At 58.2% G+C, this 54675-nt stretch carries 41 protein-coding genes (1 of these 41 cut by a window edge); 24 read left to right on the top strand and 17 right to left on the bottom strand.

Annotation, left to right across the window (positions count from 1 at the left end; translation table 11 throughout):
- Positions 1-280: 280 nt before the first annotated feature.
- Genes ASN89_RS19210 through ASN89_RS19190 form a run of 5 tightly spaced genes read right to left on the bottom strand, consistent with a single transcriptional unit; the run spans position 281 to position 9534 of the window.
- Positions 281-1042 (bottom strand): DUF2135 domain-containing protein, encoded by a 762-nt coding sequence (locus ASN89_RS19210; protein WP_058050385.1) that lies wholly within the window; start codon positions 1040-1042, stop codon positions 281-283.
- Positions 1039-2721: a DUF2300 domain-containing protein gene (locus ASN89_RS19205; protein WP_058050384.1), complete on the bottom strand. Its 1683-nt coding sequence runs from the start codon at positions 2719-2721 to the stop codon at positions 1039-1041. The genes ASN89_RS19210 and ASN89_RS19205 overlap by 4 nt, the downstream gene beginning before the upstream one ends.
- Positions 2721-7253: an alpha-2-macroglobulin family protein gene (locus ASN89_RS19200; RefSeq protein ID WP_200969081.1), complete on the bottom strand. Its 4533-nt coding sequence runs from the start codon at positions 7251-7253 to the stop codon at positions 2721-2723. The genes ASN89_RS19205 and ASN89_RS19200 overlap by 1 nt, the downstream gene beginning before the upstream one ends.
- Positions 7250-7930 carry a DUF1175 family protein gene (locus ASN89_RS19195; RefSeq protein ID WP_058050383.1) on the bottom strand — a complete coding sequence of 227 codons (681 nt, stop codon included), beginning with the start codon at positions 7928-7930 and terminating at the stop codon, positions 7250-7252. Before ASN89_RS19195 ends, ASN89_RS19200 begins: the two co-directional genes overlap by 4 nt.
- On the bottom strand, positions 7927-9534 hold the full coding sequence (locus ASN89_RS19190; protein WP_058050382.1) for a DUF2138 family protein: 1608 nt from the start codon (positions 9532-9534) through the stop codon (positions 7927-7929). Before ASN89_RS19190 ends, ASN89_RS19195 begins: the two co-directional genes overlap by 4 nt.
- A gap of 133 nt (positions 9535-9667) precedes the next feature.
- On the opposite strand from ASN89_RS19190, the gene ASN89_RS19185 reads away from it, so the two are divergent.
- The 9 genes from ASN89_RS19185 (at position 9668) to ASN89_RS19145 (ending at position 18355) form a co-directional block, all read left to right on the top strand.
- Complete coding sequence (locus tag ASN89_RS19185) at positions 9668-11188, top strand: B12-binding domain-containing radical SAM protein (protein WP_058050381.1); 1521 nt, start codon at positions 9668-9670, stop codon at positions 11186-11188.
- A 57-nt stretch (positions 11189-11245) separates the two neighbouring features.
- Positions 11246-12379, top strand: a complete 1134-nt coding sequence (locus tag ASN89_RS19180; RefSeq protein WP_046683278.1) for an MlaE family ABC transporter permease — start codon at positions 11246-11248, stop codon at positions 12377-12379.
- The gene (locus ASN89_RS19175) at positions 12379-13281 is read left to right on the top strand and encodes an ABC transporter ATP-binding protein (RefSeq protein ID WP_046683277.1); all 903 of its coding nucleotides are present in this window, start codon (positions 12379-12381) and stop codon (positions 13279-13281) included. The genes ASN89_RS19180 and ASN89_RS19175 overlap by 1 nt, the downstream gene beginning before the upstream one ends.
- Positions 13281-14240, top strand: coding sequence for an MlaD family protein (locus ASN89_RS19170; protein ID WP_058050380.1), 960 nt, complete (start codon positions 13281-13283; stop codon positions 14238-14240). Before ASN89_RS19175 ends, ASN89_RS19170 begins: the two co-directional genes overlap by 1 nt.
- Positions 14241-14252: 12 nt before the next feature.
- Positions 14253-14864 carry an ABC-type transport auxiliary lipoprotein family protein gene (locus tag ASN89_RS19165; RefSeq protein WP_058050379.1) on the top strand — a complete coding sequence of 204 codons (612 nt, stop codon included), beginning with the start codon at positions 14253-14255 and terminating at the stop codon, positions 14862-14864.
- Entirely contained in the window at positions 14861-16048 is a 1188-nt protein-coding gene (locus tag ASN89_RS19160) for a VanZ family protein (protein WP_046683274.1), read from the top strand. Before ASN89_RS19165 ends, ASN89_RS19160 begins: the two co-directional genes overlap by 4 nt.
- A gap of 39 nt (positions 16049-16087) precedes the next feature.
- Positions 16088-16405: a (2Fe-2S) ferredoxin domain-containing protein gene (locus ASN89_RS19155; RefSeq protein WP_034781335.1), complete on the top strand. Its 318-nt coding sequence runs from the start codon at positions 16088-16090 to the stop codon at positions 16403-16405.
- Between the two features lie 35 nt (positions 16406-16440).
- Positions 16441-17094 (top strand): alpha/beta hydrolase, encoded by a 654-nt coding sequence (locus tag ASN89_RS19150; protein WP_058050378.1) that lies wholly within the window; start codon positions 16441-16443, stop codon positions 17092-17094.
- Positions 17095-17209: 115 nt separating this feature from the next.
- Positions 17210-18355, top strand: a complete 1146-nt coding sequence (locus tag ASN89_RS19145; RefSeq protein WP_046683273.1) for a D-alanyl-D-alanine carboxypeptidase family protein — start codon at positions 17210-17212, stop codon at positions 18353-18355.
- Between the two features lie 62 nt (positions 18356-18417).
- Here ASN89_RS19145 and ASN89_RS19140 read toward each other — a convergent pair whose 3' ends face one another.
- The 3 genes from ASN89_RS19140 to ASN89_RS19130 are packed head-to-tail and all read right to left on the bottom strand — an operon-like array spanning position 18418 to position 22348.
- Entirely contained in the window at positions 18418-19806 is a 1389-nt protein-coding gene (locus ASN89_RS19140) for a cytochrome c (protein WP_058050390.1), read from the bottom strand.
- Between the two features lie 14 nt (positions 19807-19820).
- Positions 19821-21617 carry a GMC family oxidoreductase gene (locus ASN89_RS19135; protein WP_058050377.1) on the bottom strand — a complete coding sequence of 599 codons (1797 nt, stop codon included), beginning with the start codon at positions 21615-21617 and terminating at the stop codon, positions 19821-19823.
- Between the two features lie 38 nt (positions 21618-21655).
- Positions 21656-22348, bottom strand: coding sequence for a gluconate 2-dehydrogenase subunit 3 family protein (locus ASN89_RS19130; protein ID WP_058050376.1), 693 nt, complete (start codon positions 22346-22348; stop codon positions 21656-21658).
- 251 nt (positions 22349-22599) lie between these two features.
- Here ASN89_RS19130 and ASN89_RS19125 point away from each other — a divergent pair, with 251 nt between their 5' ends.
- Entirely contained in the window at positions 22600-23142 is a 543-nt protein-coding gene (locus tag ASN89_RS19125) for a TetR/AcrR family transcriptional regulator (RefSeq protein WP_052755685.1), read from the top strand.
- A gap of 53 nt (positions 23143-23195) precedes the next feature.
- On the top strand, positions 23196-24122 hold the full coding sequence (locus ASN89_RS19120; RefSeq protein ID WP_058050375.1) for an aldo/keto reductase: 927 nt from the start codon (positions 23196-23198) through the stop codon (positions 24120-24122).
- Between the two features lie 2 nt (positions 24123-24124).
- Here the strand turns inward: ASN89_RS19120 and pssA are convergent, their stop codons facing one another.
- Complete coding sequence (pssA, locus tag ASN89_RS19115; RefSeq protein WP_235502013.1) at positions 24125-24865, bottom strand: CDP-diacylglycerol--serine O-phosphatidyltransferase; 741 nt, start codon at positions 24863-24865, stop codon at positions 24125-24127.
- A 270-nt stretch (positions 24866-25135) separates the two neighbouring features.
- Between pssA and ASN89_RS19110 the strand changes: the two genes are divergently transcribed.
- Both ASN89_RS19110 and ASN89_RS19105 read left to right on the top strand, forming a co-directional pair.
- The gene (locus ASN89_RS19110; RefSeq protein ID WP_313902985.1) at positions 25136-26086 is read left to right on the top strand and encodes a CAP domain-containing protein; all 951 of its coding nucleotides are present in this window, start codon (positions 25136-25138) and stop codon (positions 26084-26086) included.
- Between the two features lie 95 nt (positions 26087-26181).
- On the top strand, positions 26182-26817 hold the full coding sequence (locus tag ASN89_RS19105) for an Hpt domain-containing protein (protein WP_046683269.1): 636 nt from the start codon (positions 26182-26184) through the stop codon (positions 26815-26817).
- Positions 26818-26835: 18 nt separating this feature from the next.
- Here the strand turns inward: ASN89_RS19105 and ASN89_RS29185 are convergent, their stop codons facing one another.
- The 7 genes from ASN89_RS29185 to rpmH form a co-directional block, all read right to left on the bottom strand.
- Positions 26836-27033, bottom strand: a complete 198-nt coding sequence (locus ASN89_RS29185) for a hypothetical protein (RefSeq protein ID WP_058050374.1) — start codon at positions 27031-27033, stop codon at positions 26836-26838.
- Positions 27034-27125: 92 nt separating this feature from the next.
- Positions 27126-27431 carry a hypothetical protein gene (locus ASN89_RS19095; RefSeq protein ID WP_058050373.1) on the bottom strand — a complete coding sequence of 102 codons (306 nt, stop codon included), beginning with the start codon at positions 27429-27431 and terminating at the stop codon, positions 27126-27128.
- 9 nt (positions 27432-27440) lie between these two features.
- Positions 27441-28820: a tRNA uridine-5-carboxymethylaminomethyl(34) synthesis GTPase MnmE gene (mnmE, locus tag ASN89_RS19090; protein WP_058050372.1), complete on the bottom strand. Its 1380-nt coding sequence runs from the start codon at positions 28818-28820 to the stop codon at positions 27441-27443.
- Positions 28821-28882: 62 nt separating this feature from the next.
- Positions 28883-30616, bottom strand: a complete 1734-nt coding sequence (gene yidC, locus ASN89_RS19085; protein WP_058050371.1) for a membrane protein insertase YidC — start codon at positions 30614-30616, stop codon at positions 28883-28885.
- A gap of 11 nt (positions 30617-30627) precedes the next feature.
- The gene (gene yidD / locus ASN89_RS19080) at positions 30628-30888 is read right to left on the bottom strand and encodes a membrane protein insertion efficiency factor YidD (protein WP_034754335.1); all 261 of its coding nucleotides are present in this window, start codon (positions 30886-30888) and stop codon (positions 30628-30630) included.
- Positions 30885-31322: a ribonuclease P protein component gene (gene rnpA, locus ASN89_RS19075; RefSeq protein ID WP_099403828.1), complete on the bottom strand. Its 438-nt coding sequence runs from the start codon at positions 31320-31322 to the stop codon at positions 30885-30887. The genes yidD and rnpA overlap by 4 nt, the downstream gene beginning before the upstream one ends.
- Before the next feature lie 23 nt (positions 31323-31345).
- Positions 31346-31480 (bottom strand): 50S ribosomal protein L34, encoded by a 135-nt coding sequence (gene rpmH, locus ASN89_RS28290; RefSeq protein WP_010401996.1) that lies wholly within the window; start codon positions 31478-31480, stop codon positions 31346-31348.
- A gap of 513 nt (positions 31481-31993) precedes the next feature.
- On the opposite strand from rpmH, the gene dnaA reads away from it, so the two are divergent.
- From dnaA to ASN89_RS19045, 6 genes are all read left to right on the top strand, one after another.
- Positions 31994-33388 (top strand): chromosomal replication initiator protein DnaA, encoded by a 1395-nt coding sequence (dnaA, locus tag ASN89_RS19070; protein WP_034754339.1) that lies wholly within the window; start codon positions 31994-31996, stop codon positions 33386-33388.
- Positions 33389-33538: 150 nt separating this feature from the next.
- The gene (gene dnaN / locus ASN89_RS19065) at positions 33539-34645 is read left to right on the top strand and encodes a DNA polymerase III subunit beta (protein ID WP_034754341.1); all 1107 of its coding nucleotides are present in this window, start codon (positions 33539-33541) and stop codon (positions 34643-34645) included.
- 153 nt (positions 34646-34798) lie between these two features.
- Positions 34799-37297: a DNA topoisomerase (ATP-hydrolyzing) subunit B gene (gene gyrB / locus ASN89_RS19060; RefSeq protein WP_058050370.1), complete on the top strand. Its 2499-nt coding sequence runs from the start codon at positions 34799-34801 to the stop codon at positions 37295-37297.
- An 863-nt stretch (positions 37298-38160) separates the two neighbouring features.
- On the top strand, positions 38161-40743 hold the full coding sequence (locus tag ASN89_RS19055; RefSeq protein ID WP_058050369.1) for a type I restriction-modification system subunit M: 2583 nt from the start codon (positions 38161-38163) through the stop codon (positions 40741-40743).
- 4 nt (positions 40744-40747) lie between these two features.
- Positions 40748-41992 carry a restriction endonuclease subunit S gene (locus ASN89_RS19050; RefSeq protein ID WP_082654657.1) on the top strand — a complete coding sequence of 415 codons (1245 nt, stop codon included), beginning with the start codon at positions 40748-40750 and terminating at the stop codon, positions 41990-41992.
- A gap of 18 nt (positions 41993-42010) precedes the next feature.
- Positions 42011-45139: a type I restriction endonuclease subunit R gene (locus ASN89_RS19045; protein WP_058050367.1), complete on the top strand. Its 3129-nt coding sequence runs from the start codon at positions 42011-42013 to the stop codon at positions 45137-45139.
- 49 nt (positions 45140-45188) lie between these two features.
- Here ASN89_RS19045 and ASN89_RS19040 read toward each other — a convergent pair whose 3' ends face one another.
- Positions 45189-48236: a DEAD/DEAH box helicase gene (locus tag ASN89_RS19040; RefSeq protein WP_082654655.1), complete on the bottom strand. Its 3048-nt coding sequence runs from the start codon at positions 48234-48236 to the stop codon at positions 45189-45191.
- A gap of 368 nt (positions 48237-48604) precedes the next feature.
- Here ASN89_RS19040 and ASN89_RS19035 point away from each other — a divergent pair, with 368 nt between their 5' ends.
- The 5 genes from ASN89_RS19035 to ASN89_RS28280 all read left to right on the top strand — a co-directional run.
- Positions 48605-49018 carry a helix-turn-helix domain-containing protein gene (locus ASN89_RS19035; RefSeq protein WP_058050365.1) on the top strand — a complete coding sequence of 138 codons (414 nt, stop codon included), beginning with the start codon at positions 48605-48607 and terminating at the stop codon, positions 49016-49018.
- 334 nt (positions 49019-49352) lie between these two features.
- Positions 49353-49919, top strand: a complete 567-nt coding sequence (locus ASN89_RS19030) for a TnsA endonuclease N-terminal domain-containing protein (protein WP_152988618.1) — start codon at positions 49353-49355, stop codon at positions 49917-49919.
- On the top strand, positions 49900-51891 hold the full coding sequence (locus tag ASN89_RS28285) for a DDE-type integrase/transposase/recombinase (RefSeq protein WP_082654654.1): 1992 nt from the start codon (positions 49900-49902) through the stop codon (positions 51889-51891). Before ASN89_RS19030 ends, ASN89_RS28285 begins: the two co-directional genes overlap by 20 nt.
- Positions 51884-52894 carry a TniB family NTP-binding protein gene (locus ASN89_RS19020; RefSeq protein ID WP_161911784.1) on the top strand — a complete coding sequence of 337 codons (1011 nt, stop codon included), beginning with the start codon at positions 51884-51886 and terminating at the stop codon, positions 52892-52894. The genes ASN89_RS28285 and ASN89_RS19020 overlap by 8 nt, the downstream gene beginning before the upstream one ends.
- A protein-coding gene (locus ASN89_RS28280) for a TniQ family protein (RefSeq protein WP_082654652.1) crosses the window boundary here: on the top strand, positions 52891-54675 show its 5' portion. 90 nt of this gene lie beyond the right edge of the window; 1785 of the gene's 1875 nt are visible here — the first part of the coding sequence; its start codon is at positions 52891-52893; the stop codon falls past the right edge of the window. Before ASN89_RS19020 ends, ASN89_RS28280 begins: the two co-directional genes overlap by 4 nt.

Genomic DNA, 54675 nt, shown 5'->3' with positions numbered 1-54675 from the left:
CATTTGATATTTTAAGTTTTACAGCGATCCGAAGATCGCTGCTGCACTTACATCAAATGCCCACACTTATCGACTGTTAATTGTTAAAGAACTGTATTCGGTGCTACTTTCGCGCTATCGACAAAGCGTTGTGTTTGTCAGCTGCGAAGAAGGAAGAGTATGAAGCGTTTGCAGCATTTCGTCAACCTTCTTTTTTCACCCTGCTTTACTCGGTATTTGCATGCGTCGTTCAGCGAGGGGGCGAATTATAGCCAAGCAACAGCGTGTCCGCAAGAGACATTTATGGCAAGACGAACGATTTCACCAGGGTCAGCTCACCAGCGGCCCGCATCGGCACCTGGAAGCTTTGCAGTTTTTCACGCGGCGTGCCTTCGTTGGTGATGATCGATATGCGGGCGACGGTCAGCATGGCAGTGTTTTCGCCACTGCCGTAGTAATTGACATAAACGTGATAGTTACCCTTCACGGGCGCGGCGCTGGAAAAGATTTCCGGGCCATAGCCGGTCGTCACGTCCACGTCCAGCGCGCCGCCATCTTTTAACACGCGATTGCCATACCAGGCGTGGCCACCATCCGGCGTGACCACATGCAGATCGAGGTCGGTGCCGGCACTGTCCCACGACAGCACGATACGCAGACGCGCCTGGGTCTTGCCCTGGTAGCTGTCGACAAACTGGGTGCGCGCGCGGCTCCTGCCATCCGGCGAGCGTACTTCCACGCTGTTCGAGCCGCTGCCGAAGCCATACGGGCGGCCGTAGCTGCCGTCTTCGCCCACTTCCATCGGCATCGCCACGCCATTGACCACCAAAGTAGCGGGCTTGCCCTTGACGGCACCCGCGATACGCCCCCGTATCTGCGCCGTTTCAGCCTGGCCCGGCTGCAGGTAGACCGACGCGGCGGGATAATTGACCGCTTGCGTATACTCTTCGCGCGCGCCGGCCGAATTGCGCCAGCCGCTCTTCGGTGCATCGATGGTGACCTGGGCCTGCGCCCAGAGTGGCAATAGCAATAACGGAATCCAGTAGCGGATAGGGGAACTCACAGGGCCTCCAGGTTAAGGTCGACGAGCCGGCGGGCCAGCCGCTCGACATATTCTTCGTCCTGGCCACGCGGATGGCGGCGCAGGCCAAGGTGTAAATATTCATGGGCCAAGGTGATGCGGTCTTCGCGCGTGGCCAGCGGCCGCATATATATACGGTTGCGAGACTGCTCCGAATACGGCGCGCCGCTCTGCAAGGCGCAGACCAGCGGCGCTTGCGGCGGCGCCTCGTAGCCTGCCTCGCGCAGCAGCACGCGCTGCCAGCGCGGCACGGACTGCGCCAGCCAATCCTCGTTCTGCGCCAGGCGACGGCAACGCGCGCCAGTGTTGCCAACGGTGCTCAGCGCGCCGCCAGGATAAGCCGCCGCCAGCAATTCATCATAGTGCTTGCCCTGTCTGGCTTGGCGCACCGCCTCGCTCCACGCCATCGTGCCCTCGGACGCCTGGTTGCTGTGATAGCGCACGGTGACGCCATCGACGATCAGTTGGTCGGTCCAGCGCGCAATCGCCAGCGCCGCCGGCGTGGCCGGGCTGGGACTGACGCGCTGGGTCGCGCTGCTGTCGGTGATCTGCTGGCAACCCGCAACCGTCACCGCGTTCTGCTGCAGATACGTGCGCGCGGCAATCGCCAGCGCCTTGGCCGCTTCCGGCTCATTAGTACTCGCTTCGCGATCAAGCACGCGCGCCACATATTCATTGACGCCGAAGCGGCCGCGCAATTGCGGACGGCCGCCCTTCTCTTGCAGCAGCATCAACTCGCCGCTGCTGCGCAAGGCCAGGTTCTGGCCATTATCGAATTGCACATGGTAGCGGCCATTGAGCGGGCCAGGTGCGGCCACGCCACGCTCGCCGCGCACGGCACGGATCGGATAGCGCTTGAAGTAATCGACCACCACACAGCCGCCATCGTCGGCCGCGCCCACTTTCGGCAAGCTGGCGGCCAGCCTGGGCGCCCACTGTTCAAAGACATTGCTGCTGCCGCCCGCGCCGCCAAACCAGATCGGCGTGCCGTCGGCCAGCCAGCCGGCCGCGCCGCCGATGCGTTTATCCGCCCGGCGCTGCTCGTGCCAGGAATACGTTTTGACGCGCAGCTGGCTTCCGAACCAGCGTGCCGTGCCGGCGCCGCGCCCATCGAGCACCACGCGCAGCAGCGCCGCTTCCGCGTCCACGCGGCTGGCGGCCGGGATGCTGTCGAGCGCGCGCAGCAGGCTGTCCAGGCGCACCGTGCGCTTTGGTGCCAGCTGCGCAGGGTCGGACAGCCAGGCAAAGTCGCCGGCCGGCGCACTACCCAGGCGGCCGGTCCAGTACTGGCGCCATGAGGCCGGCGCGATCATCAGCCGCTTGGGCGAGAAAAATGGGCCGCACGATTGCGCCAGCGCCGCGTCATGGCCGATGCTCTGGCCCGCATCGCAGCAATACACTTCTTCCGGATCGCGGCCGCCGCAGCGGTAATCCGGCATCGCCACCTTGTTATCACTCGCATACACATATACGAACAGCTTCCACAGGCTGGCCAGCGGCACTTGCCGCGCGCCGTCAAACGGCGGCGGCGCTGTGCCGCCCTGGCGCAGCTGCCGCACTTCCATCTTGCCGTCGCGCCACCAGGCCACGTCCAGCGATGCAGACCAGGCAGGAGCGGCCAGCAGCAAGGCAGCCATCAAAGCAGGACGTACAAAGCCCATCACTCGACCTTCAGCGCGCGCGTGGTCTTGCCGCCGCCTTCGAAGGCTTTCTGCTCCGGCTGGTACATGCCGTAAAAGCGCGCCGGCGGCAGCACGTAACTGCCCTTCTGCGCAAAGCGCAGCAAATGGCGCACGGTCACCTCGCCAGTCAAAGGCTCGACCGGCACGGCGTAGCCGTCGCGGCGCTCGGTGTGGCGCGCGCGTTCCAGCGCGGCCGGCTTGTCGCCCGCCATGACCATGCCCCAGGTAGTCGATTCGACCATCGCGCCAGGCGGCAGCGCCACTTCCAGCAAGCCAAAACGGTGCTTCGCGCCCGGCGCTGCTTTTAAAGTGATTTCATCGAGGTACAGCGCGTCCGTGCTGAGCGCTTCGCCCGGCTTGACCAGCTCCGTCGTGTAACCGCCCTTGCCCGCCTTCATGCGCAGGATGCGACGCTCGACGGCGACCGGCAAGGTTTGCGCTTCGGCCGCGTGGCTGTCGTACTGCAGCACGGCCACCGTGCCGGCCGACGCCGGTGCGGCGAGACGTAATTTATCCGGCGCGCCCTTGGCGTCCGTCCAGTGCCAGACCGGCTGGCCGCTGCGGCTGTCGCGTTTTTGCCAGGCGCCGTCCAGCGTGACGGCCGGCCCCTTGCCGAACGATGCACCGCCCAGCTTCTTTTGCACCCACATCAAGGTCATCGCGCGATCCAGGGTCGGCATCTCGGCGCGCACGCCGGCCAGCACGGCGTCGGCCTGGGTAGCCGGCACTTCGCCGGCCAGCATCAGCAAGGCTTGCGCCACCGGCGCTTTGGACTCGCGAAGCACCTGCCACGAGCTGGCCACTTGCAGTTGCAGCCCATGCGGCAGGGCGATGCCATTCTGGCTGGCCACCAGCGCCACCAGGCCAAGGCCCATCGCTTGCGCTTCGCGGTCAGATGCTCCGCCCAGCAGCAGGCTGCTCGTGTCGCCAGGTTGGCGCGGCTTGCCGCCCAGGACGGCAATCGCGCTGTCGTCCACCAGGCCCGCCGCCAGGGTCTGCGTGGGCAGGCCCATCTCGCGCGCCATCCACAGCACCAGCGCGCGGTCGCCCATCGCATCCTTCAAACCATGTTCGCTGTAGACGGCCAGCAGCTTGTTCCAATGTTCGGGCGGCAGCTCGATGTGCAGCGCGCGCGCCGCGTACCAATCGGCGTAATAGGCGTAGGCCGTCATCAATGCATTGCCGGCCGTGGCATTGCCCCACCAGCCGAAGACGGCGTTCGGACCGGCCATGGACACCAGGCGCAGGCGCTGCGCCGTGAGCAGCGTTTGCAAACGTTCGCTTGCCGCGCCCGCGTCCGGCCCCAGGCTTTGCGTGGCCAGCGCGAGCGGAATCAAACGGCTGGCCGTCTGCTCGACGCAGCCATACGGATAGTCGATCAGGTCGTCGGCGATGCGCGCGAACTGGCTGGCCGCACCCTGGGCGAACGAGACGCGGATATTGCGCGCGTCCGCCGGCAGCTTGAGTGGAATATCACCAGTGGCGCCATCGAGCGGCAGCACCAAGGAGCGCGGGCTGCTCCACGCGGCGGGCAAGGTTTGCATGGCCGTGTCCAAGGCGTCGACCAGCTTGCCACTCTGTTTCAGCTCCAGGCGCAGCGGCCCGCTACCAGCCGCCAACGGAAATTCGACGTAGTTGACACCCGGTTTGGCGGTCAATTTTTCCGTCTTCGGCTGTGCCCCGCCCGAGAGAACGACGTCGAGCGCCTGCTCCTTGCCCGTCTGGTTGAACACGGCCACCGAAGCGCGCGGCGCATCGCCAGCACGCATCCAGTCGGGCGCCGTCCACTTGGCATAGAAGTTTTTATCGGAACGCAGATAGGCCGTGCGCTGACCGACGCGCCCCTGTTCATCCATCGCGCGGCCCGTGATCCTCCAGCGGGTCAGCGCATCGGGCATGGTAAAACTCACGCGCGCATTGCCATTCGCGTCGGTCTTCAGCGATGGCGCCCAGTAGGCCGTATCAATATTGTCGCGGCGCGGACGTTCCAGCACCTTGACGCCCCGCTCGTTGTAATTGTGGCGCGCCGGCGCGCCGGCCGTGCGACCCTGCGCCATGTCGTAGCTGATGAAGGACAGGCTGGCCGTGGTGCGCACGTTGTTGCGGCGCGGGTGATAGAAAAAGTCGCCGATGTCCGGCGCGATTTCCGGCTGCAGCACATAGATCATTTCATCGACCACGCCCAGCGCCACCATGGTGCTCAGGGGCTTGCCATCGAGGGTCGCCTTCACGTCCAGCGTGACCTTCTCGCCCGGCTGGTAGACCTCCTTGTCGCTCTTGAACTGCAGCGCGATGCGCGGCTCGATCACTTGCAGGCCGGCGTTCTCGAATACGAAATCGCCATTGCGCGTGTACGCCACCGAGAACGTCATGTTCGGGCCATGCTCTTCTTTTACGGGGATGCGCACTATCCACTGCCGCGGCGCCACGCGCTTCGCCTGGTACCAGTCAGCGGCGCCTGCCATCAAGCCATGGTGTTCCACCTTGTCGCGCTCGAGCGTCAACAGCGCCTGGTCGACCTTGTCGGAGAACGTGATCAAGGCCTCTGCCGTATCGCCCGGACGATAGCGGGCGCGGTCCAGCACGATCTCGATGCTGCCCGGCGTGGTCTGAATTCCATCACCGGCGACCCAGTGGCTGGCGGCGGCCAGCAGGTTGCCGCGCTCGTCGCGCAGCGCCAGCTGGTACGAGCCCGATGCGGGGAACGTCACGTCCCAGCCTTTGGCGTTTGGATCGAACGCACCGTCGGTCTTGCTCTGTTTTTCCAGCTGCACCATCTCCCAGCGCACGGGCTTGGCCGCGCCCTGGCCATCGGCCAGCAAATCGAAATGCACGGCCTGGCCCGGATCGGAAAACTGGCGCGTGGCCTTCAGCTGGTAGCTGCTGCTCGAGCGTTCTATCATCAGCTCGCGCGTCGCCTTGACGCGGTAGGCCGCGCCATCGGTCGCCAGCACGGTCAAGATGTAGCGCGAGGGATCGGCGGCGGGCGGCAAGCTGAAGTCGACATTGCCGCTGCCGTCGCTCGTCACTTCCTCGGTCTTCAAGGCCACGGGGAACAGGCCACTGTAGCGCAGTTCGCCTTCGACCATGGTGTTTTGCTGGCCGCGCAAGGACAAGGTCATCTTTGCGTTTTTCACGGGTTTGCCATCGGGGTAGCGCAGCGCGATATTGCCCTTGACCGCCTCGCCCGTCTTGAATTCCGGCTTCGATGGCTGGACATTGATTTCAAAGTGCGGCTTGACGTATTCGGCCACGCGGAAAGCCGCGCCATACACGCCATCCTTGTAATTGAAACGCAGTTCATAGCCGCCGGCGGTGGCTTCCGTGGGCAGGCGGAAGCGCGTGTCGGCACCCGTGTCGCCGGACAGCTGCAGCGTTTGCGTCAGCAGCGGCGTGCCGTTCGGATTGAGCACGGTCAAGCTGATCGGCGCCGCGCTTGCCGCCTGCGAGTTGCGTGCGGAGGTAAATTCGCGTCCCAAAAACTTGACGTTGACTTCGTCGCCCGGCCGGTACAGGGGCCGGTCCGTCACCGCATAAATCTTGGTGTTGTAGATCTCGCTGTCATAGTAAAAATTCTCGGACACGAACACGCCGCCGGCGCCGTCCTGGCCCAACACATAGGTGTGTTCCGGGCTGCCGCGCTCGAGCGAGGCGACACCATCGGCACCGGTGACAGCCGACTGCAGCACGCCGGTGCCGTCCGTCCACGCCACATTGGCGCCCGCCACGGCGGCGCTGTTGTCGCGCCGCGCCGTCCATACCAGCATCTGCCCGGACGACACCTTGGTGACGGCCACCGTATCCGACACGAATACCAAAGTGGTGGCGCGGTGCTCGCCGATGATCGCTTCGATCAGGTACAAACCCGGCTTGCGTTTGCCCAGAGGGATCATCACGTTGCCGGCGCCGGCAACGATGAAGTCGCTGCTGGAGCCATCGAGCTTGACGCCTTTCGGCGGCGCGATGGCCTTGGCTTGCCAGATCGGATAGCGGAAGCTGTCGACCAGCTCCATGCCCTTGATCGGCTTGTACTGCGGATGGTTGGCGAACACGGTGCGCCGGCGAATCGCGTCGTTGGTCGCCAGTTGCGGCTGCTCTTTCGTGACCGCGAGGCGCGCCTCGCCGGAAAACAGCTTGCGCCAGGCCAGGCGCGACTGCTTCCACCAGCTATCCCACAAAAAGCTCAAGGTGTTGGCCAGGCCTTCGCCCTGATAATTACCCTCGACCTGGATGCGGTGCAGATTGCGCTGCTTTTTCAGGAATTCCATCGGTTCGGGCACGCGGTAGACGACGATGTCGGCGCCCGAATACGCTTCCAGATTCATGCGTCCCATGTCGCGGCCCGGCACCTCCAGGCGCACGCGGGCTTCATCAAGACTGCCGTAACTGGCGTCCGACAGCAGGAAGAAGGGTTCGCCCTTGAAAGTGGTGTAGTTGCTCGGCTCGCGCTGCTGCGCGGAGGCGCTGCCCAGCATGAGCAGCGCCAGCAGGCCGGCAAATAACAGCTTCATGACAGGAACGCCAGCCGGAACACACCGGCGAAATTGGGATTGTTGACCACAGGTTGCCACCGCGTGTCCTTCCAGCTCGTAAGTTCTTTGATATCGACGGTCCGCAGACCATTGTCGTCGGGGGTGACGGTGCCGGTGTGGTAGGCGATGCGCGCCCCCATCCAGACCATCAAATGCTGTTCGTCGCCCTGGTCGAAAAACAGCAGGTCGCCGGGCAGCGCCTGGCTGATTTCGCGGGCGATGAAGCGGCTGTTGTGCTGTACCAGCGCCAGCGCCGTGACGAAGTGGCCGACATTGCCGCCCGTCTGCACCCAGCGGTTGCGCAAGGCGGCCTGCTTCGCGTCCAGTTCCAGCTCGGGCGGCAGGCGCCGGTCGCTGGCGATGCCGTTCGCATGCAGCCACTTCGCGTCATGCACGGTGAGCGCCTCATTGACGGCAAAGCGTACCAGGCCGGCGCAATCGCGGTGCGTCCAACGCGGCGACGGGCCACGTTCGATCTGCGCGTTGACGATGCGCAGCATCCAGGCCTGGAAGGCGCGGCTCTGGGCTTGCGACAGCTGCACTTGCTGTTCGGCGGCCGCGCGCAGGGCCCAGGCGGGCATTGCCACGGTGGCGGCACAAGCCGCCAGCGATCGCAAGGCGGCACGGCGTCCATGCCGCCCATGCCACAGCGTCATCGCCCGGCCTCCTGCCATTCCAGCGCTTCCCACGACGTGCCGCTGGCTGGCTGCCGCTTGAGCACCATGCGCAGCGGCGGATATTTTTTCAAGGCGTTCAGGCGTGGCACCAAGTGTTCGTTGGCGGCTGCGCGCAGTACCGGCTCGTTATTCGCCGGCAGGGTGTCGAAGGCTTCCAGCTGGATCAGGCGGGCCAGCGACGCCGGCGCGATCAGGCCGATCGTGCGCGCGCCATCGGGCAGCAAGTCGCTGGCGGCCGGCGCCTGCTTGCGGCGCACGGCCAGCACCTGGTCCACCAGCTTGCCGTCGGCGGAAAAGACAACGGTATTGCCAGCCACGGCCAGCGCCGGCGTGGACTGGCCCAAGGCCGTGGCGACGCTGCGCTCCCAACGAACGGCGCCATCCTTCCCTGTGGTCTTGCGCACGGGGTCCTTGCCGCCGATGGCCGCCTCGAACAGGCTGCCATAGACAGCGTCATCGCCGGCCTGCGCACTGCGGGTGGCGACAAAAACCGGCGTATGCAGCCGCGAAGTGCCGTACCAGCAGGCGGCGGCGGGGCCTTGCAAGTGCCCGGCCAGCGGCGCCACCGGCTCCGATGTCTTGCTGCCCAGGCGCTTGAGCACGGGCTGCAGCGCGGTCCAGTCGACGGGTACGCTGAAACAGGCGCTCGGATTGTGCGGCAGCACGGGCCACAAGGCGCTGCTGTCGTAGCCGCCGTTTTTCAGTTTGTCGGCATTGAGCAGCACCTTCGATTGCCAGGCGCCCTGTTGAAAATCGAAGCGCAGCGCCTCTAACGCGCCAAAGAAAGGCTGGTAGCCGAAGGACAGGAAGTCCGCCTTGACGGCGATGCTGTGGCCCTCGGGCGCGGCGCTGTCGAGATGGAATTGCGCATGGAAGACGTCCTGTTTGGCCGGCTCCGGCGCCAGCAGGCTGGCCACGGTTTTCTCGGCCGTGCCATCGCCATGCTTGCCATCGCTGCCGCCATACAGCATGCCGGGATGGGACAGGATGACCAGGCGCTGGCCATGCGCGGCAAACAGCAAGGTGCGCTGGTAAGCGTAGTTCAGCGCATACACGGGCACCTGGCCGCCATCGACGCGCAAGCTGCCGGCCACGCGCATCTGCGTATCCTTCAGGGCGATCTTGCCCGCTTCCTCGAGCAAACGCGTGAGCTGGCTGCGCGACACGGCAATGGCAAAGTGCTTGAGCGAGCCGTCGGCGTCGCGCCATAAGGCCACTTCCGCCGGCTGGTCCAGCACCATGCGCAGCAACTGGTCGCCCCAGCCCAGCTCATGTTCATAGGCGATGCGGCGCAAACTGCCCTTCAGGCCCAGCTGGTCTTCGCTCTGCTCATAATAGAACAGGAAATCCTCGCGCAGCACGTCGCGCGCCAGCGGCACCGTTAGCAAGTCGCGCGGCAAGGCCGACAAGCTTTTCGTGCGGACCAGCGCATCGGGCCGGGATAAATCGAGCTTCAAGCCGTTGACCGGCCCCATCGCGCCCCAGCCAAACACCCGGTAGCCGACCAGTGCGGCGGCCACCACGGCCACGCCGGCCAGCGTCCCGACGAGGACTTTTTTATTGAGTACTTTTTTCGCCAGCACCTTGTATCCTTTTAGCCTGCCACAGCATTGACAAGTTGGTAATTATTGACAAATGGTAACATGGCATTTGTTGCCGCAGCGCACAGCTGACGCGACAGCGTAAAATAGCGGTTTCGCCGTTTTCATCGCCGCCATGACCATCCTGCTCTCCACCCTGAACGCCCGCTACACCCACGCCTCGCTGGGATTGCGCTATCTGCTGGCCAATATGGGGCCGCTGCAAGCGCAGACGCGGCTGCAGGAATTCGTCATCGGCACGAAAACCACGGAACTGGTCGAGCGCATCCTCATCAACAAGCCGCGCATCATCGGTTTTGGCGTGTATATCTGGAACGTCGAGGAAACGACCAAACTGGTGGCCATGCTCAAGCGCGTGGCGCCCGAAGTCGTCATCGTGCTGGGCGGGCCGGAAGTGTCGCATGAGGCGGGCGAGCAAGAGATCGTCAGGCTGGCCGACTACCTGATCACGGGCTGGGGCGACGTCACCTTCCCCAAGCTGTGCGGCGAGATCCTCAACGGACCAAAGCCGCTGATGAAGATCCACGCGGGCGTGCAAGCCCCGCTGGCGGAACTGCAGCTGCCCTACTCCTTGTATACAGATGACGATATCCGCCACCGCACGATTTACGTGGAAGCGTCGCGCGGCTGTCCGTTCAAGTGCGAATTCTGTCTGTCGGCGCTGGACAAGACGGCCTGGCCCTTCGCGCTCGAGAACTTCCTGGCCGAGATGGAATCCCTGCATGCGCGCGGCGCGCGCCTGTTCAAGTTCGTCGACCGCACGTTCAACCTGAATATCAAGACCAGCCTGAAGATCATGCAGTTCTTCCTGGACAAGATCGAGGCGAATCCGGACGACCCGATCTACGCCCACTTCGAGCTGGTGCCCGACCACTTGCCCGACGCCTTGAAGGAAGGCATCAGCAAATTTCCGCCCGGCGCGCTGCAGTTCGAGATCGGCATCCAGAGCTTCAATCCGGACGTGCAATCGCTGGTCAGCCGCAAGCAGGACAATCAAAAGGCGGCCGACAACATCCGCTGGCTGTGCGAGGAATCGAACGCCCACTTGCACGTGGACTTGATCGCCGGCTTGCCGGGCGAGGATGAAGCGAGCTTCGCGGCCGGCTTCAACAAGCTGGTGGCCTTAAAACCGCATGAAATCCAGTTCGGCATATTAAAGCGGCTGCGCGGCACGCCCATCATCCGCCATACGGAAAACTATGGCATGGTGTTCGACCCGCACCCGCCCTACACCATCCTGGCGAACAAGCAGCTCGATTTCATGAGCATGCAGCGCCTCGTGCGCTTCGCCCGCTACTGGGACCTGGTCGCCAACTCGGGCCGCTTCGCCAATACGGTGCAATGGATGCTCGGTGACGCGCCGTTTGAAAACTTCATGGATTTTTCGAACTGGCTGTATGCCCACACGGACGCCACCCACCGCATCGCCATGGAGCGCCTGGCCAAGCTGGTGGCGCAATGGCTGCAGACGCGCGGCATGAGCGCGCTGGAGGCCAACGCCCTCGTGGCCAGCGACTATGCGGGCGGCGCGCAGGCGGCCGCGCACGCCAAGCCAAGCGAAGTGAGTACTAGCAGCGCCAAGGTGCGTCCGGACGTCTCCCTGCCGCAGCGACAGGCGCGCCACCTGGCGTCCTGAGGGGCCGGCGATTGAACAGCGGTGGCGGTCTGCGCCATTCTCCCTTAAACTGGCACGATGCCGACTGTACAATCGCCGAAACTGACCCTCTCCCAGACCAGCTCCCAACAGGGAGCCCTTGTCACTGCCAGCGGCACCTGGCAGGTGCACGCGCTGGCGCATGACAATGCCATCAAGGCCATCGACGCCCAGCTCAAGCCCTTGCAGGGCGACACGAAGGCGCAATGGGACCTGTCAGCCATCGACAGCATGGACCATATCGGCGCTCAGCTGTTCTGGAATGCCTGGGGCAGGCAACGCCCCGCGCAGCTGACCCTGGCGCCGTCGCAGGAAGAGTTTTTCCGGCGCATCGAAGAAACGGGGCCGTTGACCACGCCGCCCTCGCGCGCCAACCGCCTCACGCCCGTGATGAAACTGGGCATGGCCATCCTGCTGTTTTTCGAACATTTGAAGGGCTTTATTGCCTTGGTCGGCCAGGTGACGCAGGATATCGGCCGCTTCGCGCGCCATCCCATGCGCGGACCATGGCGTGAAATCTCCGCCAACATCTTCCATGCGGGCTTCCAGGCGCTGGGCATCACGGCTCTCGTCGGCTTTCTGATCGGCGTCGTGCTGTCCTACCTGTCCGCGCAGCAGCTGCGCGCGTTTGGCGGCGACATCTACCTGGTCAACCTGCTGGGCATGAGCGTCATCCGCGAACTGGGGCCGCTCTTGGCCGCCATCCTCGTGGCCGGGCGCTCGGGCTCGTCCATCACGGCCCAACTGGGCGTCATGCGCGTCACGGAAGAACTCGACGCCATGCTGGTGATGGGCATTTCGCACGGTTTCCGCCTGATCATGCCGAAAGTGCTGGCCCTGGCCATTTCCATGCCCCTGCTCGTCATCTGGACGGATACGGCCGCGCTGATCGGCGGCATGGTGGCGGCCAAGGTGGAATTGAACCTGTCGGCCCGCTACTTCATCCAGAAGCTGCCGGACGCCGTGCCGCTGGCCAACTACATGATCGGCCTGGGCAAGGGCGTGATTTTCGGCATGCTGATCGCCCTTGTCTCGTGCCACTTCGGCCTGCGCATCAAGGCCAACACGGAAAGCCTGGGGCGCGGCACCACCACCGCCGTCGTCACGGCCATCACCGTCGTGATCCTGGCCGACGCCGTGTTTGCCATCGTCTTCAATGGAGTGGGCTACTGATGGCGGACGACACCGATATCGCTTGCGGCACTGGCAACGAGGGCCAGTTCAACCTGCACGGCAGCGCGCCAGTAGTGGAAATCACCAATCTGTGGACCAAGTTCGGCCGCACCGTCGTGCACCAGGACTTGAACCTGGAAATCGAACGGGGAGAGATCCTTTCCATCGTGGGCGGCTCCGGCACGGGCAAGACGGTGCTGCTGCGCCAGATGCTGGGCCTGGAACATCCGGCGCGCGGCTGCGTCAAAGTCTTTGGCGAAGATATCAACCGCGCAAGTTCCGACCAGCTGCAACAGTTGCGCAACCACTGGGGCATGCTGTTCCAGCAAGGCGCCCTGTATTCGGCCCTGACCGTGTTCGACAACGTGGCCCAGCCGATGCGCGAATTGCGCGTGCTGCCAGAAGCGCTGGTGCACGACGCGGTATTATTGAAAATGAATATGGTGGGCCTGGGCCCGGAACATGCGCTCAAGATGCCGTCTGACTTGTCGGGCGGCATGATCAAGCGCGTGGCCCTGGCTCGCGCACTGGCGCTGGAACCGAAGCTGCTATTCCTCGACGAACCAACGGCCGGCCTGGATCCGGACTTGTCGGAAAGTTTTGTTGCCCTGATCCAGTCGCTGCACCGCGAGCTGGGCTTGACGGTGGTGATGGTCACGCATGACCTCGACACCTTGTTCGCCCTGTCCACGCGCATCGCCGTACTGGCAGAAAAACACGTGATCGCCATCGGCCCCACGCGCGAGGTGATCGAAGTCGACCACCCGTTCATCAAGCAATTTTTCCTCGGCGACCGCGGCAAGCGCGCGCTGGCCGTCCTCGATGAAAAACAGGCGGCGGTGGCGGGCAAGGCGGCACAGCCAGGCGACGACGCCGGCACAGACAAGAAAGCGGAGAAGTAATGGAAAACAGATCACATGCCCTGATGACGGGATTTTTTACACTCACCCTGCTGGTGGCCGCCATCCTGTTCGGCGTCTGGTTCAACCGCGACCGCGTGGAACGGGTGCCGTATTTGCTCGCCACCACCCTGTCCGTGCCGGGCTTGAACCCGCAGGCGACCGTGCGCTACCGGGGCCTGGAAGTGGGCAAGGTCGACGCCATCGACTTCGATACGCAAAAGGCGGGGCAAATCCTCGTGCACATCAGCGTGGCGCCCGATACCCCCGTCACCAACACTACCTTTGCCACTTTAGGCTACCAGGGCGTGACGGGCATCGCCTACATCCAGCTCGACGATGAACAGGTGGGCTCGAAACTGCTGGGCACCAGCAAGGACAAGCCGTCGCTGATTCCCCTGCGCGCCGGCTTGCTCGACCAGCTGGAAAAACGGGGCAAGCGCATCCTCGACCAGGCCGAACAGATCACCAACAAGGTCAACAACCTGCTCAGCCCCGACAACCAGGCCGCCATGCTGGGCGCTTTCACTGAAGTGGGCAAGGCCGCCAAGGCCTTTGGCGCCATTCCGCAGCAACTGGAGCCCACCCTGACGCAATTGCCGCAGCTGACGGAACAGACGCGGCAAACCCTGACGGCCGTCAGCACGGCCAGCAAGAACGTGTCGGACCTGACGGCCACGTGGAAAAAACTGGGTAACGATATCCAGGCGCCCGGCGGCGTGCTCGACAAGGTCAATGGCACGGTCGACCGGGTCGGCACCTCCGTGGAAACGGTGGCCAATGGCGTGTCGCTGGAAGTCTTGCCACAGGTAATCGAGCTGAGCGGCGAGGCGCGTTCCTCGATGCGTGCCCTGAAAACCACCATGAGCACGCTCAATGAACAGCCGCAGAGCATCTTGTTCGGCGCCCCAGACATCCCGCCCGGTCCGGGCGAGCCCGGTTTTTCGGCACCGGGCAAATAAGGAGAATACCGCATGCCTATTCCACTCAATCTCAGCGCACTCATCCTGGCCGCCGCATTCCTGCTGGGCGGCTGCGCCAGCCGCGGTCCCGTCCCCACTTTCTATGATTTCGGCCCGGCCGCGCCGCTGGCAGCGGCAACAGCTGCGCCAGCCGTGCCCGTGCTGGTGATCGCCGACGCCAACGGTCCATCCTGGCTCGACAGCCAGCGCATGTATTACCGGCTGCTGTACGCCGATGCGCAGCAATCGCGGCCGTACGCCTACAACCGCTGGAACACGCCGCCGCTCCAACTGCTGAGCCAGCGCCTGAAAACCCGCGTGGCGCAAAGCGGCGTGAAAGTGCTGTCGACCACGGACGCGGCCGCCGGTATGCCCCTGCTGCGCATCGACGTCGATGATTTTTCGCAAAACTTCGATACGCAGACGCAAAGCAGCGGCCACGTGTCGCTGCGCGCCTCGCTGTTTCGCGGCCACCGCCTGATCGACCAGAAAACCTTCAGCCGCAGCGGACCGGCCGGCAGCGCCGATGCGCAAGGGGGCGCGCAGGCGCTGGCGGCGGCTTCGGACGCCATCGCCGCCGACCTGCTGACCTGGCTGGGCACGCTGAATATCACGAAAGAATGACCGACCCCGCATCCCCAGCCAGCCCGGCGGCACCGCTGCCGCCGGTCCGTTCCTCGCCCGTATCGCGCGCGACCCTGCTCGCCTACGTCTTCCTGATCGTGTACGCCAGCTGGTTCCCGTTCACGGGCTGGCACAGCAATGGCCTGTCGCCGCTGACGTTCCTGGAAAACACGCGCATGCCCCGCTACTGGACGGGCTTTGACGTGGGCATCAACGTCGTCGGCTACATCCCGCTGGGCGCGCTGATCGTGTATTCGCTGTTTCCAAGGATCACGGGTTTCTTTGCCGTCATCGTCGCCAGCCTGTGCGGCATGTTCATTTCCGGCAGCATGGAAGCCGTGCAAACCTATTTGCCCAGCCGCGTATCGTCGAATCTGGACTTTTATACGAATGCGGCCGGCTGCTTTATCGGTTCCATCATCGGCGCCTTGACGGCGCGCAAGCTGCTCGACCATAGCCATTTGTACCGCTTGCGCCAGCGCTGGTTTGCCCAGCACGCCAGCCAGGGCCTGGTGCTGGTGGCCTTGTGGCCGCTGGCGCAAATCTATCCGCAAGGCTATCTGTTCGGCCTGGGCCAGTTGCTGCCCATCCTGTCGGACTGGCTGTCGCAGCTGGCCGGCGTCGACATCGACCTGGCCACGTATCTGCGTCCCGACGTGGTCTTGACGGTCGAGCAATATTGGCTTTCGGAAACCATCATCACGGCTTGCGGCATGACGGGCGCCGTGCTGACCTTGCTGTGCCTGCTACGCCGCGCCGCGCCGCGCACGATATTAATGCTGATCCTGATCGCCGCCGCCTTGACCGTGCGTTCGATGGCCAGCGCGCTGCTGTTTTCCCCGGAAAACGCCTTCGTCTGGATCACACCGGGCGCCCAGGGCGGCTTTTTGATCGGCCTGATCATGCTGGGCGGCCTGGCGTTCGCGCCGCACGTGGCGCAGCGCCGCATCGCGGCCGCCACCTTGCTGCTGAGCTTGGTGATGGTGAATACGACGCCGATCAACCCGTATTTCATGTCAACCTTGCAAGGCTGGGTACAAGGCAAGTTCCTCAATTTCAATGGCGCGGCGCAATTCCTCGCCTTGCTGTGGCCCTTCATGGCCCTGTGGTTCCTGTGCCTGCCCTCGCACCGCCTGAACCGGCAGGAAGATGTGCAGCGCCAGCGTCGCGAAGACCACCCATAAGCGTTATCATGGCGCATTGATGATCAGCAGGAGCATAGTATGAGCGACGCACCGTATTTTGAACGCCACGTTTTTTTCTGCATGAATAAACGTGAAGACGGCCGCAACAGTTGCGGCGACCATGGCGCGGAAGCGGCGCAAAAGCATTGCAAGCGCCGCATCAAGGAACTCGACATGAATGGCGCGGGCAAGATCCGCATCAACCAGGCCGGCTGCATGGACCGCTGCGAAGAAGGCCCGCTGCTGGTGATCTATCCGGAAGCGACCTGGTACACCTATGTCGACACCAGTGATATCGATGAAATCATCGATACGCACCTGGTGGGCGGCAAAATCGTCGAACGCCTCAAGATTTAATGCCAATTTAAGAGATACCCACCAGTATGAGCCTCATGAACAGAAACTCGGAAAAATTTACCCTCGCCGGCCATGCAGGCAGCATGGAAGGCTTGCTCGATTTCCCGGCAGACACTCCGCGCGGCATCGCCCTCGTTGCCCATCCGCACCCCTTGTACGGCGGCACGATGGACAACAAGGTCACGCAAACCCTGGCGCGCGCGTTTGTCGCCCTCGGTTACGTGGTGGCGCGCATCAATTTCCGCGGCGTCGGTGCTTCCGAAGGCGTACACGACCATGGCGTGGGCGAGACGGACGACATGCAGTTGCTGTATGAACACATGCGTGGCCTGTACCCGGGCTTGCCCGTGGCCTTGTCCGGTTTCTCGTTCGGCACCTTCGTGCAATCGAAACTGCAGGAACGCCTGGCCGCCGCCGGCACGCCCGTCGAGCGCCTGGCGCTGATCGGCAGCGCGGCCGGCAAGTGGGCCATGGCCGATATTCCCGCCGACACCATCTTGATCCACGGCGAACTGGACGACACAATCCCCCTGTCCGCCGTCTTCGACTGGGCCCGTCCACAAGACATTCCCGTGATCGTGATCCCCGGCGCCGACCACTTTTTCCACCGCAAGCTCAATCACATCAAGAACCTCGTGATTGCCCTGTGGCATGGTGACAAACCCGCAATCGCAGCAGATGATCATTGAAGTGTGGGCTTACTAGCGCCTCCACGGCTATAATTGATCCGTTTTTTCCACGCGGCCATGCAAGCAGCAACAGCATGGCCCTCAGCCTTCATCTTTTTCTCGCAGACCAGCCTCCATGAAAAAACTTTTAGCGGCACTGGCCTCCAGTGTATTTTTCTTTTCCGCCGCCTACGCCCAGAGCGTTCCAGCCCCGACCATCGCCGCCAAGTCCTGGCTGTTGCTTGACGCCACCAGTGGCCAGATCATTGCTTCGCAAGATCCGGACGCCCGCATCGAGCCGGCATCGTTGACCAAGATCATGACGGCTTACCTGACGTTTGCCGCCATCCGCGAAAAGAAACTGGCGCTGGACCAAAAAGTAAACGTGTCCGTGCGCGCATGGAAAGTCGATTCGAGCAGCTCGAAGATGTTCATCGACCCGGCCACCCCCGTCTCGATCGACGACTTGCTGCACGGCCTGATGATTCAATCGGGTAACGATGCCGCCGTGGCGTTGGCGGAAGCCGTTGCCGGCGATGAAGGCACGTTCGTCGTGCTGATGAACCGCGAAGCCCAGCGCATGGGTCTGAAAAACACGCGTTTTGCCAATCCGCATGGCTTGCCTAGCCCCGATAACTATTCCACGGCGCAAGACTTGTCCGTGCTGGCCAAGCGCGTGATCGCCGATTACCCGGAATTCTACAAAATCGATTCCATCAAGAGCTTTACGTACAACAAGATCACCCAGCCTAACCGCAACCGCCTGCTGTGGCTGGACCCAACCGTCGATGGCATGAAAACTGGCCACACGGAAGCGGCCGGCTATTGCATGATCGCGTCGGCCCGCCGTCCAGGCGGCACGGGCGAGCGCCGTTTGATCTCCGTGGTGCTGGGCACCTCGTCGGACCAGGCCCGCACGCAGGAAAGCCAGAAGCTGCTGAACTGGGGCTTCCAGAACTTCGATACGGTCAAGCTGTACTCGAAGGGCCAGGCCGTGGCCACGCCGGAAGTGTGGAAGGGTTCGAAAAGCACCGTGAAAATCGGTTTCGCCCGCGATGTGCTCGTCACCGTACCAAAAGGCACGGCTGCCAAGATGAAACCTGTGCTGGAACGCAAGGACCCGCTGGTCGCGCCATTGGCTGAAAACGCCCCTGTCGGCAAGCTGAAAATGATGGTCGACGACAAGGTCCTGCTGGAACTGCCGGTCGTCGCGCTGGAAACCATCAACCAGGCAACGATCTTCGGCCGCGCCTGGGATTCGATGCGCCTGTGGATGAAATAAGTTTTTAACGTTCCCATAAAAAATGCCCGCAGATGCTGCGGGCATTTTTTTCGTCCGTCACATTATTTCAGCGGCGCATCCTTCAGGTGCGGCTTGCGCGCCACAGGCGGGAAGGTGCCGTGGCGGCCTGCCGCAAACGTCGCCTCCGTCTGCGACGCTTCCACCGGTACGGACACCTTGCGCACCTTGGCCACCTGCGCCGCCGTCACCGGCGTGCCGCGGTTGCCCCAGCTGGTCTGGATGAACGTCACCACCTGGGCAGTCTGCTCGTCATTGAAGATGTCCGCATACGGCGCCATCGTCAGCGCCGACGGCGCCGTGCGCGTGGCCGGCACGGCGCCGCCCGACAGCACGATGTTGATGGCCGACGTGGGGTCGTTCGTCTGCAGCACGGCATTGCCGGCCAGCGCAGGGAAAGCCTTGTCGTAGCCCTTGCCGTTGGAACGGTGACAGCCGGCGCAACGGTCCAGGTACAGCTGCGCGCCCTTGGAGTTGACGATGCCGCTGAACAATTGCTTGCCCAGCTTGTCATCAGCGACAAATGCTGGTGTGGCCGGGTTCGATGGCGGCAACGATTTCAGGTATTTTGCCATCGCCGCCAGGTCGCCATCCGTCATGTGCTGCATGGAATGGGCCACCACGTCGTTCATGGCGCCGAACGACGCCGTATGGCTGTTGCGGCCCGTTTTGAGGAATTCGGCGATCTCCGCCGCGCTCCAGCGCGCCAGTCCGCCGCCATGTTCATTGCGCAACGATGGCACGGACCAGCCGTCGATCACGCCGCCGCCGGCCAGGAAGGTCGTGTTGCCCTCGTCCGTCAGCGATTTTTCCTGCATGCCCACGCCGCGCGCCGTGTGGCAGGCGCCGCAGTGGCCCAGGCCCTGCACCAGGTAGGCGCCGCGCAGCAATTGCGCATCGCCCGTGACCGGCGTTTTATACGGCTGCGGCGTGGGGGCAAAGGCCCAGCGCCAGATGGTCAAGGGGAAACGCATCGACAACGGCCACGGAATGTCGGCAGCCTTGTTCGGCGTCGGATCCGCCTTCACGCCATGCATGAAATAGGCGTACAGCGCTTGCATGTCCGCCTCGCTCAGGCGCGAGTACGACGGGTACGGCATGGCCGGATACACGGTGTAGCCGTGCTTGGTCACGCCGGTGCGCATCAGCTTGTCGAAATCGGCAAAGCTCCAGTCGCCGATGCCGGCCTTTTTATCGGGCGTGATGTTGGTGGAATATACCTTGCCGATCGGCGTTTCCATGCCCAGGCCGCCGGCAAACGGCTGGCCTTTCGTGCCGGCCGTATGGCAGGCGATGCAGTCGCCGGCGCGGGCCAGGTATTCGCCCTGGCGTATCAGCTGGGCGTTCGGGACGGTGGCGGTGGCCGACCAAGCGGCGCCGGAAGCGAGCGCCAGCAGCAGCGCGCCCACTGTTTGGGTGAATGTGTTGTTCATCTTCTTGTTCTTCATCAGGCGATCAGGGGACGGGGATCTTTCAGGTATTGCTCGCGGATGGCCTTGGCCGACCAGTAGGTCAGCGCGCAGGCGAGACCCGTCGGGTTATAGCCAATGCCGACCGGGAACACGCTGGAACCGACGGCAAACACGTTGTGCACGTCCCAGCTCTGCAGGTAGCGGTTGACGACGCTGGTCTTGCGGTCCGCGCCCATGGCCGTGCCGCCCGCCCAGTGCGTGGTCTGGTAGTTGCGCAAGTCGAGGTGGTCACCCACGCTCTTGACGGACACCTTGATCGATTCCGGATTCATGGCTTCGGCCACCTTCATCATCTTGTCCGTGACGAAACGGCTCATCTTGATGTCGTTTTCCTTCCAGTCGAAGGTAAAGCGCAGCAATTGCTGGCCGTACTTGTCCGTGTAGGTGGGGTCGAGGTCGACATAGCAGTCGCGATAAGTCATGTTGGCGCCGTGGCAATCGAACGAAACCGTGTTCAGATAGCTCTTCTTGACGGCCTTTTTCCAGGCCGAACCCCAGGCGGGCGTGCCGTCCGGTGTGGCAATGCCCGAGATGGGCTTGGAGCCGGCCGGGTTGCACCAGGCGGGCGAGCCGCCGACAAAGCCCAGCGGGCCATGGTCGAAATTGTCGCCATTCCAGTCATCGAGCGCGACGCCGGTGCCGCCAGCGCCGATGAACGGGTTCGTATTCGTGTCTTCCTTGAAGAAGGTCTGGATGGTCGACATCATCTGGTAGGCGATATTGCGTCCCACCACGCCTTCATTGCTGACGGGGTCATACGGCTTGCCGATGCCGGACAGCAGGAACAAATGCGCATTGTTGTAGGCAAACGCGCTCGCGATGACCAGATCGGCCGGTTGCTCGACGGCCTTGCCGTCCGCATTGATGTAGGTCACGCCGGTAGCACGCGCTTTGCCACCCTTGCTGCCGTCGAGATTAATGCGCACGACGTTGCAATTGGCGCGCAATTCAAAGTTCGCCACCATGCGCAGAGCCGGCATGATGTTGACGTTGGGCGAGGCCTTGGAATAGTTGTAGCAGGCATAGCCGGAGCAGAAACCGCAGAAGTTACATGGGCCCATCTGGCAGCCGTACGGATTCGTGTACGGACCGGACGCGTTCGACGAGGCGTTGACGAACGGGTGGTAGCCAACGGCCTTGGCGGCGCGGCGGAACAGTTCGGCCGTGTACGGCACTTTTTGCGGCGCCAGCGCGTAATTGTCGGAGCGGTCGCCCTCGAACACATTGCCGTCGCCGACGACGATGCCGTTGACTTTATACGCCTGGCCCGAGGTGCCGAAGACTTTCTCGACGAAATCGAAGTGCGGCTCCAGCTCGGCGTACGTCACGCCAAAGTCCTGGATCGTCATGCCTTCGGGGATGAATTTCTTGCCGTAGCGGCGCTCGTAGTGGCTGCGGATTTGCAGCTCTTCCGGCAAGACGCGCCAGTGCATGCCCGACCAGTGCAAGCCCGCGCCGCCCACGCCCGTGCCGGGCTTGAAGGCGCCGATCTGGCGGTACGGCACGGCCACGCCCGTGATGCTGTGGCGGAAGGTGAACGTGCTCTTCGACATATCCTGGAACAGCTTGCTGCGCTGGATATAGGTCAGCTCGTCGAGGGTCTTCGGATAGGCGCCGTCCGGATAGGTGTCGCGGTACTCGCCGCGTTCCAGCGCGACCACGTTCAGCCCCGCCTCCGTCAATTCCTTGGCCATGATGGCGCCGGTCCAGCCGAAGCCGACAATCACGGCATCGACAGGTTTCATTTTTACATCTGGTTTGATATCACTCATGATGGTTTTTCTTTTTCTTTGATCGGGTACAAAAAGTTTTACGCGATGGATACGGGAGGCAGCGGGTACTTCTTGCCATACTGTTCCACCCAATCCATGTAGTCGGCGCGCGCGCCGGGGAATCCCACCATCTTCCAGGCCAGCATGTCCTTGTTGCCGCCGTGCACGGGATCGCAAAAATAGCCTTCGCGCGTATTTTGCAGCAGCTGGTTGAAGAAGACTTTCGACGGCACTGCGCCAATGTCCAAGGTCCCTTTTTGCAATTGCGTGATGACGGCATCGCGCTCGGCCGCGTTCAACTGCACGAAAGGCTTGCCGGACTGTTTCTGCACGGCCGCGTTGACGCCGGCCAAGGCGCTCTGGTACAGCTCGCGCGGCGCCATGTGGAACTGGTAGCCGAACTGTTCGATCGATGGCACGAACGGTCCCTGCATGTACCACAACGCGCCATACGCGTAAGGCGTGTTCATCTGCGCGTCGATGAATTCATGCGCGCCCGATTCCAGCGCGCCCGGACCTTCGGCGTCGGCAGGGATCAGGCGGTCGACCAGCGCACTCAAGGTGGCCCATTCGGTGGCGTTGAAAAAGCGCGGTTTGTAAGCAGGCTGGTCCTTGGAGACGGCCATGGCCAGGCCGCCGCCGGCGCCGGCCAGCAAGGCCACGGCAGGCGCGGCGCCAACGGCCTTGCGCAGGAAGTTGCGCCGATGGGGCGAAATCCCGATGATTTTCATAGGTTTTCCTCAGGCGGCACGAGCCGCCACAGTGATGGATGTGGAAGTCAGAAAGAAAATACGGGCACGCGCCGCTGAGATTGCAGATTTCACGTAGAGATGACTTGAGTATCGCGGCGCGGTGCATCAACCTGCCGGTTAATTGACCAACATGATTGACAAGCAGTTGCTTTGCATTTACGGTGCGCATCGTACCATAATTAAAAGAAACATTCAGAGACAGGGCAGACGTGATTAAAAAAGAGGCAGCAATGCGTGGCCGCCCGCGCAAGGCGGGCGTGGAAGATGCGGTATTGGAAGCCATCGTCATGCTGGTGCGCCAGCATGGGCTCGACGCCGTGACGATACAGATGGTGGCCGACGCTGCCAGCGTGGGGCGCCAGACGATCTACCGGCGCTGGCCGCGCCGCGAGGACATGCTGCTCGACGCGCTCGTCAAGCGCACGGCGGAAAAGCTGCAGCGCGCGCTCGACATGCCGGACGGTCAGGAAATCGAGGCGATCTGCGCGCGCATCTTCGACAACCTGAACGCCGATGGCCGCTTCACGTGCGACTTACTGGTGCTGATCCACAATGATGCGGCGGCGCAGCTGCGTTTTCGCGAGCAGATCGTCGCGCCGTGGATCACCCTGGTGGTGCAGCGCCTGGTCGACATCGGCGTGCGCGCCGACCTCGACCTGCGCCTGTTTGCCTTCATGCTGCAGTCGGCGCTCGTGTATCAGATGCAACTGGGCGGCCAGCTCGACGATGCCCTGCAGGAGCGTTGCTGCCGCTTTATTCGCAGCATGCTGTAGCACTGGATATAATCGTGGCGTCACCTTCTTCGCCACCACCAGAAAGCCAGCCCATGAGCCATGTATTTCCCGCCAGCCTGCAAGCGCCGCGCAGCCGTTTGAGCAGCAACGGTCCCGAACTGTCGCGCATCGTCGCCGGCATGTGGCGCATCGGCGAGTGGAATATGTCGGCGCAGCAGCGCCTGGCCTTCATCGAGCAATGCCTGGCGCTGGGCGTATCGAGCTTCGACCATGCCGATATCTATGGCGATTACAGTGCCGAAGGTTTATTTGGCGAAGCGCTGGCCCTGCAGCCGGGCTTGCGCGACAAGATGGAGCTGGTCAGCAAATGCGGCATCAAGCTGCTGTCGCCGCACCGTCCTGGCCATGCCATCCAGCATTACGACACGAGCGCGGCGCACATCACCAGTTCCGTGGAACACACCTTGCACCAGTTGCAGACGGACCGCCTGGACTTGCTGCTGATCCACCGTCCCGACCCGCTGATGGATTTCGACGAGATCGCCGGAGCGTTTACCCAGCTCAAGCAAGCGGGCAAGGTCCTGCACTTTGGCGTGTCCAACTTCAGCCGCCACCAGTTCGAATGCCTGCACCGGCGTTTTCCATTGGTGACGAACCAGGTGGAATTTTCGCCGCTGCACGTGGCGCCCCTGTTCGACGAAACCTTCGACGGCTTGCAGGATCTGAAAGTGGCGCCGATGATCTGGTCGCCGCTGGCGGGCGGCAGGCTGTTCCAGGGTGGCGATGCGAATGTGGAGAACTTGCGCAATGTCATCAAGCAGATCGCGGACCAGCTGCAGCGTCCGTTTGCCAGCGTCGTGTTTGCCTGGATCATGCAACTGCCATGCCGCCCCCTGCCGCTGACGGGCACGGGCCGCATCGAAGCAGTGGGCGTGGCCGTGGAAGGCACGCAATTTACGCTCAGCCGCAGCGACTGGTTCGCCATCCTGCGCGCCGCGCGCGGGCACGAGGTGGCCTGAGATTAATCGATCTCGTCGGGGTCATTGAATACCTGCGGCAGCGCAATACCGCGCCAGCCCAGGTACCACGCCAGATTCAACGCCAGGGTGGCGGCGATGTAGACGGCGAAGAACAGTGCAAAGAAACTCGTTTTCAACCACACGAGCAGGGCGATGGCGACGATCAGCACCAGCAGCGCGGCCAGGCTTTTCTTTTGCTTGGAGCTGGGGAAGCGCAAGGTCGACACCATCAGGCTGCCCACGCCCACGAGCAGCAGCATCAGCAGGTAGCTGTGCAGCATGGAATCGATGGGCGCCGGCCAGGCCACCACCACGGCCGCCACGCAAGCGGCCCCGGCAGTGATCGGCATACCGACGAAATACAGGGGATCCGTGCGCCCCACGTTCACATTGAAGCGCGCCAGGCGCATCGCGCCGCAGGCAACAAAAAAGAAGCTGGCCATGCCGCCAAAGCGCAGCAGCAGCGGATCGTGCACGCCCATCTGCACGAAGCCGTAGCAATACAACAGGACGGCCGGGGCGCAGCCGAAATTCATCACGTCGGCGATGGAGTCAAGCTGCATGCCGAACTGCGAACTGGTGTTCGTCAGGCGCGCGACATAGCCGTCGAGCGCATCGAACACGCCGGCCAGCACCAGCAGCGCCGCCGCCAGGCGGTAGGCATCCGCGTCGCCCACGGCGGCATTGTCGACGGAAATGACGATGCTGGCAAAACCGCAGGCTATCGAAAGCAAAGTCACCATGCTGGGCAAGGCGTATTTGGCGCGCTGCAGGCGCGACTTGGGCAAGGTGTTCAAATGTATGGGCAATCAAAAAAAATCGGAAGTAAGGCAATGCAGCGGCAAACGCTGCGCTACGCTCATTCTACCCTGCGCAGCTGCGGCACCGTCCGCGCACGAGCGCGCCACATATCTTTTCATGAATGCGCTACAAGGTATCAAAATACCTTAGAATCGTTTTACAGGACAGCACGCTGGCCCCACCGCCGTCCGTCTACCTCTACAGGAGCCAACTTGATTGCCTCGTCACTGCGTTGGAAATACTGGATACCTACCCTGCTGAGTGCAGCACTGCTGAGCGCCTGCGGCGGCGGCGACAGCGGCGGCAATACGTCGCTGAGCACCTCGACCCCGGCCGGGCAGCTGACACAGGAGCCGGGCGCTCCCGTCCTCAGCAACAATATTGCCACCGATGGCTTTAACTGGTTCAACTACCGGCGCAGCCAGATCGGCCTGTCGCCACTGGCGCGCAACAGCCAGATCGACAGCGCGGCCCTGGGCCATTCCAGCTATCTCAATCTCAACAATACGGTGGCGCACGAACAGGTGCAGGGCAAGCCCGGCTTTACGGGCGTCAAACTGGGCGACCGACTGGCCAAGGCCGGCTACGTCGTCACGTCGCTGCAGGGCGAAGTCATCGCCGGCGCGAGCAACACGTCCGGCTTTTACCTGGCCGAAGAACTGGTCACGGCCATCTATCACCGCTTCGTCATTTTCGAACCGCTGTTCAAGGAAGGTGGCGCGGGTGCGGCCGTCAGCGGCGCCGGCTATGCCTATTTCACCACCGACCTGGCCGGCAACCGCAGCTATGGCCCCGGGCTGGCGGCGGGACAGATCGTTACCTATCCGTTCAGCGGACAACAGAAAGTGGCCGTCAGTTTTTCCAGCGATAACGAATCGCCCGATCCCGTGCCGAATCAGGATGTGGTCGGCTACCCGATCAGCGTGCATGCCAACTACGGCACGCCCGTCAGCGTGACGGCATTCAGTGTGCGCCAGCGCGGCACCGCCACGGACCTGGCGGCGCGCCTGCTCACCAGCAGCAACGATGTGCATACGCCGGTCTCGGCCGCGTCCATCATCCCGCTGGCGCCCTTGAATGCGAACGCCAGCTATGACGTGAGTTTCATCGGCAAAGTCAATGGCGCGGACGTCACGCACAGCTGGTCATTCACGACGCGCTAAGCATGCCAAGCGGGCGCAGCGTCGAGGATGACTGGATGTAAAATAGCGGTTCCAGCTTTACTGACATTGACAAGTTTTGGGGCGCTCTGCACAGCATGCTGAAACCACACGCCACTTGCGATGATGATGCCGCCGTTGCGGCATCCGACATGGTCCGTATTCTCGATGTCGAGAACGGACTGGGCCGCATCATGGGCGACCGCATCCTGTACCTGAAAATCCTGCGCCGCTTCCTGCACGACCACGGCACCACGCCATGCCAGATCCGCGCCGAATTCGACGCGGGCAACTACGCTTCCGCGCGCCTGAAGGCGCATACCCTGAAAGGCGCCGCCGGCATGATCGGTGCGCGCCACGTGCATGGCCTGTCGGCTACCCTCGAATCGGCACTACGCGCACAGGCGCCCGACCTGGCCCAGCAGATGCTGCAACTGGAACTGGCGCAAGATCAATTGCTCGGCGCGGTCAGCAGCATGCTGGGCACGCCGGAAGCAAACCACACGGCGGCGCAGGACGTGGCGCCCGACCCGGCCGCGCCCGCCATCCAGCTGCTGCTGGCGCGCTTGGCCAGCCATCTGCGCGAAGGCGACGGCGCGGCCATCGACATCCTGGAAAACTCGGCCAGCCTGCTCGCGGCCAGCCTGGGCGTGAACGTCTACCAGGAAGTGGCGGCCGCCGCGCACGAGTTCGATTTCGACGGCGCCCTGGCGGCCCTGCTGCGGCGCCGCTAGCGCTCAGCCCGCTGCCGCTCAGTTGTTGTATTGCGCCTCTTCCGCATACGCCACGCAACAACTTTTGCAACAGAAACGACGCACGGCATCGAGCGGCTTGTCGCAGTACCAACATGCGCCTTTCGGCGGCAGCGCTGCGATCAATTGCGGCAGGGAAGGCAATGGCGGCGCCACCACTCCCCCGCTTTCCACGACTTCCGGCTGTTCGCTGTCCATGGCGCTTCCTTTCCTAGCGGCACTTCAAGGCCGCTCAGCAAGATTACGTCAGCGCAGTTTGGACTTCATGATAATTCTCAACGGGGCAGATGCTAGCCTGGCTTCCGGTAGCTGCGCACGGCGTCATTGGCCTGTTCGTCGATGAGTTTCTGCAGCTTCGGCTGTCCCGCGTACTTGGCGGACAGCCGCTTCCATTGCCGCTGCGCCTGGCCGCAGGCATCGTCCACGGCTGCGATGATCTCGCGCTGGCGCGCCTTGTCGTTATCATCCCATTCGCCGGCAAAATGCTCGCACGTTTGCGCATGCTCAACGAACTTCGCCACATCCTTCGGCAGTTTTTCCTGCGCGCCAGCCAGCAGGGGCAGGCAGGCGAACACAAAAGCGAGCACAAGCTTCATCGAACCTCCTTATTTGCCGATGCAGAAACGGCTGAAGATCACGCCCAGCAGATCGTCAGGCGAAAACTCGCCCGTGATGCTCGACAGTTGCACCTGCGCCAAGCGCAGTTCTTCGGCGAACAGGTCGAGCGACTGGTCGTCCTGCGCCGCGTGCGCGGCGGCGATATCCAGATGCTTGCCGGCCGATTTCAAGGCGATCAAATGGCGTTCGCGCGCCAGGTACAGCGATTCACCCGTCTGCTGCCAGCCGGCGATGCGCAGCAGCTCGGCGCGCAAAAGGTCGATGCCGATGTGCTCGTGCGCCGACAGATACACGTGGGTGGCGTCCGGCATGCTGTCGACGCCGGGCTTGTGGCCAGAGAGATCAATCTTGTTCCACACGCGCACCACGGGCACGCCTTCGGGGAAGGCGGCGACGATGGTTTCATCGGCCAGGGTCGGGCCGTGGTCGGCGTCCAGCAAGTGCAGAATCACGTCCGCCTTGCCAATTTCTCCCCAGGTGCGTTCGATGCCGATGCGCTCGACGGCGTCGACGGTGTCGCCCGCGCTGCGGATACCGGCCGTGTCGATGATGTTGAGCGGAATGCCTTCGATCTGGATGGTTTCGCTGACCTTGTCGCGCGTGGTACCGGCGATCGGCGTGACGATGGCCACGTCGGCGCCCGCCAGCGCATTCAGCAGCGACGATTTACCGACGTTCGGCTGGCCGGCCAGCACCACGTTCAAGCCTTCGCGCAGCAGCGCGCCCTGCGCCGCCTGCGCAAACACTTTATTCAACGCTTCGATCACGGCTTTCAATTGGCCGCGCGCATTCGATTTTTCCAGGAAGTCGATTTCCTCTTCCGGGAAATCCAGGGTCGCTTCGACCAGCATGCGCAGCCCCGTCACCTGTTCCACCAGCGCGTGGATGGTGTTCGAGAACGCGCCCGACAGCGATTGCGAGGCGGACTTGGCCGCCGCTTCCGTGGACGCGTCGATCAGGTCGGCCACGGCTTCCGCTTGCGCCAGGTCCAGCTTGTCATTGAGAAAAGCGCGGCGCGTGAATTCGCCCGGTTCGGCCAGGCGCAAGCCGCTGTCCTTGCCCGCTTCCAGCACGCGCGCCAGCAGCAGCTGCAGCACGATGGGGCCGCCGTGGCCCTGCAATTCCAGCACATCTTCGCCCGTGTACGAATGCGGACCCTTGAAGTGGATGGCGATGCCCTGGTCGATGATGCTGCCATCGCTTTCCGTGAATGGCAGATAGGTGGCGTGACGCGGTTTGAGTTGCTGCGCGCCGAACAGGGTCGTCATTAAAGGAGCGAGGTTTTTGCCGGAGGCGCGTACCACGCCGATGCCGCCGCGACCGGGAGCGGTGGCGATGGCGGCGATAGGGGAAGAGTCGAGTTTCATGGGGGATATTGTAGATGAAAAAAAAGCCCGCGCGAGGCGGGCTTTCTGTTCGCTGGCCGGAATTACTTGGCGGCAGGCGCGTATTTTTTGGTGATCACCCATTGCTGGCCGATCGACAGGACGTTGTTGACGACCCAGTAGAGTACCAAGCCCGACGGGAAGAAGAAGAACATCACCGAGAATGCCAGTGGCATGAACAGCATCATCTTCGCTTGCATCGGATCGGCCGGAGCCGGGTTCAGCTTGGTCGTGATGTACATCGAGATCGCGTACAGCACTGGCAGGATGCACCATGGGTCATGCTGGGCCAGGTCGGTGATCCAGCCGATCCATGGCGCGCCGCGGATTTCCACGGATGCGTTCAGCACCCAGTACAGGGCGATAAAGACGGGCATCTGGATCAGGATCGGCAGGCAGCCGCCCAGCGGATTGATCTTTTCCGTCTTGTACAGCTCCATCGTGGCCTGGTTCATCTTTTGCGGATCGCCTTTGTAGCGCTCGCGAATCGCTTGCATCTTCGGCGTGACCAGTTTCATCTTGGCCATGCTGCGGTAGCCGGCGGCCGACAGCGGGAAGAAGGCCAGCTTGATCAGGATCGTGAAGGCGATGATGGTCCAGCCCCAGTTGCCCAGCACGCTGTGGATGTGTTCCATGACCCAGAAGATCGGCTTGGCGATGATGGTCAGCCAGCCGTAATCCTTGACCAGTTCCAGGCCAGGCGATACCGATTCCAGCAAGTGCGCGATTTGCGGACCCGAATACAGCTTGCTGTCCATGCTGGCCGAGGCGCCTGGCGCCAGGGTCGGCAACGGCAGCACGTTGCCGATCGCGTACAAGTTGGTGCCGAGCTTTTTCGTGAAGATGTCGCGCTTGGCGTTCTCAGGCGGAACGAAGGCCGACACGAAGAAGTGCTGCGAAATCGCAAACCAGCCGCCATTCGCCGTGGCCGGATGCAGGCCCTTCATGGCGTTGTCGTTGCCCTTCTTCTCGTCTTCCACGGCCGCTTTTTCGATTTTCTCGAACGTCAGCTTCTGGTACTTGTCTTGCGGCGTGTACAGGGTCGGGCCCGTGAAGCTGCTGTTGAAGAACGAATCGCCGACCGGCTTGTTGCCGTCATGCGTCAGTTGCAGATACAACTGTGGCGTGACAGGGGCCGCGCCCATGTTGGCCACGTCGTGGCGCACGTCGATGACGTAGTCGCCGCGTTTGAACGTAAACGTCTTGGTCAGCTTGACGCCGCCTTCGACCGCTTCCATCACCAGTTGCACTTGCTTGCCGTCACCGATAGTGCGCACGCCAGGCTGCACGGTAAAACCGCTCGCGTGGGTAGGGAAAGGACCGCCGACCAGGCCCGACTGCGCCAGGTAGGTGTGGTTCGCGCCTTCGTCGAACAGCACTTCGTTTTGCTTGCCTTCGTCAGGCTGGCACCATTTGAACAGGCCGAAGCAGCCGCCGAACCAGCCCGGATTGCCCGCGCCCTTGAACTTCAGCAATTCCAGACGCTTGACCTGGCCGCCCAGGGTGTCGATGTCGACCTTGATGACGTCGGTGGTGATGGTAATCACTTCGCGCTTGAACGCGGCGGGATCGGTCGCTTCGCCAGGCACGGCGGTCGCGCCGGCAGCCGCGGCAGCCAGGGCGTCCGTCTTGGCCGGGGTGACAGGCGCCTTGGCGGTTTGTTCCGTGTTCGCGGAGAACATCGACGGCTTGCCGTTCGAGATCATCCATTCGTTCCAGAGAATTACCAGCGAGACGGAAAACACGATCCACAGGATGGTACGTTTATTGATATCCATTAGGGTATTTGTCAGGAGTGGTTGCAACCGCAAGCGGTCGTTGAAGATTGTTTGCCATCGGCCGGCGGCACCGGGTCGACGCCCCCTTCATTCCAGGGGTGGCAACGGCACAGGCGCTTGGCAGCCAGCAGGCTGCCCTTGGCCGTACCGTGCACGCGCAGCGCTTCCATCGCGTAATGCGAACAGCTCGGATAGAAACGGCAATTCTGTCCCAGCATGGGGCTGATCAGCAACTGATAAGCGCGCAGCAGGAACAGCAGCAGGGTTTTCATGGCGCGGATGGTGGTGGCGCAGCAACAGAACGGGCCTGGGCGGCGATTTGCGCCGCGAACAGGCGGCTCAACTCTTCACGCAGCTCGGCTTTGAGCTTGGTCGTGGTGGCCGGGCCATCCTTGCTGTTGACGGCGCGCGACAAACGCACCACGCAGTCGACCGGCGGCATCGCGCTGTTGCGAAACAGCTCGCGCGTGACGCGCTTGATCGTGTTGCGGGTCGCCGCGCGCGGCGCGAAACGCTTCGCCACAACGACGCCCAGCCGCGCATGCGGCAATTGATTGTGTCGGGTGTACAGCACAAAATGCGCTGTTTTTTGCGAAGGGCGCAAACGAAAAACGGATGAAAATTCATCCGTTTTAACGATACGCCGAACGCGCGCGAAGTCGTGTGAACCTTCGCGTTGATTGCCGACTGGAGTACAGCTAGCCACGCGATCAGCTGTCAACGACAAGCCTAGACGGCCAGACGTTTGCGGCCCTTTGCGCGACGTGCGTTGAGCACATCACGGCCACCACGGGTAGCCATACGAGCGCGGAAGCCGTGCGTACGCTTGCGGCGAACGACGGAAGGTTGGTAAGTACGTTTCATGTTGGTCTCGCTAAAAACAAAAAAAATGCAAAATCGGGTCTGACGTCCCGTCAGTTTTTGGTGCCAATGACAATCGCGCACTTATGCCAAGGCACAAGCTGGCCAATCTCATCGCCCGCTTAATCCACGCTTAGTCCATATTGTCGTTCCAAATGAATAAACACGGAATACGGGCGGGGAACCCTGAATTATTCAGCATATGCCCCCCTCTTGTCAAGGATTGCCGTGATCGCCTGGAAATTTGCGCGCCGGCCCCCATCTGCTTGCAAGGCCCCGCCACAGGCCGCGCCAGCACTGCTTGTGACGGGATAACCGGGGGATAAGTCGCCTCTTATGCACACGGCGCCCCACCCCGCCATAGAAAAATAAGCGTCGTGCCTGTGGATAACTTTGTCAGTCGGGAGTAGAATAGCGCGTTACGTGTGGCGAGCCCTCGCGCGACGCCGGCCTTGCAACACGGTGAACGCAGGGCAGAATCGATACGCCCTCCCACACCTTTTCACATAGACATACATGGATAATTTCTGGCAGGCCTGTTCCGCGCAGTTGGAACTGGAGCTGACACCGCAACAATTCAGTGCGTGGATCAAACCGCTTATCCCTCTCGATTACGAAGAGGGCAAGCTACGCATTGCTGCGCCCAATCGCTTCAAGCTCGATTGGGTCAAGACCCAGTTCGCCAGCCGCATCACTGCCCTGGCCATTCAGTACTTCGAAGCGCCGACGGAAGTGCAGTTCGTGCTCGACCCGCGCCTGGCCTTGCCGAAGAAGCCCGTTGCCGCCAGCACCCCGGCCAGCGATCCGAATGGCGGCGCGCCCAGCGCGCGCGCCGCGGAGCCGCAGCCCAGCGTGCCGGAACTGAGCATCGGCGCCGCGCCGCGCCGCGAGCAGAGCCGCATCAACACCGACCTGACCTTCGACAGTTTTGTGACCGGTAAGGCCAACCAGTTGGCGCGCGCCGCCGCCATCCAGGTGGCGAACAATCCGGGCGTGTCCTATAACCCGCTGTTCTTCTACGGCGGCGTCGGCCTGGGTAAAACCCACTTGATCCACGCCATCGGCAACCAGGTGATGGCCGACAATCCGGGCGCAAAAATTCGCTACATCCACGCGGAACAGTACGTTCGCGACGTAGTGACCGCTTACCAGCGCAAGGGTTTCGACGATTTCAAGCACTACTATCACTCGCTCGACATGCTGCTGATCGATGATATCCAGTTCTTTGGCGGCAAAAGCCGCACGCAGGAAGAGTTCTTCTATGCGTTCGAGGCGTTAATTGCAGCAAAGAAACAGATCATCATCACCTCGGATACGTACCCGAAGGAAATCACGGGCATGGACGACCGCCTGATCTCGCGCTTCGATTCGGGCCTGACAGTGGCCATCGAACCGCCGGAGCTGGAAATGCGCGTGGCGATTCTGTTGAAAAAAGCCAAGCAGGAAGGCGTGACCTTCTCCGACGACGTGGCCTTCTTTGTCGCCAAGCACTTGCGCTCGAACGTGCGCGAGCTGGAAGGCGCGCTGCGCAAGATCCTCGCGTACTCGCGCTTCCATGGCAAAGACATCACCATCGATATCGTCAAGGAAGCCCTGAAGGACTTGCTGTCGGTGCAGAACCGCCAGATTTCCGTGGAAAACATCCAGAAAACGGTGGCTGACTTCTTCAATATCAAGGTTGCCGACATGTATTCGAAGCGCCGCCCCGCGAATATCGCCCGGCCGCGCCAGATCGCCATGTACCTGGCCAAGGAATTGACACAGAAGAGCCTGCCGGAGATCGGCGAGCTGTTCGGCGGCCGCGACCACACCACGGTGCTGCATGCCGTGCGCAAGATCGCGTTGGACCGCACCAAGAATCCGGAATGCAACCATGAATTGCATGTGCTGGAGCAAACATTAAAAGGCTAAGCGCCGCTTGAGCAAGACTGGCTCAAAACGTGCTTTACCCTTATCATCTGGGAGGGCACCGCAGCCGGTCTGTCGGGGCTCCCTATGGTAACAATTGTTAAATTAATACGTTAAACGTCGTACTGTTCAACCTATACATTGAGGATAAATATGCAATTGGTCAAAACCACCCGAGATACCCTTCTCCGGCCACTGCAGATCGTGAGCGGTATTGTCGAGCGTCGGCACACTATGCCGATTCTGGCCAATATCCTCATCCGCAAAGACGGTGAAAATGTCTCCTTCCTGTCGACCGACACCGAAGTGCAGATCACCACGCACGCGGAAATCGGTTCCGGCGCGGACGTCACCGGCACCACCGTGGCCGCGCGCAAGCTGCTCGACATCCTGCGCGCCCTGCCCGAATCGGGCGACGTCACGATGACCCTGCTGAACAAGCGCCTGACCGTGCAAACGGGCAAGTCGCGCTTCGCCCTGCAAACCTTGGCGGCGGAAGAGTTCCCGACCGTGCAACAGGCGGAAAGCTACAACGCGTCCGTCACCCTGCCGCAAAAAACGCTGAAGCACCTGTTCAACATGGTGCATTTCTCGATGGCGCAGCAAGACATCCGCTACTACCTGAACGGCTTGTTGCTGGTTTTGGATGGCAACAATGTCATCGCCGTGGCCACCGACGGCCACCGTCTGGCGTTTTGCCAGGTCGCCACCGAGCAGACGTTTGCGCGCCAGGAAGTCATTATCCCGCGCAAGACCATCATCGAACTGCAGCGTCTGCTGGAAGAGAACGATGAGCCGGTGCAGCTGGACATCGCCGCCAACCAGGTGAAACTGACCTTTGCCGACATCGAACTGATCTCGAAGCTGGTCGAAGGCAAGTTCCCCGACTACACGCGCGTGATTCCAAAAGGCTACAAAAACGACTTCACCATCGGCCGCGATGAACTGCTGCGCTCGCTGCAACGCGCCGCCATCATGACCAGCGACAAGTTCAAAGGCGTGCGCTGCATCATCACTCCGGGCAGCATGAAGATCAGCTCGACCAATGCGGACCAGGAAGAAGCCGTCGAAGAGCTGGAAATCGACTACGGCGGCGACTCCGTCGACATCGGCTTCAACGTGACGTATCTGCTGGACGTGCTGAACAACCTGAAATGCGAATACGTCAACATCGCGCTCGGTGATTCGAACTCGTCCGCCCTGATCTCCATCCCCGACAATGCCGACTTCAAGTATGTCGTCATGCCGATGCGCATCTAAAGACCACAGCAATGACGTAGGTCGGATGAGCGCAGCGTAATCCGACATGCTGAATCGCCGTCTGTCGGGTTACGCCGTTCCGGCTAACCCGACAGACGGTCATCAGCCAGCAGCCCCGAATCAATCAGCAATCGTTATTTGAGAAAGCAGTCCATGTCCGAGAATCCACAAGACACCCCGATCCAGGCCAAAACGGAAGAATACGGCGCCGCCTCCATCCAGATCCTGGAAGGCCTGGAAGCCGTACGCAAACGCCCGGGCATGTACATTGGCGACACCTCGGACGGCACCGGCTTGCACCATCTGGTTTTCGAAGTGCTGGACAACTCCATCGATGAATCGCTGGCCGGCCACTGCACCGAAATCCACGTCACCATCCACAGCGACAATTCGATCTCGATCACCGACAATGGCCGCGGCGTGCCGACCGGCCTGAAAATGGACGACAAGCACGATCCGAAGCGTTCGGCGGCGGAAATCGTCATGACCGAATTGCACGCCGGCGGCAAGTTCGACCAGAACTCCTATAAAGTATCGGGCGGTTTGCACGGCGTGGGCGTGTCCTGCGTGAATGGCCTGTCGAAACTGCTGAAACTGACCATCCGCCGCGATGGCAAAGTGCATCACATGGAATTCGTGCGCGGCGTGCCGCAAGACCGCCAGATCGTCATGGTGGGCGACATCGCCACCTCGCCGATCCGTGTCATCGGCGAAACGGACAAGCGCGGCACCGACGTGCATTTCTGGGCCGACGAAGAGATTTTCACGCACGTGGAATTCCACTACGAAATCCTGGCCAAGCGCATCCGCGAACTGTCCTTCCTGAACAATGGCGTCAACATCAAGTTGTCCGACCAGCGCACGGGCAAGGAAGAAGTGTTCGCCTTCGAAGGCGGCACGCGCGGCTTCGTCGAATACATCAACAAGGCCAAGTCGGTCTTGCACCCGACCATTTTCCAGGCCACGGGCGAGCGCATGTCGGACCAGAACACGAACATCTCGGTCGACGTGTCCATGCAGTGGAACGATGCCTACAATGAACAGGTGCTGTGCTTCACGAACAACATTCCGCAACGCGACGGCGGCACCCACTTGACGGGCTTGCGCGCGGCGATGACACGCGTGATCAACAAATACATCGATGAACACGAGTTCGCCAAAAAGGCGAAAGTGGAAATCAACGGCGACGACATGCGCGAAGGCTTGACCTGCGTCTTGTCCGTGAAAGTGCCGGAACCGAAATTCTCGTCGCAGACGAAAGACAAGCTGGTATCGAGCGAAGTGCGCGGCCCGGTCGAAGAGATCGTCGCCAAGACCCTAGCCGACTACCTGCAAGAAAAACCGAACGACGCCAAGATCATTTGCGGCAAGATCGTCGAAGCGGCGCGCGCCCGCGAAGCGGCCCGCAAGGCCCGCGATTTGACGCGCCGCAAAGGCATCATGGACGGCCTGGGCCTGTCGGCCAAGCTGGCCGACTGCCAGGAAAAAGACCCCGCCCTGTGCGAACTGTACATCGTCGAGGGTGACTCGGCAGGTGGCTCGGCAAAACAAGGGCGCGACCGCAAGTTCCAGGCGATCCTGCCGCTGCGCGGTAAAGTCTTGAACGTGGAAAAAGCCCGTTTCGAAAAAATGCTGTCGTCGGAGCAGATCACCACACTGATCGCTACCCTCGGCACCTCGATCGGACCGGACGAATTCAACGTCGAGAAACTGCGCTACCACCGCATCATCATCATGACCGATGCGGACGTCGACGGCGCCCACATCCGTACCCTGCTGCTGACCCTGTTCTACCGCCAGATGCCGCAACTGGTCGAGCGCGGCCACATCTACATCGCGCAACCGCCGCTGTACAAAGTGAAGGCCGGCCGCGACGAGCGCTATCTGAAAGATGACGCCGAGGAAGCGAGCTACATGATGACCGTGGCGCTGAACACGGCCGTGCTGGTGCCGCGCGAAGGCGCTGAAGGCATTTCCGGCGACACGCTGACGGAACTGGTGCGCAAGTTCAACCTGTCGAATACCATCATGACCCGTCTGACGCGCGTCATCGACCGCGCCGCCCTGACGGCCATCATGACGGGCGTGCAGCTGGACTTGTCGACCCTGGACCTGGCGGAAACCTCCGCCCTGGCCCTGCAGACGGCCATCAACGACAGCGCCGTGCGCGTGCACGTGCGTTCCGACGATTTGTCGGAAAAACACAAGCTGCACATCGAGCGCATGTACCACGGCAACGTCAAAGTGACCGCCATCGACGCCGACTTCGTGCAAGGCCCGGACTACGCCGTGCTAAGCAGCGGCGCCGCCACCTTCGAAGGCCTGATCGGCGAAGGCGCGTTTGTCCGCCGCGGCGAAGGCGAGCGCATGAAGGAAATCGCCGTGGTCGACTTCCACCAGGCCATGCAATGGCTGCGCGACGAAGCCGAACGCACGGTTTCGAAACAACGCTACAAAGGTCTGGGCGAAATGAACCCGGACCAGCTGTGGGAAACGACGATGGACCCGACCGTACGCCGCTTGCTGAAAGTGCAGATCGAAGACGCCATTGCGGCGGACCAGATCTTCACCACCCTGATGGGCGACGACGTGGAACCACGCCGCGCCTTCATTGAAAACAACGCGCTGCGCGCGGGGAATATTGACGTGTAAGCCAGCGCCCCTGTAGGATCTCAAAATACATGAAATAAATCTCATAATTTGAAATATCGGCGGCCACCCAAAACGGCCGCCGTTTTTGTCTACGGGCCTAGAAAATTCCGAAATAAACTCAACTAGTTTTCACGGCTGGCCAAATATACGTTGGACATCGTTAAGATTAATCCGTCACTCGTCATTCACAACTGCAGCCCCCTCGAAACAAAGCATCGTCTATCATCGTCGAGCACCTGATCTAGGAAGCGGTAGTCACAGTTCCGGCAGCGGCCATTGAACAAGTTCGCAAGCCTTAGTGACCGACGGTAGAATTACCCGGATTGCACTATCTCATCTTGGTCTACGTACTCGGCTCAAATATCTTCTCCAAGCTGTCAATCCGAAAGTTGGCGAGTTTATGTGGGTACTTTTCGTAAATGGATAATTCGGTGGTTCCCGAACTGTGCCACTGGCAGAAGCGGGTCAGCGCGGAGCAGCTTCGCGGGGGTGGGGGCGACGAATACAACCGAGCCGGTTATGCTAAGCCGACTTCATGCCATACCATCATAATTAACGATCTGGCATTGTCCTTGTTAAGCTTTCTGTCTATAGGTCCATCGATGGCGTCCCCTGGACTTTACTATTGTATGCATGGTTGATAAGCTGCATCCAAACAAACCACCAATGGCATTATTAACAACACACACCATATCCGATGCCGACGGACAAATCATAGTTAGCGATAAAAATTTAGCTATTTAATAGTCAACAAAAACAACACTTTGCGTCAGTTTTGCATACTTCAAATCCACTCTGGATGGCAGGTAAACTGGGCAAGACCTCATCGATAAGCTAGTAGCAAACTTTAAAGCGTCTCCTGAATGAACAAACAACAACTCGCCGCCAAAATCTGGGAATCGGCAAACCAAATGCGGTCGAAAATCGAGGCAAATGAATACAAGGACTACATCCTCGGCTTCATCTTTTACAAATACCTCTCTGATAAGCTGGTGCGCTTCGCAAAAAGTGAGGACTTCAGCGACGAAGAGCTGCGCGCCCTGTCAGAAAGCGATACCGAAACCGTTGACCACATCAAGAGTAACATCGGCTATTTCATCGCCTATCAGCACCTGTTTTCCACCTGGGTAGAGCACAAAGGTGACTTCGATGTCTCTCATGTGCGCGAGGCGCTTTCTGCCTTTAGCCGTCTGATTCACCCGAACCATAAGCGCCTTTTCGAGGGAATTTTCAAAACCCTTGAAACTGGCTTGAGCAAGCTCGGCGACACCGCAGCCAAGCAGACTAAGGCCATCAGTGAGCTAATTCAGCTCATTAAGGACATACCCATGGACAGCCGCCAGGGCTACGATGTGCTCGGCTTCATCTACGAGTATCTAATCAGCATGTTCGCTGCCAATGCAGGGAAGAAAGCCGGCGAGTTCTACACCCCACACGAAGTCTCCGTCCTCATATCTGAGGTCATCGCACATCATGTGAAGGACAGAAAAACCATACAGATCTATGACTCGACCAGCGGTTCCGGCTCGCTCCTTCTTAATATCGGTCAGTCCATCGCCAAGCACATGGCGGAAAAGGACAACATTAGATACTACGCGCAGGAGCTGAAAGAAAACACCTATAACCTCACCCGCATGAACCTCGTCATGCGCGGCATCCTCCCAACCAATATTGTCACCCGCAATGCTGATACCCTGGAGGACGATTGGCCGTTCTTTGACGATCAAGACCCCGTTAATACTTACGATCCACTCTACCTCGACGCCGTTGTCTCGAATCCTCCTTATTCCCAAAAATGGGACCCTGTGCATAAGGACAGCGATCCCCGCTACGCCCGCTTCGGACTCGCGCCCAAGTCCAAGGCCGACTATGCCTTTCTACTACACGACCTCTACCACCTTAAGCCGGACGGCATCATGGCCATTGTCCTGCCCCACGGCGTGCTCTTCCGCGGCGGAGAAGAGGGCGCAATCCGTAGGAATCTGCTCGAAAACAACCACCTCGAGACCATCATCGGCCTGCCGGCCAATATCTTCTTTGGCACCGGTATTCCCACTATCATCCTCGTGCTTCGGCAGAAGCGGCAAAGCAGCGATGTCCTCATCGTGGATGCCTCCAAGGGCTTTGCCAAGGATGGGAAAAGCAACAAACTACGCGCCTCCGATATCAAGAAAATCACGGATACCGTGATCGGGAGGGTCAGCGTGCCGCACTACAGCCGCCTCGTACCAAAGAACGAGCTTCAGGCAAACGACTACAACCTCAACATCCCACGCTATGTGGACTCTTCCGAGTCCGCCGAAAGTTGGGATCTCTATGCTTCTATGTTCGGCGGCATTCCGCAGAGCGAGTTAAATGCCTTGGCTGACTTTTGGCAGGCATTCCCACGCCTGCGCTCCGCCCTGTTTGCGGAAAACGGCACGCCCTACGTGGCGCCACTGGTGGAAGACCTTGCCCACGCCACCCGCGAACATGCCGAAGTAATAAAATTCGGTGAAAAATTTTCCGCCGCGTTTACCGATTTCAGTCCCTGGCTGCGCCAAACGCTGCTGGTTCAGATGCTCACCCTCAACGTCCACGGACAGGAAGCGATCATCAGCGAGGAGCTCTTTGCCTGCCTCGTTCCGCTGCCGCTCATTGACCGCTACCACGCTTATCAAATCCTCGACGATCACTGGCAGGCCATCGCCATTGACCTAGAAATCCTCCAGACCGAAGGCTTTGATGTATCCCGTGTGGTCGAGCCGAATCTTGTCACCAGAAAGAAAGATGGCAAAGACGTCGAGGTGCAAGATGGCTGGAAAGGTCGCATCATGCCTTTCGATCTGGTGCAGATGACTTACCTCAAGAAGGAACTGGATGCCCTGCGCGAAAAGGAAACCCGCGTCGGCGAGATCACCGCCGCCATTGAGGAAACGCTCGAAAGCCTCAGCGAAGAGGAAAAATCCGCCGACACCGTCAACGATGCGGGCGATAAGTTCGTCAGCGCCGCAGTCACCAAGGAAGCAAAGCTTTTGCTTGCCGAGGCAAAAAAAACAGGGGACTTTGATCCCGAAACTTACGAGGCTAAAATCATCCAAGTGGCCGACTGGCTCGCCAATGAGAAAACCCTTAAAGCTGCACTCAAACAAGCTGCCGCCGCCCTACACCTGAAAACCAAATCGACCATCGAAAGCCTAAGCGACGCACAGGTGCACGATCTCCTCGAACGCAAATGGATCACCCCTCTTATCGGCGAGCTCCACCGCCTGCCCGACCAGCAGATTGATGCATTGATCCAGAAACTGGAAGCCCTTGTGGAAAAGTATCGCATTACCTACGCCGATAACGCCCGCAAAATCCAGCAAACTGAAACCGAGTTAGCGAGCATGATCGCGGACCTGGACGCAAATGAGTTCGACCTTAAAGGGCTTGCTGAACTGAAAACCTTACTTGGGGAGAACTAACAAGGTGAAATATGCAAATAGCAAGGTTCCGCAGATTCGGTTTAAGGGGTTTGAGGGGGTGTGGGAGGATCAGTCGCTGGGTAATTTATTTCCAATCACATCTGCTGCTCGCGTTCATAAACATGAATGGACTAAATCCGGTGTACCATTCTTCCGATCGAGTGATGTCGTTTCAGCTTTCAAGAGTAAGGAAAACACAAAGGCGTTCATCTCTCACGATCTCTACCTAGATCTTTCAGAGAAAGTTGGTCGTGTCAAAAAAGGAGACATGCTGGTCACTGGTGGCGGCTCGATAGGCATACCCTACTTAGTAAAAACCGACGATCCTTTGTATTTCAAAGATGCGGATCTTCTCTGGTTCAAGATTCGCGATTCCGTAGATAGCCATTACCTCTTTACTTTTTTTTCATCACAGCCATTTGAGCGATATGTCAAAAGCATTAGCCACATTGGAACAATTGCTCACTATACAGTCGAACAGGCGAAATTAACTCCACTCGCCGTTCCTCGGATAACCGCAGAACAAACCCAAATCGGCACCTATTTCCGTGAGCTGGATCGGTTGATAGAACTGAATCAGCGAAAGTATGACAAGCTGCTCACACTGAAAAAGGCGATGTTGCAAAAAATGTTCCCGCAATCTGGTGCCACCACCCCAGAAATTCGCTTCAAAGGCTTCTCGGGGGAATGGGTGGAGAAGGACTTGAGGGAACTTTGTGAAATTGTCGGAGGTGGTACACCAAGCACAATGATTCGAGAATATTGGGGAGGTGACATTGATTGGTATTCCCCAACGGAAATTGGCGATGACGTTTACGCTATTGGCAGTACAAAGAAAATAACGCAACTTGGTCTGACCAAGTGCTCCGCGAGAATGCTACCCTCAAACAAAACCATCTTATTTACAAGCCGTGCGGGCATAGGTGACATGGCCATTCTCACTAAAGAGGGATGCACGAACCAAGGATTCCAGTCTTTGGTCTTGTATGATGATATAGACCCCTATTTCATCTTTTCGATGGGTCATTTAATAAAGATTCACGCGTTGAAAAACGCTTCCGGTTCAACGTTTTTAGAGATATCAAGTAAACAGCTTGGGAAAATGAAAATCCTTCTTCCAAAAGAGAAGGAGCAAAAAAAAATCGGAAGCTATTTCCGCACGTTGGACGAGCTGATTTCAAAAAATGCCATACAGCTTAAAAAGCTCAAACAAATTAAGTCTGCCTGCTTGGAGAAGATGTTTGTCTAATCCTATTATCCACCACCTATGACCACTTTTCCCAAAGAATCTGAATTTGAGACCGCCGTGATCCACGAGTTGCGCCAGCGTGGTTGGGGAGACGCCGAAGTTATAAAAAATCCGACCGAGGCGGAACTGTTGACGAATTGGATGCGAATTCTTTTTGAAAACAATCGCGACAAGGATAGGCTTAATGAAGTGCCGCTGACCGACGGCGAGATGCAACAGATCATGGAGCAGATCACTGCGCTACGCACGCCGCTCAAGCTCAATGGCTTCATCAACGGGAAAACTGTCGCCATCATCCGCGACAATCCAGCGGACGCGTTGCACTTTGGTAAAGAAGTGAGCCTGAAGATCTACGACCGCCACGAGATCGCCGCCGGCCAGAGCCGTTACCAGATCGTGCAGCAACCACGCTATGCACGAGGCTCACCGCTCCTTAATGATCGGCGCGGTGACCTTCTGCTCCTCATCAGTGGTATGCCGGTGATACATATCGAGCTGAAGAAAAGCGGCGTGGCCGTGAGTCAGGCCTACAACCAGATCCAAAAGTATTCTCGCGAAGGGATTTTCACCGGCATTTTTTCGCTCATCCAAATCTTCGTGGCGATGGAGCCCACCGAAGCGCTTTACTTCGCCAATCCAGGACCGGATGGAAAATTCAACAAAGACTATGCTTTTCACTGGGCGGACTTCAATAACGAGCCGATCAATGGCTGGAAGAACTTCACCGCCAGCCTGCTTTCCATGCCAATGGCACACCAGCTCATCGGCTTTTACACCGTGGCGGATGAATCGGACGGCGTGCTGAAAGTAATGCGCAGCTACCAGTACTACGCCGCCCACGCCATTTCCGACAAAGTGGCCAAGACTGATTGGAAAAACCCAAACCGCCTTGGCGGTTACATCTGGCACACCACCGGATCGGGCAAAACCATGACCAGTTTCAAGTCCGCCCAGCTTATCGCCAACTCCAAGGACGCGGACAAGGTGGTTTTCCTACTCGACCGCATAGAGCTTGGCACCCAGACCCTGCAAGCCTACCGCAATTTCGCCGGTGATGGCAATTCTGTGCAAGCCACGGAATATAGCGGCGTGCTCATCAAGAAACTCAAGAGCGCCGATCCCGCCGATACCCTCATCGTCAGCTCCATCCAGAAGATGAGCAAACTAAAAGATGAAGAGAGCGGACTCAAAGCACACGATCTGGAAACCATGCGCGCCAAGCGCATCGTCTTCATCATCGATGAATGCCACCGCTCCACATTCGGTCACATGCTCATTGACATCAAAAAGAGTTTCCCAGGAGCGGTCTTCTTTGGATTCAGTGGAACACCCATCCACAAAGAGAACGTTCGAAACGACAACACGACCACCGATGTCTTTGGCGATGAGCTCCACCGTTACAGCATCGCCGACGGTATACGCGACAAGAACGTCTTAGGCTTCGATCCCTACCAAGTGCTGACATATCGCGACCGCGATTTACGGCAGGCCGTTGCTTTGGAGAAAGCCAAAGCCGCAACACCACAGGAAGCCTTTGCCACTGCTCAAAAGAAGAAGGTTTTCAACCGCTACATGAAAGACGTGGCAATGGCGGGACAGCGAGATAGTGCAGGGGTTTATCAAACCGGCATAGAGGACCACCTGTCCAACACTCAATACAGCCGTGGCGAGCACCAGAATGCTGTGGTTCAAGACATCGCAGACAACTGGCTCACCCTGAGTCAAGGCGGTAAATTCCATGCCATCTTCGCCACCAGCAGCGTCCCAGAAGCCATCACCTATTACCGTCTGATGAAGGCGCAATGTCCGCAGTTGAAAATTACCACCCTCTTCGATCCGAATATCAGCGATGAAGATGGCAACGGCGATCCCGTTTTCAAAGCCAATGGCCTCGTCGAAATTCTGGGGGACTACAATGTCTCCTACGGCCAAAAATTCGACCTTGGCAGTCATGGCAATTTTAAAAAAGACCTCGCCACGCGTCTTGCCCACAAAGCACCCTACATTCGCATTGAGAACGAACCAGACAAGAGGCTCGATCTGCTGATTGTCGTGAACCAGATGCTCACTGGCTTCGATTCGAAGTGGGTAAACACGCTCTATCTCGACAAGCTGTTGGCGTATGAGAACATCATTCAGGCGTTCTCCCGTACCAACCGCCTCTTCGGGCCGGACAAACCGTTTGGCACCATCCGCTATTATCGCAAGCCGCACACGATGACGCGAAACGTCGCCGCTGCCGTGAAGCTGTATTCCGGTGACAAACCGATCGGCCTGTTCGCGGATCGCTTGCCGCACAATTTGGATCGCATGAATGCCAGCTTTGCTGAGATAAGTGCGATCTTCTACGCAGCAGGAATTCAGGATTTTATGGCGCTCCCAGATGACCTCACCACGCGCGCGGCCTTTGCCAAGAGCTTCCAAGAATTCAACAAAATCCTCGAAGCAGCGAAGATCCAGGGCTTCACTTGGGAGCAAGCGATCTATGAATTCGATGAGCCAAAACGAATGGTCGAACTTGCTATTATTCAGCATCAGTACTTTACCCTCCTTCAGCGCTATAAGGAGCTTGGAGGCAGCAGTAGCGGTGGTGGCGAGGCCATTCCCTTCGAGATCGATAGCCATATCACCGAGATTGACACCGGTAAGATCGATGCCGACTACATGAACTCGCGCTTTGACAAATATCTCAAAGTCCTGCAAAGCGGCAATGAACAGGCCAAGGAAACCACCTTGGCCGAGTTGCACCGATCTTTTTCATCGCTTTCCCAAGAAAAGCAAAAAATAGCCGAGATCTTCCTCCATGACATTCAACGTGGCGACGTGCAGATCGATGTCCACCGCACCTTTCTCGATTACCTCACCGACTATCAGGATAAGGCAGATAATGATCAAGTCGACACGCTCGTGGCTGTTCTAGGTGTGGATAAATCAAAACTCGTCGCCTTCATGAAGACCTATGTGACGGAAGCCAGTCTCAATGCATTTGGCCGCTTCGATGATCTGAAAGCGACCGTCGACCAGCAAAAAGCGAAGACGTACTTTGAAGGTTTGGAAGGTAAAGAACTGGCCTTGTTCAGGGTCAACATCAGAACCGCAAAGCTCCTCCAAGATTTCATTATTAAAGGAGGGATATTATTCACCTGAGCTTTACCCGTGCCATTTGGGCGTAAATCACCATATTAGACCTTAACCATCATGGGGCACCGAAGATACGAAGTTCAACATCAAGGTTTGAACACGCACTAATCCATCCCTGGATTAGCTGAAAGGCTTGCAGCGACTCGCTGCTCCCAGCTGCACCGAGATTCATTTGGTTAGCAAAGTGATTTCTTGAGAAGCTGTTTGCCGCAACGACCCAGACCTCTTTTTTCACCGCGTGATTCCTCCTCCTATCGGCGATGAGGCCCCATAGGCGCTTCATTTCTGATTCCGAATCCGACGTTGACTCGTCGAAACGATTTCGATCCAACATGCGAATACGACTTTTGAGGCGATTTGCCGCTCCATTTGTAGGCCAGTCATTGAGCAGCTCGGACCAGTTTGCAGCGAGAAGATTTCGGTCACTTGTTATTAGCATCTCCAAGTTCTTCACCGCCTGTGAGCCGACTTCAGCAATTGCACCAGCAGATGACTGCGGGCGCTTGCTCGATGAACCGCATTTCACATGAATATAAACAAGTTTGTCTGGTGAAGAGACGACAAAGTCTGCCGGTTCTGTTCCCATATCTGAACACAACAGAATGTCGGGATGAGCGACATAATCATAAAAGGGTCCCAAGTCTGCGAGCGAGGGGTTCGCCAAAGAGAAATTTTTCAACTTATCGATCAGGTAAAACACAGACAACGGATCAAATTCATCGTTCACCGGTCCGGTACTTGCGCCCTTCTCACTCAGGCCTGCCTGCTGCAAGGCTGTGAGTCCAACAATAATGTTACCCAGCTCAGACTTTTCGATTTCAAATCCCCCCTGTGTTGGCAAGCGCAATTCGTAGAATCTACCTCCAGAATATGTGATGCCGTCTTTGAATAAAGCTTTGCTTAACTTCATAGTCAGAAGGTCGCTGATGTTGTCCACTCCTTCGACATGCACATCCATATTTTCCCGAGGTGAGAATGTTAAGTACGGCTCCTCCAGATCCACGCTGACATCGATGAGCGTTCCCTTAATTCCTTCGATCAGTTCGAACTGATTGACGCATGGGTAGAAAGCGAACTCATCGTCGATTTCGCGTCGCACCCCGTCAACCTCTACACTAATTGGATTTTCTCCTCCGTCAAACTCAAACATCAGCGCTTCGAGTTCAAGCGCTCGACTAGGTACAATTGGCTTCGCGAATGAATTTAGTACGCGACTTGTTGCCACCTCGTTCGAAGCGAGGCACCCTTCGATCATCTCGAACCACTCTTCCAAATCGGACAAACTGAATTGACGATCTTTGTGGTCTGAGATTCGCCCAGCATCCACGCCGACGTAGAAAGTTCCGGATTTCTTCCCCTGATTGTTCAAGGTGTCACACTTCAACGTTGACATTCGGTAGCCAGCAAATTGTTGCTGTCCTCCGAGCTCGTCTAGATTGGGACTTTTTAGGTGCATTGACTCTGGCCGGCGAGCTGGCCGTCCAATAGCACGTGTGCTCGTCTCCTTTGGGCGCATCTGGCCATCTCGAATCATGACTTTCAACAATTTTTCCTGCGACAGTGGAAGTGTTAATCCAAGCTCAGTATCGCCAGAAAATGATCGGCCTCGGCTGTCAAACACAGCAACAACACCATTCTTCAGAACACGAATCAATGTAATTTCAAGGCTGGGTTCAAAGAAAAGTTCATTCGCCAAGAATCTGGATTTATTGAACGCTACGGATAAAACGACATGTATTAAAGTACTATTCGACTTAAAAGTCTTGCACAATTCTCCACAATTTGTCGAGCGCCAAAATAGTGTATCTACCGCCTGATCGATGGCAAAGCTGCTTTGCGTATTGAGGAAACAAATCGAAGCTGTCGGAATGACTAGAGCCTTGTCGGGTTCGAAATCGTTAATGTCAAATTTCCCGACGAAACGGCTCTGATGATAGCTGTAGTTCGGGAATGCATCTAAGTATAGTTCGATCAACTTCGCGCTGTCTAACGAACTAAGGAACTTCGACACACCAGTTGATGATCTTAGCGATTCGTCGAAATCACGATAGCTCTCCCACATGACCTGGTTTGAGCCGTCATCCAATTCGACCACAACCGGATCGGTACCTTTGAATGCGCGGACCACGCGACCGATTGTTTGAACGAGTTCTCTGCCGCTCCCAACTACGTAAGTTAGGACAAGCATCTTCGCACATGGAATATCAACGCCTTCATCAAGCTTATGCTGATGAACAAGGATGCGGTACGAACTTGTGGCGATGTCTTGTGGAACCGACACTCGTTCAGTTTGACGTGAGTCATTCTTATAGGCATCGTGCACTGCAATCGCCGGCGCGAGCTTTGAAAATCGGTCGAAATAGCGCTGGACCTCTTCAAAGTTCTTGCACTTGACGATGCACTTCAGCTCCAAATTTTTCGCCAAGAAAGCCGAAATTACAGAGTCAAGTTCATAGTCACCCACTGAGTTTACGCTCGGAGCGCATAAAACTCCATCCTCCGCAGCCTCCGAGAATGTGTAGATGTAACTCGCTTTCGTACCAACGTCAAACTGAAAGAGATCATTACGGTAAGGGGTTGCAGTGACTATGATTCGATGGGCGTGCGTTCCACGGACCAGTGTGCGCCACACAGGAGATGGCTCAGAATGACCTTCATCGATGATGATGAGGTCAAATTGCTCCCTAATCTTTGTAAGGTGCTCCGGCGTCTGGTGCAAGAGCATCTGGAATGTCGTCACATATATGCCATTCTGATCGATGTCCTTTATTGAGCGATGAACTTTTCGCTGTGCAGTCATCGAACCTGGCGCCGCCTTCTTAAAGAACTCGCCTGCGATTTGCTTGGCTAGCTGATTGCAGACGTAACGCCTATGACAGAGAACAAGTATCTTGTGTTGTGGCGCGTAGTGAGCAAGCGTCGCTATAACTCCTGATTTCCCTGCACCGGTGGGGAGACTGAGCAAGCAAGCTTTGTGTTCCTGTTGATCTAGCGGCTTGTTGAGATAACCCACACCGCAACGGACTGCGCTCTTCTGGCATTCACGCAGTGCGATCCATATGCCTTGGTCAATCCCGAGGTCATTCAATGTGGCTTGATCCACTCTTTACCTTTCCTCGCATATACGCGCGTCTGCTCCGTTGGTAATAAGACTCAACTTGGATGCCGGAAGCACGATCTGAATCAACAGCCGCTCTTTCCTGCTGGAAAAGTAATTTTATTCCTATTTTATGATCAAAGCGTTAAAATTTACAGAGCACAACTTTTTTATAGTTGCGGGTACGATATGGAATCACCGATCATCTTGGCATCTCACGCTCTACCGTCCAGCCTTGATAACTCAATGACGTTCTTCCAACGTCAGAATTCTACTATTTTTATCTAACAATTCCTTTAAAATCAAAGACTTATTGACATTTCTTACGCTAAACACTATCTTTTGGGTATTACTCGCGTTAGAACAGCAATAAAATGAGCCCCTTCTCTGTTTATCTTTTGGATCTAAGGAATCGCTTTGGCCTTCGCCAAACGAAGCTTGCCGAAATGCTGGGCTATGAGCAAAGCTACATCTCCGGCCTTGAACTGGGCACGAAGAACCCATCAAACCAGGAATTCATCGCACGTCTAAGCAGTGCATTCAAGATGACAACTCAAGAGCAGGAAGAACTCGCCAAAGTTGTTAAGCAATCACAACAACGGTTTGTTCTTCCACGCGAGGCTCATCCCGAAGCGTTCCGCTTTTGCAGCGAATTATGGGACAAAATTGATCGCATTCCACTCCCTCAACTTCAGGCAATTCGAGCAGTCTTGAACTTAGACGTGCCCATGAACGGTCTGCAATTGCCTGAGAGGAATGGTTCGAAAGAAACGGAGGCCCAGATGTAAAAACGGGACAAACCTATTGGCTTGCCCCGTTTTTGGTAAGCCATAGCTGCGTGCTACGGGGACCTTAGGAATCTCCAGTATCGCGCTACCGACTGCGCGCGTCAAGCCGCCCCCCCCTCCATTCGTTACACGATCGCTTTGGTCTATTTCCCAAGGCAGGGAATTTTTCGTCCCAAATTTCGTGTTTTTTATATACGCGACGTCGACTAAAACGTCGCGAGGGCGCCGTTACGCCTGCAAATTTGACGAGGTAGCAGTTATGGCAATGAGGAAGGTTGTCACACCATCTGGCCGGGGCATCCGCGGCTTTTTCCCATCCACGAAGAACCAGCGAATGGTCGCGTGGGAATCCTTGCTCGAGCGCGACGCGATCATCCTGTTCGAGCTATCACCTGGCGTTGTCTCGTATGAGGAACAGCCATCCATTGAGCTGTACTACGACGGCTCTCTCCCTCGAAGATACTACCCCGACTTCGCATTGACGCTGCGAAACGGATCTGTAGCACACGTAGAAGTTAAACCCAAGAAAAAGCTCTCCAACAAACTGGTTTACGAGCGCTTGCACCTGATTGCAGCCAGCTATCAACGGCAGTCGCGGCAATTTTGGATTTTGACTGACGATGAAATCCGCAAGCAACCCAGACTATCGAACCTAACACAGTGCGCATATCACATCAAAGCTGCACGCGTCGATCAGCCGCCAGTTTGGCAGTTGCATGAGCTGAAAAACCGTGAGGACTGGACCGTTGAGACATTAGCGAAGACGCTTGGCGGGATTTCTTCCGTGTTTCGCTTGCTCGCTTCCGGTCTGGCCTTTTGCGACCTAAGCCAACCAATACTGCATTGCACCCGTATATCCTTTACGCACGGAGAAGCACCAAATGATTCGCTTTACTTTTAGAAAAGGCCTGCGGTTTCTTGAACGTCAACGTACGTGGACGCTGATTCGACGACTGGCGAATCAAAAACTACAACTCGAAGATGAGGCTGGCGAGATCGTCACCTACACGGAATCGGAACTGAATTGCAAGTGGCTCAGACGAGAGCTCGTTATTGATGAGAGCTGCATTTCTGAGTCGAGCAGCGCTTTCTATCTGACCACCCCGCGTGACTTATCCACTTATCCAGAGCACGTTCGTTCGTCTTCACTAAGGAGGCTGAAGTATCTAGTTGCCCTCGAAGGATATCTTGGTACCTACGTGCCGAAGGTACTTCAGCCGCAGATTAGTGCCATCGCAGCGCAAATTGGTGACCTTAATCCGCCAAGTCCAATCACCGTGTATCGGTGGTGGAAATGCTATCGCTATTCCAAGTCAGGGGAATCAACAGTTGATATGCGTCATCGTTCCGGGCGCCCGAAGTGCGATGCCGCAGATGCACTTTTGGAAGAATCCATCTCCACGCTCTTTTTAGATCAGCAACAGCATCCAGCCTCGGCAGTGTACGACGACTTGTGTACTCGTGTTGAGCAAGTCAACAGGCAGCGCGATCACGCCTCGCAAATCCGCTGCCCATCCAGGGCAACAGTTTATCGTCGCATAGACGATTTGGAAAAGGAAATTGTCGATCGTTCTCGTCTAGGTAAGCATGCCGCTGAACGAAAGTATCGACCAGTGCTAGGCACGGTCAAGGTCAGCAAGGTGCTAGAACGCCTTGAAGTGGACCACACGCCACTGGACCTAATCATCATTGATGAAGACACAGCGTTGCCACTTGGCAGACCATGGCTTTCAGTCGCAATCGACAGATACAGCCGAGTCATCATGGGTTTCTATGTGTCCTTCAACGAACCTTCATCGTTCTCCATTCTTCAATGCTTGAAACGAGCGATCCTGCCAAAAGATGATTGGCTGAGCAACTACCCGGATATCCAGGGAAAATGGCCCTGCCATGGCATCCCAGAGTTAATCGCTACCGATAACGGCATGGATCTTCACTCTGCTGCATTTCGCGATATTTGCCTCGAGTTAGGGATCCAGTTGCTTTATTGTCCGGCGAAAAAACCAGAATACAAAGGTTCAGTCGAGCGCTTCTTTCGAACGATCAGCCAGGGCCTCGTTCATAGGCTGCCTGGTACCGTTTTCTCTAATGTCAAACAGCGGGGTGACTATCCATCGGAAGAGCTGGCCGCAATCGATCTTAAAACCTTGATGCACTTGCTGACGAAGTGGGTAGTTGAGGTGTATCACTGTTCGAAACATCGAAAGTTACGCATGACACCGCTTGAGAAGTGGTACGAGAGCATTCCCAACCGCACCGTAGAGCTCCCGGCTTACCCCGAACAGATGGATGTGTTACTTGGAATTCCTGCCGAGCGCACTTTGTTTCACTATGGCTTGGAAATAGACAATCTCATGTACAACAGCGAGGAACTGCAAACCATTTTTCGCAGAAATGGGGCGGAAGCAAAGACCAAAATTAAACTCAAATACTACGAAGACGACGTGTCATACATTCATGCGTTCAACCCATCCAACGATTCTTACGTACGCGTGCCCGCTGTGGATTGGGACTATGCCACGGGCCTAAACAGGCATGTCCATAATTTAATTCAGGCTGCGGCAAGAGAGAAACATGGCAGCCGGCCCGGTATCAAGCGTTTGCTTGAGGTCAAGACAGAGATACAAGAGATTGTATCTAACGCCCTGAAGAGCAAGAAAATGAAGGATCGAAAACGCGGTGCCAAGCTGACGCAGCATAACAGCGAAGGAATACTCCAGCGCAATAGCTCTCCTATCGAAAAAGCCATGTCGCCAAAAAAATCAACCAAAGCGACTCGGCCAGCACAGGTAGATCCTGGATTGGATGACGAACTTCCATCATTCAAAGTTTCAACTCGGACGTTGCAAAGGAAAGGAGAAGGCAGTGCATAAAGATGCTATGGCGAAGCGCAAGGTGCACTCTAAGGGCCCCGATCAATACGAGAATTACACAGGCTTTTCAATCCGCCATCAAGTAATTGAGTTCAATGCATTTCGTGAAGGCTGGCAAAAAATTGCCCAAATCCATCGTCGTGGCTGTGATGCCAGAATTGCAGGTGGGCTGCTTTTGGTAGGGCAGTCGGGCGCAGGAAAAACTACCCTTATCGAACACTACCGTGACAAATTTCCCAACGAACTTCGCCCGGAGCAGACCATTGTGCCTGTCCTGATAGTTCAAACCCCAGCGATGCCAACGGTGAAAAACTTGGCAGAAGCCATACTGCATGCATTGTGCGATCCGGACGTGAACAAAGGATCGACAGAAGAAAAAACCCGCCGGATCTTCAAGCTCTTGCGGGCCTGCCGCGTTGAACTACTCATCATCGACGAATTTCAGCACTTTAGTGACACGCATCGTCGTAGCGTTGCAAATCAGGTCGCGGATTGGTTGAAAAGTGTTTTGAATGTGGCCCAGATACCGGTCGTAGTAGTGGGACTACCGCGGGCTGAGAACGTGATTCACTTAAACGAGCAACTTGCCAGACGCTTCTCGTCAGGCTTTGAACTTCGTCCTTTTAGCTTCCACACGGGCGAAGGGCAATTGGAATTCAGAGGGCTACTGAAAACCATACATTCCCATATCCCTGTTCAATGTGTTGAATTCCACGAAGCCAATCTAGCATTAAGATTCTTCGTCGCAACGAATGGGCTCATCGACTACATCGCGAAGATCATTGATGAAGCAGTACAAATAGCTGGTCGTCGTGGAATACCTTACATTGATTGGAGCATACTCGCCCAAGCGTTTGAGGAGTCTGTCTGGAGAAATGTCCCCAAAAAGCTCAATCCGTTCAATCCTGATGCTGAACTTCGGCAGTTGAACAAAGTTGGCGAACCATTCGAGCATTGGGACCCATTACGCTTACCAAGCATAGAGTTGGAGGAAGGGCGATGAATAAGCTGCTATCGGAAAGTCACCCTGGCGATAGTATGTTACTTTGCAGGCCGGCCCGCGCGCCCACTGAGGGGATGTATGGTTTCCTATTACGCTTGGCTGAAGCAAACGGTTTGATTGGCATCGCCCAGCTTTTACCCGGTCGAAAACCTTCGATTGATGCGCTGGAACGCCGGCTTGGCACACAACGCTGGCCACAGAATCGAACAATGCTCGATGCAATTCGTCCGCAGCTAACTTGCCGCCCAGGACAACGGTCACTATGGAACCAACGGCATAGCCGCTATTGCCCTTGCTGCCTAAGTGAGTCGCCGCAATGGAGATGGGAGTGGGAATTAACGCTCTTCACTAGCTGCCCCCAACACGGCGTCGAGCTGATAGAGCACTGTCCCGGATGCAGCAAGAACCTAAGCTGGGGACGTCAAAGCCTGACCAATTGTGATTGCGGTTTTTCCTTAACTTCGGCTGAACCTATGCCCGTCTCACAGGCGGAGCGCCAGTTAGCGGAAATTTTTTATGCGAAGCTTTACCGGAACCCGACGACGCACACACACCTGTCTGAATTATCACTTGAACAATTAAACAGGGTGACGTTTATGCTTGGCGCATACGCAAAAAATGATGGACGCAAGTTCTCGCAAAAAATTAGAAATTTACATGACATAGATGTTGTGCGCCCGCTCACGCATTCAGCCGCAAGCATACTTATGAACTGGCCTAAGAAGTTCCACAGTCTGCTTGCATCGTTGCGCAAGGCTGGTGAGATCGACATACAAGATCAGCGACTGTCAAAGCGTTTCGGATTTTTCTATCAATACGTCTATAAAAACCTGAGGGATCCTGAATATTCGTTTCTTCTGCAAGCATTCGAAGGGTATATTTCACGCACATGGCGGGGAGCACTTGCTGAACGAAATTCAAGACTTTCCGTTGATATGCGCCGACGTCATACCTGGATCCCGATCAGCGCAATGGCGAAAGAGCTTAAGACGTCACCGCGTAAACTCCAACTCCTCATCAACGACGGTCGTATCGACTCCAATGTTAGTAAGACCGATACCGGCCGTTCTCTCATTTGCGTGAATCGCCAGCAAATTGCAAAGATGCGGATGGAGTTAGACAACGTACTTGATCTCCAGCAGACATGCCATTTATTAGGGCTTACGAAGTCACGAACAACGCAGCTCGTGCAGGGAAAAATAATTGAATCAATCTTTCAACCAAAAGGTTCAGGAACATCACGTTGGGGGATACCTCACCAGCATGTGAAAGCTCTTATATCGTTTGGTTCTGATCTACCGGTCATCGCGGAACGTGAGAGGCCTGAACTTGTTTCGCTTGCTCATGCGCTTCGTTACCTGCTTCGGGAAAGATTTCTATTTCCTTCCCTAATAATCCGAGTCATACACAGAGAGATCATGCCATTGGCTGTCTCCGATTCCATTTCCGGCCTGCCCAGTTGGCTATTCGATCGCAATGCACTTGTTGCCTGGATAAATGAGCAGCGTCGAGTTGGCATGCATGGCTGCATATCCGTTCCAGATGCAGCTCGGAAACTAGGTATACGCCAAGAGGCTATTTATCAATTCGTACACAGGTCACAATTGCGCTTCGTCCTTCATAACGAGCGCCATCACGTTCTCATCTACGAAAAAGACTTGGAAGAATTTGCAAACAAATTCGTTTTTAGTCATGAGCTTCAGGCGCAGTTCAACTTGGTTCCTTCTTACTTTATCCCACGTCTTATGGCACGTGGCGTCAGACCGGCCAGCGGCCCAAAA

It is taken from the genome of Janthinobacterium sp. Ant5-2-1 (assembly GCF_001445815.1).
In the GTDB taxonomy this organism is placed as follows: Bacteria; Pseudomonadota; Gammaproteobacteria; order Burkholderiales; family Burkholderiaceae_D; genus Janthinobacterium; species Janthinobacterium lividum_E.
This window is presented reverse-complemented; position numbering and strand designations above follow the sequence as displayed.

Coding starts and splice junctions, on each gene's coding strand:
- rpmH (WP_010401996.1), bottom strand. CDS start 31,480: ATGAAACGTACTTACCAACCTTCCGTCGTTCGCCGCAAGCGTACGCAC.
- ASN89_RS19095 (WP_058050373.1), bottom strand. CDS start 27,431: ATGAAGCTTGTGCTCGCTTTTGTGTTCGCCTGCCTGCCCCTGCTGGCT.
- ASN89_RS29185 (WP_058050374.1), bottom strand. CDS start 27,033: ATGGACAGCGAACAGCCGGAAGTCGTGGAAAGCGGGGGAGTGGTGGCG.
- ASN89_RS19205 (WP_058050384.1), bottom strand. CDS start 2,721: ATGGGCTTTGTACGTCCTGCTTTGATGGCTGCCTTGCTGCTGGCCGCT.
- ASN89_RS19165 (WP_058050379.1), top strand. CDS start 14,253: ATGCCTATTCCACTCAATCTCAGCGCACTCATCCTGGCCGCCGCATTC.
- ASN89_RS19170 (WP_058050380.1), top strand. CDS start 13,281: ATGGAAAACAGATCACATGCCCTGATGACGGGATTTTTTACACTCACC.
- ASN89_RS19125 (WP_052755685.1), top strand. CDS start 22,600: ATGCGTGGCCGCCCGCGCAAGGCGGGCGTGGAAGATGCGGTATTGGAA.
- ASN89_RS19155 (WP_034781335.1), top strand. CDS start 16,088: ATGAGCGACGCACCGTATTTTGAACGCCACGTTTTTTTCTGCATGAAT.
- ASN89_RS19045 (WP_058050367.1), top strand. CDS start 42,011: ATGACCACTTTTCCCAAAGAATCTGAATTTGAGACCGCCGTGATCCAC.
- ASN89_RS19160 (WP_046683274.1), top strand. CDS start 14,861: ATGACCGACCCCGCATCCCCAGCCAGCCCGGCGGCACCGCTGCCGCCG.
- ASN89_RS19135 (WP_058050377.1), bottom strand. CDS start 21,617: ATGAGTGATATCAAACCAGATGTAAAAATGAAACCTGTCGATGCCGTG.
- dnaA (WP_034754339.1), top strand. CDS start 31,994: ATGGATAATTTCTGGCAGGCCTGTTCCGCGCAGTTGGAACTGGAGCTG.
- ASN89_RS19195 (WP_058050383.1), bottom strand. CDS start 7,930: ATGACGCTGTGGCATGGGCGGCATGGACGCCGTGCCGCCTTGCGATCG.
- ASN89_RS19035 (WP_058050365.1), top strand. CDS start 48,605: ATGAGCCCCTTCTCTGTTTATCTTTTGGATCTAAGGAATCGCTTTGGC.
- yidC (WP_058050371.1), bottom strand. CDS start 30,616: ATGGATATCAATAAACGTACCATCCTGTGGATCGTGTTTTCCGTCTCG.
- ASN89_RS28285 (WP_082654654.1), top strand. CDS start 49,900: ATGATTCGCTTTACTTTTAGAAAAGGCCTGCGGTTTCTTGAACGTCAA.
- ASN89_RS19185 (WP_058050381.1), top strand. CDS start 9,668: ATGACCATCCTGCTCTCCACCCTGAACGCCCGCTACACCCACGCCTCG.
- ASN89_RS19200 (WP_200969081.1), bottom strand. CDS start 7,253: ATGAAGCTGTTATTTGCCGGCCTGCTGGCGCTGCTCATGCTGGGCAGC.
- ASN89_RS19140 (WP_058050390.1), bottom strand. CDS start 19,806: ATGAACAACACATTCACCCAAACAGTGGGCGCGCTGCTGCTGGCGCTC.
- ASN89_RS19120 (WP_058050375.1), top strand. CDS start 23,196: ATGAGCCATGTATTTCCCGCCAGCCTGCAAGCGCCGCGCAGCCGTTTG.
- dnaN (WP_034754341.1), top strand. CDS start 33,539: ATGCAATTGGTCAAAACCACCCGAGATACCCTTCTCCGGCCACTGCAG.
- ASN89_RS19105 (WP_046683269.1), top strand. CDS start 26,182: ATGCTGAAACCACACGCCACTTGCGATGATGATGCCGCCGTTGCGGCA.
- ASN89_RS19150 (WP_058050378.1), top strand. CDS start 16,441: ATGAACAGAAACTCGGAAAAATTTACCCTCGCCGGCCATGCAGGCAGC.
- ASN89_RS19180 (WP_046683278.1), top strand. CDS start 11,246: ATGCCGACTGTACAATCGCCGAAACTGACCCTCTCCCAGACCAGCTCC.
- pssA (WP_235502013.1), bottom strand. CDS start 24,865: ATGGTGACTTTGCTTTCGATAGCCTGCGGTTTTGCCAGCATCGTCATT.
- ASN89_RS19030 (WP_152988618.1), top strand. CDS start 49,353: ATGGTCGCGTGGGAATCCTTGCTCGAGCGCGACGCGATCATCCTGTTC.
- gyrB (WP_058050370.1), top strand. CDS start 34,799: ATGTCCGAGAATCCACAAGACACCCCGATCCAGGCCAAAACGGAAGAA.
- ASN89_RS19055 (WP_058050369.1), top strand. CDS start 38,161: ATGAACAAACAACAACTCGCCGCCAAAATCTGGGAATCGGCAAACCAA.
- yidD (WP_034754335.1), bottom strand. CDS start 30,888: ATGAAAACCCTGCTGCTGTTCCTGCTGCGCGCTTATCAGTTGCTGATC.
- mnmE (WP_058050372.1), bottom strand. CDS start 28,820: ATGAAACTCGACTCTTCCCCTATCGCCGCCATCGCCACCGCTCCCGGT.
- ASN89_RS19175 (WP_046683277.1), top strand. CDS start 12,379: ATGGCGGACGACACCGATATCGCTTGCGGCACTGGCAACGAGGGCCAG.
- ASN89_RS19130 (WP_058050376.1), bottom strand. CDS start 22,348: ATGAAAATCATCGGGATTTCGCCCCATCGGCGCAACTTCCTGCGCAAG.
- ASN89_RS19145 (WP_046683273.1), top strand. CDS start 17,210: ATGAAAAAACTTTTAGCGGCACTGGCCTCCAGTGTATTTTTCTTTTCC.